The following is a 57,671-nucleotide window of genomic DNA, read 5'->3' as shown; positions in this document are numbered from 1 at the left end:
GACAGTTTTGACGAGTTAGTATCGGTGTATGAAATGGATGTAGAGTCCGTTGTAGGCAAGCTTGATATGCTTGGTTATCAGTACGATCCATTGACCAACCAATTTAAAGCATATCAACGCTAAACCTTCTTAATCCATATCCCTAAGCCATCTTGATTCCGTCAAGGTGGCTTTTACATTGTAGCCTTGCGGTTGCGAAAAAGGCTTGTAAGTAACGTTTATCTTTCTCTGAGTGACGCGTTGCAGCAAATAAGCGACGCCATAAGCCTTGGCCAAAAGGTTTACTGGTAATAAGGCCTTGGCGCGAAAATTCAGAAATCGCCCAATTTGGCAGTGCTGCAACCCCTAATCCTGCAGAGACCATTTGCACTAACATCAGAGTATTGTCGGCTTGCTTCCATTTGGCGGGCTCGACACCCGCTGGCTGCAAGAAGTGTTTTACGACGTCTAGCCTTTGTTTTTGAACCGGATAAGAGAGCATGGTTTGATCTGCGAGATCTTGCGGATCAATAACTTCTTTTTCCGCCAATGGGTGGTTAGTCGCGGTAATTAAGCGCATTTCAAAGTCGAATAAAGGTTCATAATGCACTTCAGAACGAGGTTGAATATCTGACGTGATAACGAGATCCAACTCCCCAGCTAACAGTGCAGGAAGTGGTTCAAAGCCAAAACCTGATGAAAAATCCAGTGTTACGCTAGGCCAGGCAAGTTGATATTCCCTAAGAGCAGGCATGAGCCATTGGAAACATGAGTGACATTCAATCGCCATATGCAACCGACCATTGACGTCTTCTTTCAAGCTTGCCAAATCATTTTCTGCTCTTGCGAGTTTGGGAAGAATATCTTCTGCAAGACGCAATAGGATTTCTCCCTCTGAAGTGAACTTCACCGGACGAGTTTTTCTAAGGAATAATTGTCCCCCAATCCGCGACTCTAAATCTTTGATCTGGTGAGACAAGGCCGATTGAGTGAGATGCAACGCGGTCGCGGTCGCGGTTAGAGAGCCGGTGTCTCGAAGCGAAGTGAGTGTCCGCAAATGTTTTAGCTCTATCATGAATTCCTTTCATCCTTTGTTGCTCGCTATGAACAGAATAGCAATCGTATAAATAACTTAACGACAAAAAATGGATATGTAAACGTCTAGACGTCTGTTTGTTGTGTTTATTTGCGAATCATGCCGCCTCATGATGAATTTTTTTAATAAACAAGTTGAATAAATGGACGTTGTTCAAACCGCAGATGAGAGCGATAGTTTAGCCATCCAGACATCTTTTATGACGAAAGATACTCTGACCCAAACAAATTAAACAAGATTGAAAGAGGAATAGGGACATGGCTACAACAACGCACGTACTAGGTTATCCACGCATCGGTGAAAAACGAGAATTAAAATTCGCTCAGGAAAAATACTGGCGCGGAGAAATTGATCAAGCAGAGCTTAAAAAGGTTGGGGAAGATCTGCGCGCTAAAAACTGGCAAACACAAGCAGATGCTGGCTTGAGTTTTACCACCGCTGGCGATTTCGCTTGGTACGATCATGTACTGACGACCACGTTGTTACTGGGTCACGTGCCAAAACGTCACGCAGACGGTTTCCCTGATTTGGATACGCTATTCAAAGTGGGTCGCGGTCAATCTCAAGCGGGTTGCGGCTGTGCGGGCGCTGCAGCATCGGATATGACTAAATGGTTCAACACAAACTACCACTACATCGTACCTGAATTTAGCAAGGACGATACATTTGAAGTGAGCTGGCCTCAACTGTTTGAAGAAGTCAACGAAGCAACCCAAGCTGGGCATAAAGTGAAGCCAGTTTTGCTTGGCCCAGTCAGTTATCTTTACTTAGGTAAAGAGGTAGAAGATGGGTTCGATCGCCTGACGCTACTGCCACGATTGCTTACGGCTTACCAAGCTATTTTGGCAAAGCTCGCGAGTCAAGGTGTTGAGTGGGTTCAGATTGATGAGCCAATTTTGTCACTCGAGCTTGAAAGTCAGTGGGCTGATGCGTTCAAGCTAGCGTACCAAGTGATTCGAAGCGATGTAAAAGTGCTGCTAACGACGTACTTTGACTCTATAAGCGATACGCTAGACAAAATTGTAAAGCTACCAGTGGATGGTTTACATATCGATTTATCTGCCGCGCCTCAGCAGCTTGACGACGTGATTGCCAAACTACCGGAGGGGTGGGTGCTGTCTGCTGGCGTGGTCAACGGTCGTAACGTGTGGCGCTCGGATTTGAGTGCGCAACTTGAACGTCTACAGCCAGTAAAAGAAAAACTGGGCGACAACCTTTGGGTTGCGAGCTCATGCTCTTTGCTACATAGCCCGGTTGATCTGGAACTGGAAACAGAGCTAAGTGAAGAAGTGAAAAGCTGGTTTGCGTTTGCAAAACAAAAAGTAACAGAAGTCGCCTTGCTTGGCCGAGCACTCGATGGTGATCAAGATGCGATTCTCGCTTGTGATACCTACAGCCAGCCAATCAAAGCACGTAAAACGGCAACGCATGTGAATAAGCCACAAGTTCAAGCACGTTTAAACAGTATTACTGCGTCACTTGCCGAGCGCAGCGCACCTTACGCGGAGCGTGCTGCGCATCAAGCTAAAGTATTGGGCTTGCCTCTGTTGCCAACCACGACAATCGGTTCTTTCCCTCAAACGGGTGAAATTCGTGTTCAGCGCAGCGCTTATCGCACTGGCCAGTTATCTGAGTCCGACTATATCCAAGCACTAAAAGGACATATTGCGGATGCCGTAAAACGCCAAGAAGCCCTTGACCTAGATGTGCTTGTGCATGGTGAAGCTGAGCGTAACGACATGGTAGAATACTTCGCGGAGAACTTGGCGGGCTTCCAAACGACGAAATTTGGTTGGGTACAGAGTTATGGCTCTCGCTGTGTGAAACCAGCCATTGTGGTTGCCGACATTGAGCGTGAAAAGCCGATTACGGTGGAATGGTCGACGTACGCACAATCGCTAACCAGCAAGCAGATGAAAGGTATGCTGACGGGCCCGGTAACGATTTTATGTTGGACATTCCCGCGTGAAGACATCACACGTCAAGAAATCGCCCAGCAACTGGCACTGGCACTGCGTGATGAGGTTTCTGATCTGCAAGATGCAGGCATCAATATCATTCAAATCGATGAGCCTGCGATTCGTGAAGGTCTGCCGTTGAAAAAGCGCGATCACAAAGCGTATTTAGAATGGGCGGTGGATGCATTTAAGATCTCGGCAGCGAGTGCAAAACCAGAGACTCAGATTCACACTCACATGTGTTACAGCGAGTTCAATGAAATCATCGATTCAGTCGCGGCGCTCGATGCGGATGTGATTACCATTGAAACATCACGCTCAAATATGGAGCTGCTTAAAGCGTTTGAAGAGTTCAATTACCCGAATGAAATCGGTCCAGGTGTTTATGACATTCACTCACCAAACATTCCGACGGAAGAGTGGATTGAAGGCTTAATCAAGAAAGCGGCAGAAAAGATTCCGGTACAACGTTTGTGGGTGAACCCAGACTGTGGTCTGAAAACACGTAACTGGGCAGAGACAGAAGCGGCATTGGCGAACCTCGTGTCAGCGACGAAGAAACTTCGTGCTGAGCTGGCGTAAGGCACCTTTTTAGCAAATAAAAACGGAGACCGTTGTCTCCGTTTTTCTATTCTTAGCCGTTCATTTTCGTCGTTATACTATCCCGCAATAGCGGATGAATTGCTCGTATCGAAAACAACGCACTCACTGTGACTATTTCATTTGAGTACAAGTTTGCGCGGAAACCAACTCATCTGCCATCAACTGACCGCGAGAGTTACGCACTTTAATACGGTACATTAAGCCCATATCAATTTGCTTACGAATTTCCGGGTTACTGCAATAGGTGTAGATACTGGTATTCAGTACTTGATTTAACGGCTTTGCACCGAGTGCGTCATCGTTATAAATCATCATCATCTCAACAACATTTTTGTTGGATGAGACACGCATTATCTGCAGTGGACCGTATTCCAAAGGGAGACCAGCGGACAAGACTCCCGCTCGGTTTGATGCCAATAGCTCAAGCTGGCGTTGATTATCATCGGTAGATGAACAGCCCGCTAACGCACCAAATGCCAAGAAAAGACACAGTAATTTTTTCATAAATTAAAACACTTTTTTGAACGGTTTCACGATTACATTATCGTAAACACCAGCCGCTACGTAAGGATCGGCTTCTGCCCACGCTTTAGCGTCTTCTAGAGAGGCGAACTCAGCGATGACAGTCGAGCCCGTAAATCCAGCTTCTCCTGGGTTGTCAGAGTCTATCGCAGGCATAGGGCCAGCAGTAAGAAGGCGACCTTCGTCTTGAAGCTTTTGTAAGCGCTCCAAGTGTTGCGGGCGAACGCTCATGCGTTTTTCCAGCGAGTTCTCGACGTCCTGAGAAAAGATGACATACCACATAGCATAGTTCCTTAATTGGTAGGGTAAAGTGTTAATTTAACGCCTTTTTTGTGTCTCTCACAAGTGAACAACAGAAAATGTGAGATCCTTTCTAACAGTTAGCGCTGTAGGTTGACTAATTCTGAACCGGGCGTGGTTTGCCTTCACTGTCAATGGCTACGTAGTTGAAAGTCGCATCACAAACCATGAAGCGCTCGCCGACACCGTGTGCTTTTACCGGCTTGACCCATACTTCCAGATCGACACTCATTGAGGTGCGACCAATCTTAGTGCATTCGCCATAGCAGCAAACGACATCGCCAACACCTACAGGCTTCTTGAAGGTAATGCTGGAGACTGAAACGGTAACAACGCGACCAGAAGAGATCTCTTTGGCCAGAATCGCACCTGCTAGGTCGAGCTGAGACATAATCCAACCACCAAAAATATCGCCATTGGCATTAGTATCGGCAGGCATTGCAAGGGTACGAAGCAGCAGTTGACCTCTCGGAGAGCTAATTTCTTGACTCATTGTGACATCCTAAATCTTAAAGGCGCTCAAACTAAGCGCCAACATAGTAAATACCTAGAACCAAAGGTCCTTAAAAAACCGCAGACACCGGACCAGAGAAAGTTGGTTTACAGCAGCAAGAATGGTCTGAATCCGGTATGCCGTTTGATCGGTTTAGTGATACATGGAGCAAAACAGCGACCCGAAGGTCGCTGCAAAGTGCGCGGATTATAGCAAAACTGAGTTTTTAATCATCAGTCGACACATCGGATGAGTTATTTTTTTGTTCTTTTGGCATGTGTTTGTAAATGTAGAAGCCAGTCGCAATCATGTAGGCAAATGTCGCAATCAACATTCCGAATACTTTGAAGTTGACCCAAACATCCAGTGGTAGCTCGTAAGCGATATAAATGTTCAGACCAGCAAAGAATGAGAAGAAGCCGACCCAAGCCCAGTTGATCTTCGCCCAAATAGCATCAGGTAGCGAAATTTCTTTGCCCAACATGCCTTTGATGGCTGATTTCCCCATTGCGTGACTCGCTGCTAAACCGATAGCTAGAATCACATAAATGATGGTGACTTTCCATTTTATGAAATTGTCGTCGTGGAAGAAAAGGGTCATGCTGCCGAATATCGTCACGATAACGAACGTAATTAGCTGCATTTTCTCGACTTTTTTATACAGAGCATAGGTGACGACAAGCTGAATTGCCGTTGCAACGATCAGCGCTCCTGTTGCTGCGTAGATGTCGTACATCTTGTACAAAGCGAAGAAGACGATGAGTGGGATAAAATCTAGGATTTGCTTCATGGTGGCAAAATCTACCTAATTAGTGAATTGAAGACAGTCTAACGGAATCTGACAAGATGTGAATACCGTCAAGGTTAGAGGTAAGAGAAGTAATCCCCTGACTGAATGATACAACAAGCAACATGTCGCAAAGATGAAGTAGTAAATCGAAGGCATAAAAATTGCCGCGATAGAGCGGCAATTGAGTTGATAGAATTTAAGATTTAAGCAACACGTTGATATTGAGAAATAAGCGTTTTGACATCTTCTAAATAGCCTTCACGTAACAGGTTATCAACGGTTGCTTCAAGCTCTTCGAGAGACATCGTAAAGCAAGTGGATTTGCCGGTCATTAGGCTCAGATACTGATGGTATTCTTCTTCTGTATAGTGGCCTAAGCGATCGAGTAGTAGTGCTTTGATTCCATGATGAATCAAGCCGTAGTATGTGTGTCGATGAAGTAACATGGCGATCTCCTTATCAAGCTCATCCGCTAACCATTTGCAGCTTGCTTGACCCTCTGGATAATTCGATTTACTTCAGTAATGCACATCTAGTGCCAGTTTTATCTTCGCAAATTAGAAAGTGTTGGAAGCAGCAAAACTCTCTTGTTGCAACCAGCGCTTGATGACGGTTTGGAGCGCATTTAACGTGGTTGGCTTTTCAAGTCTGTCATCCATGAGTTTCGCAATGAGCTCCAGCTCTTTGGCTCCAGACTCTCCAGATAGTGCGATGATCGGAACGGAAGACGCAATTTGCTTAATTCGTTGGCTTGCGTCAAATCCATTCATCACTGGCATCTGTACATCCATAAGCACCAAATCAATCTTGTGCGACTGAAATAGCTCCACCGCAGAAGCGCCATTATTTGCTTGTAAGCTGTTGACTCCCAGCCTTTTTAAGTACATTTGAACCAAAGTACGCTGCACCTCTTTGTCATCAACAATGAGCACTGTTGGTGCATCGTTACTTACTTGTACGTGTTGGTCTGTGCGAGGTTCAGAATGTGGTGCATTTACTTTCCAGCCATTGAAGTCCGGTGTTCTCAACGTCTCTGGTTTGGGTGCGTTTGGGACGACCGGGAAATACAAGTAGAACTCAGTAAATTCGCCCAATTCAGACTGGCACTCAATTCGTCCGCCAAAAGAGCGCATAACGCGTTGACAGTAGCCCAAGCCAAGGCCGCTGCCGCCACTTTTTTGATACGAGAAGAAGTCGTCAAATATCTTGTGTAAGATACTGCTATCTATGCCAGGGCCACTATCTCGGAAGACCAGAATGTTTTCGTAGGCCCCCGTTTGGCTACGAATCTCAATTTGACTATCGGGATAAGAATCAAAATAGTAGATAGCATTGCGAATCAAATTGAAAATGACAAAGTTAAACAGAGTTTCGTTTAATTTCGCGACAAAATCGTGCTCTTGGGGCAGATTGATCCTTTCAATTATTTGATCGTTTTCAAAGCCATAACGGCTGACCGCTTGATCGACAGCTTTATGTATAGACGTAATAGTTAAGGGTTCGTGCTCAGGTGAGCTGTCGCTGACTTCTCGCAAAATAATGTCGATAAGTTGGCGACCACGCTGAATCGCTGCTTCTCCTTTATCAATCTCACTCTTTAACGTCTCAAGTGAAGCGTTTGATTCGATATGCTGTTTTAAAGCTTCAAATCGTAATTGCACTTGAGCGAGAGGGTTACGCATTTCATGCGCAATAGAGTTAGCGAGCGCACGGCTTTGGCGTACTTTTCTATCGGCCTCTATGGTGCTCTGGATGCGAACTAATAAGGTTTGCAATGCTGAAATTTCTTCATTAGAAAACAGCTTATTATCCATTTTGTGTGAAGAAATCAGTAAGTGCGTAACGGACTTTCCACGACCAAAAAGAGGCATTACGAGCGCCGTATTGCTGGATCGCATACGTTCGTAGAGCTTGCGCATTGAGCCTTTAGACGAGGAGGCATAATCAATTTCTTCAGACAGTTCATCAAGCACGAGAACAGACTTGCTTGACGGCAGATAATCTTCATAAAACGTTTCGGTGTAACTGCTGGTGACGAGCTGCAATTTATTATTTGGTATATTCAGTAACGCGGCTAACTGGCGCATTGCATCATCTATTGAGCGTTTAAATTCCTCTTCTAATCCAAGAATTTGTTGAACGGGTGTATGTCGTTTCCCATAAATAAAATAGGACGCGAAACGACTGACGCGTTTGTAAAGCAAGTGCCAAGTGATACCGATGAGTGCGCATAAAGGCACCGCTACAAGCCATTGGTTATCTTCCGAGATAGGAATAAATATTGCGCCCAGCGGGAGGACGAAAATGGCACAGACAAACAGCGCGCTAACGGTTAAGTATGTGAGGTATTTAGCGCTATAAAAGCGAGAGGTAAGCAGGGCATAGCCTACAAACAACATTTCACTAATTGAAAGTGCTGGTGGTAACCAGGTTAAGGAAAAGTCACCAAGGAAGTAAGTCATTCCAAGGTGTATCACTGCAGTTGATAACATGAAGACCAAAATGCCGGCGATCATATAGTTACTTTTTGCCAGCGTGAGTTTGCTGCTGTTCGCTCGCATGGTAATCAAGTTCAGCAGTGTTAATACCACAAATGTCAGCAAACTAATAAAGAAATATGAGGTATGGGGACCAAACTCGATCACGAACTGGCTTGGACCGCTAATGGTGACATTTTCGACAGTAAGGTTTGGTACTAAGTTGATGTAAAGCGAGTACGTTGCTAGTGCCACAAAGACGATTTTTTGCCAGGCTTTGACCGCAGTTTTTTTGATATCAGCCGCTAGCTGGCAAGAAAAATAGAACGCGAATGCAAAGGCAAAGAATGACGCCAAGTTCGCCAACTTAGCCATAAAAATACCGCCAGCGGAGCCCAACTCCGGCAATAAATCGGTATGGAAGTATGCATTGCTGCTGATCCAAACGATGATGCAACTAGAATAAGCAATGTACGGCGCATGATGCGAGCCTAAAATCGTTTCACTCTTCTGTTTTAGGCGATAGCAGTAATATAACAACCAAGCGAACACCACCAGTACAGTAGCGTATAGCGTCATTGCTTTTGGATAAAAAAGGCCGTGAAGATGAATATCAAGCATGTTCATTCACCTTTTCATCAATTCTTTTTGTTCGTACGCGGTGTTTGTAGTCGCGAAACTGTATGTCTTGAAATGCTTCAACCATCATACCTAAATTCCAGAAACCGCGGTATGTCTTGGTACCGTCACCGTTAATGTCGCGGTATCCTGAGTGAAAGTAGGCCTCTAAATCAATAGATTGATAGAAATTTAACATAAATATTTGTTCAATAATGGTAAAGCTGAGCTTATAGCCTGCTTTATATAGCTCACTCATCAATGCTTTTTGTGCCAAATACAAAAAGTACAGTTTTTGTTGGATGTTGCCACCCACTGTCAGACGCAGCACTTCGCAAACCGCTTCAGTGTTTTTCAAGTGAGATTGGAACTGCGCATCAAATTCAATAAGAGTCCGTTGGCGAGTTAGATCGTTACCTCCCCAAAGGCCTAATTGATTAAGAGTCATGTAGCCATAATCAGGAAAGCAAAACTGCCATTGCTCACTACTAAATGGTGATGAATAGCTGAGCCAGGTATTTCTTTGGTGCCAGTTTTGCACCAAAGCGGAGGAGACCATGATTGGTGTAGATGACTGCTTGAACAATAGCACAAAGTGTTGACCTTTCTGCGAGAGTGATAATAGAGGCAATATCTCAAACCATTGTTCAGTTTGGACGAAGAGCTCAAGATTGCTCAGTGTGATTGCTTCGGAAATCGGCATTAATGCAGCGTGATTTGGCAGTGTTACCTTTAGGTCGCATTCGGCAATATCTTCGATCAATATGCTTGAATAGTCGCGGTCGTCAAACGAGAGCTGAGTTGGTCTTGTCGCTTCATTTAAAGGGTGCTTTTGCTTGATCGCAGCAATCTCACATTCACACCAGAAAACCATCCAATGCGGGTAACAATCTGCGGCAACTTGTTCAAGTAAGAGCGCCTCTTCGGAGAAAGGCGTTGGATACTGCTGTACTAAATTTCGATAATCCATTAATTCAAACAGTACGGACAGACTCTTAGATGCGTATTTAGGAAATAGGGACTTGAGAAGCTTTATTCTATACAAAGCAACTTGTTGAAAAAGGGAAGACCTTTCTTGCGGTGTAAGAGTAAGAAGAACCGTGTCAACCAGCGCCTGTTGTTTTGACTCGATCGGCAAATCTGTACTGGCGAGGGGCTCCAAAGACAGCTTAAGACTCATGATATAACCTAGTTCTGACGTTTTTTATATTTTGTAATGGTTTATATCATTTTGATAAATTTATGCTATTGGTTTCTATTTATATAGTTACGTAATGCAAGAAAAGACAAAAAAACCGCTCATAGTGAGCGGTTTTTAGTTCATTCGAGAAAGGACTAAGCTTCTTGCTTTTTAAGCTCAGCTTCTGCCGCTACCTCTTCTATTAGCGCATCAACGATAACTGCACATGCTGCATCACCAGTGATGTTTAGTGCTGTACGAATCATATCGAAAATACGGTCAAGAGCGAATAGCAGTGGTAGACCTTCAATTGGAATGCCAGCGGCAAGAAGTACGGCAACCACTAGGAAAGAAGGACCAGGAACACCCGCTTGACCAACCGCACCCAATGTAGACGTTACGATAATTGCAATGTAAGCGCCCATACCTAGGTCGATATTGAACAGTTGAGCAAAGAAGATAGCAACCAAGCCATAGTAAATCGCATTACCTGACATGTTGATCGTTGCGCCTAGAGGCAGAACAAATGACGCGGTTGAATTTTTTACGCCCAGTTCTTTTTCACAGGTGTCCATTGTGACAGGCAGTGTTGCCATAGAAGAGGCCGTTGAAAGCGCAACAGCTTGTGGCTTTTTCATTGAAGACAGGAACTTCTTCGCTGATGTCTTGGTGAAAATATGCACCATTGCTGGGTAAACAACGAAACCGAAGATTAGGATTGCGGCAACGTAAACAACGAACAGTTTGAATACCACCATTAGTGCGCCAAAACCGAATGTACCGACTGCTTCTGCCATTAGACCGAACACGCCGATAGGGGCAATGATCATCACTTTGTTGATCATCCAAACCATTGCGTCAACGATGCAGTTAACACCATTAATGATTGGCTCACGACGCTCTTTTGCTTGCTTAGAAATTGCAATACCAAAGAACATACAGAAAACGAGGATCTGTAGGATGTTTGCTTCATTTAGTGATTGGAAAACGTTGGTTGGGATCATACCAGTGATGGTTGCCCAGAAAGTAGGTAGTTCACCTTTTGAAGCGTATTCTGCTGAGAACATGCCTTCAACGCCAGAGACGTCGATCCCCATGCCTGGTTGGAATACTTCGCCCATAAATAGTGCAAGCGCAACGGCTAGGGCGGATGTTAAACCGAAATAACCTAGAGTGACGATGCCAACTTTGCCTGCTGACTGGCTGTTCCCAAGACCAGCTGCGCCAGAAATCAAGGCTACAGCGACCAAAGGAATAACCAACATTTTGATTAAGTTGATAAAGATAGCACCTAAAGGAGCGAACACTGTCGCATCATGACCCATCATGGCACCAACGGCTGTGCCCACGATCATGGCGATTACGACTTGTACGCCAATGTTGTTTAGCAAACTCTTTTCTTTTAACACTTCCATAACCTCTGTGCTAATAAAATGTAAAATCCTAAAATTACCCACTAACCATAAATGGTTTTATGGATAATTATCTCGCCTTGCTTTTTACACTTATCGTTTACAATTGGCAATATGCAGCAAGGTATTATTGATGGATTAATCGATATTTTATTGACGAACGATAAAGTTTTGTTCAATAGCAAACGTTTGCTATTGATTTTTGTTATGCCTATTAGCTGTGTAATTGTTTTTGTTTATTTCTTTTTCTTGTTTGTTTTTTGTTAACTGAGATGGATTTTGTGTTTGCGAGCGTAGTCTGCGTCTTGCGTGACTTGGATTGATATTTATAACAATTAATTTCTTTCAAGCTCACACTTTTACCAATTAGCTTTGTGAAATGTTAATTGTTTTACATTCTTAGTTTTGATTGCATTGTAAACATAATGTTAATCAGAAATGGGCGAGACAAATATTAAGTACCAACATTTTAGTGTAGGGGAGTGCTCTCTCTGTTAATGCTCCCGAGCCGATAAAACGAAAATCAACAAGTAAGAGGTGAAGCGATTATGATGAATCTTGCTGCTGCATTACAAAGAAATGCTGCGAGTAAACCAGATAAGACGGCGTTGATATGTGGTGATGTCGAGATAACTTATGCGCAGTTTGATGCGATTACCGGAAAGATCGCGGCATCTTTAATCAACAAAGGGGTCGTTCCGGGCGATCGTATTGCGCTCTCATGCCCAAACATTCCTTTTTTCGCGTTTGTTTATTATGCGATACAAAAAGCTGGCGCGGTTGCTGTCCCATTAAATGTGCTTTTGAAAGCGCGAGAAATTAAGTATCACTTAGAAGATTCAAAAGCGAAGTTTTACTTCTGTTTTGAAGGGACAGCAGAACTGCCAATGGCAAAAGAGGGGGTTAAAGCGTTTGAGCAGGCTGATATATGTGAAAGTATGGTCGTGATGACTCAATCTCAAGTTGAAAACGAATGGAATGGTGTGCCAACTCTCAATGCGTTTATAGCGGATGTAGAACCATTGTCAGATTATGTACCGCGTAATGCGGATGATACTTGTGTTATTTTGTATACATCAGGGACGACAGGCTTACCAAAAGGAGCTGAACTGACGCAGCAGAACATCATAATGAATGCTCTGGTGGCACAAAACATTATGGGTAGCCAGGCCGACGATATTCACTTAGTAACTTTGCCTTTATTTCATACCTTTGGTCAAACCGTCCACTTAAATGCTAGTGTTTTGGGCGGGGCAACCTTGGTGTTAGTGCCTAGGTTTGAGCCTAAACATGTTCTTGAGCTGATGGAAAAACACAAAGTGACGTTGTTTGCTGGAGTGCCAACGATGTATATCGGCTTGCTTCATGTCCAGCACCAATTTGATACATCCTCACTACGTGTTGCTATCAGCGGTGGAGCCCCGTTGCCAACCGAAATCTTTAGATCCTTTGAGGAACAATTTAATGTCCCAATTCTTGAAGGATACGGGTTATCAGAAACAAGTCCTATTGCATGTTTTAATCATTTAGATCAGGAACGTATACCAGGATCGGTAGGTCAACCGATTCAAGGCGTTGAAGTAAAAGTTGTCGACATTGAAGGCAATGCGCTACCGATTGGTGAAGAAGGTGAGATTGTTGTGCGTGGGCATAATGTTATGAAGGGATACCTTGACCGCCCGGAAGTCACTGAATCCGCGCTACAAAATGGCTGGTTCCATACTGGTGATGTTGGCCGTTTTGACAGTTCAGGTAATCTATTTATCGTCGATAGAATGAAAGATCTGATCATTCGAGGTGGATTTAACGTTTACCCTAGAGAAATTGAAGAAGTGTTTATGACTCATCCTGCAATCTCAATGGTAGCGGTGATAGGGATTCCAAATGAAGAGTATGGCGAAGAGATAAAGGCTTACGTTGTGCTTAAACCGGGAGAGTACATTGACGCGGAAACATTACAAAAGTGGGGCAAAGAGCAGTTAGCCTCTTTTAAATATCCTCGTTATGTTGAAATTCGTGAGCATCTCCCGATGAGTGCGACAGGAAAGATTTTAAAGCGTGAATTGAAATCTGAATTGAATGTGGCTTAGTCAATTCAATGAACTTCGGGTCACAGCGCCACTTGTCTGGAGCGAGTGGTGTTGTGCACGTTACTCAAGAATAGAAGATGGCAATCTCTCGCTAGCGTGTACACATGAACTATCTGTTTACTCTATTGTTCGAGTTGTTTTATGTGCGCTTCTAAGCGTTTTGGATTGGTAATGGTCACTGAACCATATTTCAGTTCTAGCATCCCAATACTCTCTAAGTTTTTTAGTACTTTATGAACACTTTGACGCGTTAGCCCCATCATGTTGGCGATATGCTCTCTAGTCACTCTCACGACACACGGCTGAGTATTGATAGCTTGGTTGTGTTGGTATTCAGCAAGCAACAGCAACCTTCTTGCAATCCGCTCTTCGATTCCTCTAATCGCATCATCTTCGATAACAGAAATGGCAGACCATAAGCGGCGGCTAAGTAAGTCGAGAATCGTAGGGTAACTTTGAGGATATTTGGCGAGTAATTGGCGAAACTTATCACCAGGTAGTTCCAGTAAGGTCACTCCCGAATGCGCGGTTGCGCCAAAAATACGGGGCATGCCGGGAGAAAAAACATTGTCTCCAAACCAGCCTCCTGCCTCGAAAATCATTAATGTGACTTCTTTGCCTTTTGAACTCATCGAATTAATTCGTACGGCACCCTGTGCGATGACCATAAGAGAAGATTGAGGTTCCCCTTTATTGCAAATCAGTGCTTTTTCGTCGAAACAGCGAACTTTAGCTATTTGTGCTGCTTCACTAAGTCCTTTCTCGGGCAGCCCTGATAATACAGGACATTTGGCTAATAATGCTTTGACTTCTTCCATGTGCAACCTTACTGCATCCTGCTCTAGTTATTATTTGTGCTGGTTAAGTGGCAAAGTTTATCACTCTTTGATTGCTCTGCTTTAGATTGGTTTGGAAAGTGCGGGCGTTGAATAAAAAATGATCTGGTATAAACGCCATACAAGAAAACGCCCGCTAAACAGAATGTTAAGCGGGCGCTATAGCGTTACATCAAATGGAAATTATTTCTGAGTGGCTGCTTTCATCGCTGACACAAAATCACCAAGTTTATCGAGCATAATTTGTGGCTGCTCGACATTCGCTTCAATGATTTTCACCACAGCTGAGCCGGAGATGGCCCCTGCTGCGCCAGACTCTATTGCTTGTTTCACCTGTGCTGGTTCAGAAATACCGAAGCCAAGCAGCGCTGGTGGTGCATCGAACTGGTTTAATCTATCTAACATGTGACCAACTGGCATATTTGCTTTTGTCTCTGCGCCTGTCACGCCAGCACGAGAAAGCAAGTAAGTGTAGCCACCACCCAGTTCTGATACTTGCTTCAGTGTTTCGTCACTTGCCGTTGGCGGTGCGATGAAGATTGGGTGAATACCAAACTTCTCTGCTGCTGCAACAAACTCTGCACTTTCGTTGGTTGGTACGTCTGCAATCAGAACAGAATCGATGCCTGCTTTTGCACAGCGCTCGTAGAAGTTTTCGACACCGCGTGAGTAAACTAGGTTCGCGTACATCAGAAGGCCAATAGGCAGATCTGGGTATTTAGCACGAATCTTACCAATTTGTTCAAAGCAGATATCTGGTGTAGCGCCTGAATCTAGCGCACGAATGTTAGCGCCTTGGATGGTTGGGCCATCTGCAAGCGGATCTGAAAATGGAATACCAAGTTCAAGGGCGTCTGCGCCAGACTCAACGAGGGTCTCCATGATCTTGTAAGATTGTTCTGCGTTTGGATCGCAAACCGTTACGAACGGTACAAATGCGCCTTGGTTTTTTTCGTTTAGGCGCGCAAACATCTTCTCATAACGGCTCATTAAATCACTCCTTTTTCTTCTAGGATGGCGTGCACGGTGAAGATGTCTTTGTCACCACGACCAGATAGGTTTACGACCAATAGTTGTTCTTTCTCAGGATTCTCACGAGCCATGCGCAATGCATGAGCTAGAGCGTGAGAAGACTCTAGAGCTGGGATGATCCCTTCGCTGCGAGCCAGTTCTTGGAATGCCTCGAGCGCTTCGTCGTCAGTTACGTTGTCGTATTCTGCACGGCCAATTGCGTTTAGGTGTGCGTGCTGTGGACCAACTGAAGGGAAATCAAGACCCGCAGATACAGAGTAAGACTCCTCAACTTGGCCGTTTGGATCTTGCATCAATGGCGCTTTCATACCAAAGAAGATGCCCGTTTTGCCATGTTTAAGTGGTGCACCGTGTTGGTCAGTATCGATACCTTTACCTGCTGGCTCAACACCAATGAGGCGAACGCTTTCTTCTTCGATGAAGTCAGCAAACATACCAATCGCGTTTGAACCGCCGCCCACACATGCGATAACAGCATCAGGAAGACGACCTTCACGTGCCAAAATCTGATTCTTCGTTTCTTCACCGATCATTCGTTGGAAATCACGCACGATGGTTGGGAATGGGTGAGGACCTGCCGCTGTACCTAGTAGGTAGTGCGCGTCTTCATAAGTTGCAGACCAGTCGCGTAGCGCTTCGTTACATGCATCTTTAAGTGTTGCTGAACCCGAGTGAACAGGAATGACTTCTGCACCCATGAGTTTCATACGGAATACGTTCGGGCTTTGACGCTCAACGTCTTTTGCACCCATGTAAACGCGACACTTAAGGCCAAGTAGTGCACACGCTAGTGCGGTTGCAACACCGTGTTGACCTGCGCCAGTTTCAGCGATGATTTCGTTTTTGCCCATGCGTTTCGCAAGTAGCGCTTGACCCAACACTTGGTTAGTCTTGTGGGCACCACCGTGAAGCAGGTCTTCACGTTTTAGGTACAGTTTGGTTTTCGTACCTTTAGTTAGGTTACGAGTTAGAGTTAAAGCCGTTGGGCGGCCCGCATACTCTTGAAGAAGCGTCATGAACTCACTGCGGAATTCTGGATCTTCTTGCGCGTCGATAAACGCTTGCTCTAGTTGTTCCAATGCTGGAACTAGAATTTGCGGAACGTACTGACCGCCGTATTCGCCAAAGTAGGCATTCAGTTTTGCCATCGTTATATTCCTTCTCGTATTTTTCGCTACGAATAGCTTTAAATTTTTTAGCTGATGTCCAGCTTTAGTAGTTGCGAATGGCGGTGAAGGCCGCGAGCAACTTCTGTGAATCTTTTTTGCCTGGCGCGCTTTCTACACCAGAGTTTAAATCTAATCCCAAGCAACTTAGTGTCGCTGCTTGTTGAGTATTTTCTGGCGACAGTCCGCCCGCTAGCATAATTTGACTTGGGTCGCCGATCAGTGACCAGTCGAACACTTGACCAGTTCCGCCAGTTTGAGTGCCAACTTGCGCATCTAATAGATGGCGGTCAATGTGGTCTGCAAGCAGTTCTGGCTTGGCATCAGTCACGCCATAAGCTTTCCAAATTTCTACTGTTGTTGGCAGTTCGGCTTTGAGTTGGTTTACGTAAGCTTGGTCTTCTTGACCGTGCAGCTGAACTGCTTTTAAACCCAAAGAGGTCACGACAGAAGCAACAAAATCGATATCGTGATTTTGGAAAACACCTACGTAGTTAAGTGGAGCACCGCTCATGGTTAAGCGAGCACTTTCAAGGTCAACTGCACGCTTCGACTTCTCGACAAAAATCAGGCCACCAAATACCGCACCAGCTTGATATGCTTTTGCTGCGTCATCTGGATGCGTTAAGCCACAGACTTTGTTTTCACCCAACGTGACTTTGCGTACTGCAAGCTCTAGGTTGTCTTCTGCCATCAGCGAGCTACCAATCAAGAATCCGTCTGCGTATTTCGCTAAATCACGAACTTGTTGATGCGTATAAATGCCAGATTCTGAAATTACCGTCGCGTTTGGTGCTAATTCGCGAATTGTCGGCGCCAGTTCTTTAGTACGATTCAAATCGGTACTTAGGTCGCGAAGGTTACGGTTATTGATGCCGATAACGCGAGCGCCCAGCTTAACGGCACGGTGAAGCTCTTCTTCGTTGCTGACTTCGGTCAGAATGCCCATGTTCAGGCTGTGTGCTGCTTCTTCTAGGGCTTTGTACTCTTCATCATTGAGGACAGACAGCATTAGCAAGACAGCATCAGCACTGTAATGACGCGCTAGGTAAACTTGGTAGGTATCTACCATGAAGTCTTTGCACAGAACTGGCTGTTTGACTTGACCACGCACTTGAGGAAGAAAGTCAAAATTACCTTGGAAGTATTTCTCGTCTGTTAATACTGAAATTGCATCAGCATGGTTGTTGTAAACCGATGCAATGTAATCCAAGTCGAAGTGATCACGAATCAAACCTTTGGAAGGAGACGCCTTCTTACATTCGGTGATGAATGCTGTCTTTTCGCCACTCAGTGCATCGTAGAAGCTGCGGTCCGATGGCAGCAAATCAGACTGAAATGTGCTTAGCGGTTGAGACACCTTACGGTCTGCTACCCACTGATATTTGTCGCGGACAATTTTTGCCAGTACTTCTGCCATTTCTGCTTCTTTCTTAGAAACGTGTTCAGACAGGTTGTCAGCTTGCTGAGTGTTGAAGTCAGTCATCTTCTTCAATTCCTTAAGCGTGTGCGGCAAGTTGTTGTACCAATTGGTACGCCTTGCCTGAATTCATTGCTTCAATCGCTTGTTGCGTGTTGGCTTTTAAATCTTCGTGGCCGAATAGACGCATTAGCAGCGCAACGTTCACCGCCACTGCGCCCAATTGTGCGTCTGTGCCTTTACCCGTCAGGATATTGGTAATAATCGCTTTGTTTTCTTCAGGATCACCGCCTTTGATCGCTTCTAGCGGGTGCGCATCTAAACCGAAGTCTGCAGGCGTTAGTTTGTATTCTGTGATCTTACCGTCTTTGATCTCTGCAACGGTTGTTTCACCGTGAATCGCCACTTCGTCCAGACCGCTACCGTGTACTACAGCGGCGCGCTTCATACCCATTTGTAGCATGGTTTCTGCGATAGGACGAACCAGTTCTTCACTATAAACGCCCATCAATTCGATGTTAGGACGAGCAGGGTTAATCAGTGGGCCAAGAATGTTAAAGATGGTGCGTGTTTTCATGGTTTGACGCACTGGCATCGCATGACGCACACCACCGTGGTATTGAGGTGCAAATAGGAAAGCAACACCGATATCGTCGACCGCTTTACGCGTATCTTCTGCGCTCATGGCTAGGTTGATACCAAATGAATCAAGAAGGTCAGAAGAACCCGATTTGCTTGAAACGCTGCGGTTGCCGTGTTTTGCTACTTTTAGACCACATGCTGCAGCAACAAACGCCGCAGTGGTTGAGATATTGATGGTGTTGTGGCCGTCACCGCCGGTACCTACGATATCTGCGAAATCGTAATCTGGGCGAGGAAATGGGTTTGCGTTTGCCAGCAGTGCTTTTGCCGCACCCGCAATTTCATCCGGTGTCTCGCCTTTGATTTTTAGTGCAGTCAGTGCTGACGCCATTAAAATTGGGTCTAGTTCTCCACGGATAATGATGTCGAATAGCTGTTGGCTCTCTTCCTGAGTAAGCGATTCTTGCTCGTACAGTTTGGTAATAATAGGGTTGATGATTGCTTCCATATTTCCTCTCCTAAATTTCTTATGTGCCAAGTGCTTTTTAAGCAGTGAGTGGATTCGCTGAAGTTTGTTCTTCAAGTGCCCATTCAATGGCATTGGCCAACAGTGTCGCTCCGTAGGTCGTCATAATAGATTCCGGGTGGAACTGGAACCCGCAAACTTTATCTTCTTCATGTACAACAGACATCACCAAGTCATCCACTTCTGCCGTGATGGTTAGACTCTCAGGAATCTTGGTCGCAACCAGCGAGTGGTAGCGTGCAATCGCAAGTGGTGATGGTAGGTTTTGGTAAATCGCATGGTTTTGGTGCTCCATCATAGAGACCTTACCGTGAATGATTTCACCCGCGCCAGCGACGGTGCCGCCGTACGCTTCAACAATCGCTTGGTGACCAAGACAAATACCGATCATCGGAACTTTGCCTTTCATGCGTAGGATAAGTTCTGGCATTGAGCCTGCCTCTGACGGTGCACCAGGGCCTGGCGATAGCAGAACCACTGGGTTTTCAAGCTCGTTTACCGCTTGTTCGATGGTTTCTGCTGGGATGTTGTTTCGGTAAATCTTGACTGAGTGACCTAGCGAGCGGAATTGATCCACAAGGTTGTAGGTGAACGAGTCAAAGTTATCGATGAATACGATGTTCGCCATGTCTGCTACTCCTTGTTCGTAGGTTGAGAATGCGCTGCTTGGATAGCAGAGATTACCGCTTGCGCTTTACCGCGCGTTTCGTCTGCTTCCGCTTGCGGATCAGAGTCGAACACCACGCCAGCACCAGCTTGAACTTGAGCAATGCCGTTCTCAACGTAAGCTGAGCGAATTACGATACATGTGTCGAGTGTACCTTCGCCGGTAAGGTAACCCACAGCACCGCCGTAGCTACCGCGTCGTGCGCCTTCTACGTCGCGAATCAACTGCATTGCACGAATCTTTGGTGCACCAGTGAGCGTGCCCATGTTCATACATGCTTGGTATGCGTGCAGCGCGTCTAGGTCTTCACGCAGTTGACCAACCACACGAGATACTAAGTGCATTACGTGGCTGTAGCGGTCGACTTTTAGTAGGTCTGCTACGTGGCGTGTGCCAGCTTGAGCAATACGAGCAACGTCGTTACGTGCTAAGTCAACCAGCATCATGTGCTCTGCGTTTTCTTTCATGTCGGTACGCAGTTCAAGTTCGATGCGGCTATCTAGGTCGAAATCGATCTCTCCATTCGGGCGTTTACCACGGCGACGTGTACCTGCAATTGGGTAGATTTCAATTTGGTTGGTGTCGGTTTCGTACTTAAGCGCGCTTTCTGGTGATGCGCCAAACAAAGTGAACAGCTCATCTTGCATGTAGAACATGTAAGGGCTTGGGTTACTTTGTTTCAGTTCTTTATAAGCAGCGAGTGGAGAAGGGCAAGGTAGAGTGAATCGGCGAGATGGTACGACTTGGAACACATCGCCCTTAACTACGAACTCTTTTAAGTCGCGAACGATTTGGCAGAAGTCATCGTCAGATACGCTAGGTTCTACCGTTACGTCGGCGATTTTCTCTGCACTTGGAAGTAACTTTGGCGCCGCACATTGAGCGCTGATTTCTGCGATGCGAGTCTCTAGCGCTAGTTTTTCTGAATCATCCACAAACAATGTAGCTTGAAGCTGGCAAGATTCCGTTTGATGGTCGACAACAAGCAATGTTTCCGCTACGTAGAAAACGTAATCTGGACATTGATTGGTTGCTTCTGCATTACCAAGCGGCTCGAAGTTTGCGACGAAGTCGTAGGCAAACAGACCGCCAAGGAAAATCGCGTGTTTGTCTTGCTGTGAAATATCGAAGCTGTGTTGCACTAAACGTAGAGCGTCAAAAGAAGAAGCTTCACGTAGTCGAGAGTCTTCATCTAACGTGTCGCATGGCTGGCTAAACTCCAAAGTCAGCGTTTCGCCATCGAACTTACTCTCAACGTCACCACGGATGTTCTGGTTTAGGTGAGACAGTAGGTTTTTACCGTTGTTGGTTAACGCCTGCATGTTTACAGTGTGGCCGTAACAAACGATGCGCACCGCTGAATCGACGATTAAAAGTGATTTTAGATTCTGTTTCGAATCAATTTCAGCGGATTCGAGAAGCAAGCTATCTCTTTTGTTCTCACAAATGGTATGGAACAAACGTGTTGGGTCTTGAGTGTAAGGAACCGAAGTCTTTAATACTTCTAGGCATCCAAGTTTCTTGATTTCTATGGCCTTATTCACAAGACCTCCTTGTAGCTGTCTAAATCTTCCTGCCGTACATAGTCGCATAAAGCAAACGTTCTCCCAATCTAGAGTTAGCCATATTCGATTAATGTTTAGGCAGTTGAATGTGAAATGAGCAACAAAACAAAAAAGCCCGCTTAAGTAGCGGGCTTTACAACGTTTGGTTCTATAAACTAGAAGTATACGTTTGCCCACCAAGAACTAGTCCAAGTGCGCCACCAAGCAAGATCTGATGAGTTTGCCTTATTAAGACAAACCGCAACTTTCGCTTTTTGGTTTTGGTTAAATTCTTGTAACATGGTGAACCTTAAATTACGTACTTTGTATTTGTGTACTAGTTAACTAGTGCGAGAGTAAAAAGTCAACCCCAAAACAGCATTAAAACGATAAAAATATGAGAATTGATTTACATAGTCACACCACTGCATCGGACGGTCGGTTAGAGCCTAAAGATTTAGTGGAAAGGGCGCTGAGTTTTGATATCGAGGTTTTGGCGATCACTGATCACGATACGGTTGACGGCTTGGCGTTAGCCAAGCAACACGTTCAAGACAATAACTTGCCGATCAAAATCATCAACGGCATTGAGATATCGACTGTCTGGCAAAACAAAGACATTCATATTGTCGGCTTGAATATCGATCCGGAAAATGAACAATTATCCGCCCTCATCGAGCAGCAGAAGCAGCACCGCATAACAAGGTCAGAGTTGATTGCAGAGCGACTACAAAAAGCAACTCGGGAAGGTGTGCTCGAAGAGGTAAGGCAGATCGCCGGTGATGCGACTGTCACGAGAGCGCACTTCGCGAAATGGTTGGTGGATAATGGTTACGCAAAAACCATGCAAATGGTGTTTAAAAAATACCTAACGCGTAATAACCCAGGTTATGTACCACCGAATTGGTGCTCGATGAAAGATGCGGTTGATGCTATCCATGCTGCTGGTGGTTTGGCGGTATTAGCGCATCCTGGAAGATATAAGTTGACAGCGAAGTGGATTAAGCGTCTTCTAGCAGCGTTTGTAGAAGCAAACGGCGATGCGATGGAAGTTGCACAGCCACAGCAAGCGCAACAAGAAAGGCGCAACTTGGCTGATTATGCTATACAATACAAACTATTAGCGTCTCAAGGCAGTGATTTTCACTACCCATCCCCTTGGATGGAGCTAGGAAGGAACCTTTGGTTGCCTGCTGGCGTCGAACCAGTTTGGAAAGATTGGGGTATTGATCCTTCGTTGGATATATCAAAGTAACCTCAAGGTGTGGGTTTCAGCGTCAAACAACTGGAAAGTGTATATATTGCGTCTCAATGTGGCTTTCCTTGTCGTTGGAACTGAACAAAACTTTGAATCTTGAAGTCACTTGATAAAGCACAACAAGGCGGCATTCAAGCTCCAAATAAGAATATAGAGCCGAGAGGCTCGATAATGAGGAATTACAATGAGCCAGTTTTTTTACGTTCACCCAGAAAACCCACAGGCTCGCTTGATTAATCAAGCAGTAGCAATCATTCGTAACGGCGGCGTTGTGGTGTACCCTACCGATTCAGGGTACGCACTTGGCTGTCAGTTGGAGAACAAACAGGCACTGGAACGAATCTGTCAGATCCGTCGTCTGGATGATAAGCATAACTTTACTTTATTGTGTCGTGATTTGTCGGAGCTTTCTCTATATGCGCGAGTAGATAACTCTGCATTCCGACTACTGAAAAACAACACACCAGGTCCTTACACCTTCATCTTCAAAGGTACGAAAGAAGTGCCGCGTCGTTTGATGAACGCGAAACGTAAGACCATTGGTATCCGTGTTCCAGACAATCAAATTGCCTTGGATTTGTTGGAAGCATTAGGTGAACCGATGATGTCTACGTCGTTGATCCTACCTGGCAGTGACGTAACAGAGTCTGATCCGGAAGATATTCGCGATAAACTAGAACATGCGGTTGATGTGATTCTTAATGGCGGTTACTTAGGTGAACAACCTACGACCGTCATTGACTTTAGCGAAGGTGAACCTGTTGTGGTGCGTTTGGGATCAGGTGACCCGGCACCATTCGAATAATTCGACGAATAGACGTACACCACCGTCAAACAAAATAGGAGGCATCGCGCCTCCTATTTTAGTTGTCTTATCGAATATCTCATTGAACTTAACTGTTTGAGATTAAGCGAAATCGAAAATGTCGATACCATTTTGTTCAGCATAGTTGATGTATGCAGAGCTCACGCCGTTTAATGTTACTTCGACATTGTATTCATCACTAGAGAATACTGCCCAGCCACACTCATTATAAGATAAAGTCAGATCATCCGCTGAATCCAAGAACGTATCTCGAATACCATCATTGTCGGTGTCTCTGCCCATATCGAAGACAAGTTTGTCATGAAAAATATTAAAATCGACAATATCGGCTTTAATATCAATATCGTTGGAGGATACAGGTTGATCCGGTACACCAATAGCCAGGCGGTTTGTAAGCACGAAAGTGTCGTCTCCACAGCCGCCGCTCAGTACTGATTCACCATCGCCAACGACGAGCGTGTCGTTACCCCAACCCCCACTCAAGTAGTTGTTGCCTGAGTAATCAAAAATTGTATCATCGCCACAACCACCAAAGAGCTTGTCATTTCCTAATCCGCCCGATAGGAAGTCGTTGCCAAAGCCGCCAGAAACAAAGTCGTTCCCTCGGCCACCGAGCAAGGTATCGTCTCCCCAGCCCCCGAAGATAACATCATTGCCTCCGTATCCTACGAACTTATCATCACCACAGAAGCCGAAGAAAATATCGGTTGTTTCAGACCCTTTTGTACCGGTCATATCGTCATCTTGAGATGTCCCAAAAATCCAATTTAGGTCTAGGTTTAGCATAGACATTGTTCTATTCCTTTTTGTCTGATTTATGCCAATCGCCGAAAATGCAGAGCTAATCTAGCTAGTTAAAATACACGATAACGTTAGTGTCATTTTTAATAGTAAATAGTGACTTACCGATGCTTCTTGTCTTGCTATGAGTGCTCATTTATCCACGATGATTGGTATTACTTAGCAGCAAACTGGGACGGCTTATTCTTCGCTGCTTTCTAGCAATACGAACAGTAAACACACCCCAAGTGGTTATTGTTGTAACCCTGACAATTTTATCAGGTACTGCACGGTTAAAGTGGCTCGGGAAGACCGATATTAGTGGGATTCTCGCTGGGCAATATCAGCATTAAGTAGGAAAAAAGTTGCAGAATAGAGTAAATATTTTCGACGTTTTAAAGTGAATTTTGGGTGTGGAGAATGGCGCCGATTTAGCTTACATTAACTGAGAAAGTTACGTATAATGTCGGACCGAAAAATCCCACTGAAATGGGTAATTAGCAAAATACAGACCAATCCTGGTCTAGACGTCTGTGAAGACGACACATAGGTAGATAAATGAGCGAAAAGTTACAAAAAGTATTAGCACGTGCTGGTCACGGTTCTCGTCGTGAGATTGAATCGTTAATTAAATCTGGTCGCGTTAGCGTGAACGGTGTAGTCGCTAAGCTTGGTGAAAGACTTGAAGACGAGAGCAGCGTAGTTCGTATCGATGGTCACATTGTCTCTGCAAAGATTCAAGAAGAAGTGATTTGTCGTGTACTTGCGTACTACAAACCTGAAGGTGAACTGTGTACTCGTCACGATCCAGAAGGTCGTCGTACTGTTTTTGATCGTCTGCCAAAAATTCGTGGCTCTCGTTGGATTTCAGTTGGTCGTCTGGATGCGAACACTTCTGGTCTTCTGCTTTTCACAACGGATGGTGAACTGGCGAACCGCTTAATGCACCCAAGCCGCCAAGTTGAACGTGAATACCTAGTACGTGTGTTCGGTGAAGTAACTGAACAGAAAGTTCGTAATCTAGTAAAAGGTGTTGAACTGGAAGACGGTTTAGCTCGCTTCGAAGATGTTGTTTACGCGGGTGGTGAAGGCATGAACCACACGTTTTACGTTGTTATCAACGAAGGTCGTAACCGCGAAGTTCGTCGACTATGGGAATCGCAAGAGTGTACCGTTAGTCGTCTGAAACGTGTTCGTTACGGCGACATCTTCTTAGACAAGAAACTGCCTCGTGGTGGTTGGATGGAGCTTGACCTGAAAGAAGTAAACTACTTGCGTGAGCTTGTAGAGCTTCGTCCAGAAAAAGAAACCATGCTTGATCTGAACAAAGACAACACGTCACGCAAACGTGAGCGTGCACGCAGCCAAAAAATTCGTCGCGCAGTTAAGCGCCATGAAGAGCGTGTTAACACGCCAAAAGGTCGCAGTAACAACCCTTCTCGTCGTAAGCCGAAGAAGACTGCTGGTGACCAAGGCGCACGTAACAAGCATCGTTAATCGATAGCAAAACATCAGAAAGGCTTGCCAATTCGGCAAGCCTTTTTCTTATCTGTTACATAACAAAAGGATCTAAAGCCGATATAGAGCAGGGTACTTTGGATAAACAAATATCGCAGCTAAACAAAACAGCAGATAAAAAATACCAGCACTAGGCTGGTATTTTTGTTCATGATGAAGAAACGTTAATCGCGTTTCCAAAGCATATGGCAGAACTTATGTTCAGGGTCTCGGCTGATTAGCATACGAGCAAATACGTCATCAAGAACGTCATTTTCCTCATTTACTAGGCCGATACGAACCTCTGCATATACTTCTTTGTCGATCTCAAAGCCAACATGTTCAACCCAGTCATCACCAGTTTCAACAAGTTCTGCGGCACCACGATCTTCAAATTGCGCAGTAAACAGAATCACGTCAGCAGGCTCTAGATTATCTGGAGCCATTTCAAGGAAAATGTCGTACGCTGCGTCGATGACGTCGTCGTAAGAAATCAAATCAGACATGCTTATGCTCGGCTCATGTATTTACGTTCAGCTGTGTTAATGATAACACGGTCACCAGTTGCAATGTACTCAGGAACCTGGATGACAAGACCTGAAGCGAAGCGTGCTGGTTTAGTACGAGCAGATGCAGAAGCACCTTTGATTGAAGGGTCAGTTTCTTCAATCACTAGCTCAACAGAAGATGGTAGTTCAATACCCACAGCAGCACCGTTAACAAGGATAATGTGGATACCTTGTGTATCTTCGTTGATGAACAGCATGTCGTCTTCAACTTCATTGTGCTTGAATGTGTATTGTGAGTAGTCTTCGTTATCCATGAAGATGTGCTCATCGCCGTCAGCGTATGAGTACACAACTGCACGTTTGTTCATTTCTACCGTTTCAACAACGTCATCAGACTTGTAACGCTCATCTACACGTGCGCCCGTGTTTAGATCTGTACAACGCATTTTGTAGATTTTAGCGCCGCCACGACCGCCAGGAGTCGTTACTTCGATGTCTTTAACTAGAAGAGTTTTACCATTAGACTCGATTGCGAAGCCTTTTTTGATTTCACTTGCCTTTGGCATTGTATATTCCTATTCATACTTATTAAGCAAAACTCGGTGATTATAGCGCTAAGTTAGCCGCCTAGCATTAAAATTCATTGCAGAAATTTGTTGTTACTCCCATGACTAAACACCTGAATGGACTTGATTCAGTAAGTCGGCTAAGAGAACATATAGTCCAACTTCTTGAACCATCTGAGAACACGTTTTAAGTCATGTCTCTGCCTGTTATCGATCCTAAACAACCATTTCAACCAGAGTTTGCGCCTTTAATTAGGGAAGTCACCGCTTGTCTCAAAGGTGGATTGGGGCAAAACTTACACAGCGTTTATGTATACGGTAGTGTTGCTCGTAAAACAGCGATCGCAGGAAGGTCGAACTTAGACCTGGTTGTCGTTACTCAATCATCCTTTGAGCACAATCGCGCGACTTTGCTCAACACAATTAAGTGGCGTGCGCAGCAGAGTTACCCTCACGTTAATGGTGTATCGGTCCGTACAGCCTTAGTGAGCGAAGTAGCTAATTTAGACAGTATTTTCACTTGGGGCTTTATGCTTAAGCATTGCTGTGTCTGTGTTTATGGTGATGATCTAGCAGACTGTTTTGGTGATTACGTCCCAAGTTGGGAAATTGCTAAGCACTGGAATATGGATGTGGAAGATTGGATTACGGTGTATCGCAAAAAAATCGTACAAGCGAAGACGATAGAAGAGCAGGTGGCCGCCCAGCGCGTGATTGCTAAAAAGTTACTAAGAGCGTCATACTCTTTGGTGATGTATCGAGATAAACGTTGGTTTGATGACCCTATACAATGTGGCAAGGTATTCTTAACTTATCATCCTGAAAAGCAGCTTGAGATCGAGCGGCTAGAAATTTTACTTTCTGGCCGGGGTATTCCCAAGCGTTCTGTTATCGGGCTAATTGATGCGTTTGGTGATTGGTTAGTCAAACAGTACCAGAAAACAGAGTTTCGTATCGGTTAAAACAACCCCATTTGTGGTGCTGAAAGCCTGTCAAAATCCGTCCCAATGAAAGGGAGAATCGCATCTGCAACGGGTTTGAGTTGTTTATCAATGTAATGTTGATAATCAATCGGGCTATTGAGGTACTCATAAGGTTCAGGACCGTTCACGGTTATAATGTATTCAATTCGTCCTTTGTTTTGATACTGTAATGGGCGTCCAAGCTTGGCATTTATCTCATCCGCTAAACGAGCTGCACGCACTTGTGGCGGGACGTTCTTCTGATACTCATGCAGCTTTCTGCGCAGTCGCTTTTGATACACTAATTGTTCATCAAATTCACCGTTATTGGTTTTCTCAACCATCTCTCGGACATAGTCGCTTGGGTCTTCACCATGGAAAATCATTCTATAGAGCGTATTTTGAAATTTCTGTGCTAACGAGGTCCAGTCAGTACGGGCACTTTCTAACCCTTTAAATACAATCCGTTCTTGCTCTCCTTCACCGATTAAACCCGCATAGCGCTTTTTCGAGCCAGTTTCTGCGCCACGAATTGTTGGCATAAGGAATCTGCGATAGTGGGTTTCATATTCAATTTCCAACATAGATGTTAGGTTGTACTCAGAGCGCAGATGTTCTTGCCACCAAGAGTTGATGTAATCAACTAATTGATTTCCAACAGCGTCGGCTTCTACTTGACTGTATGGTCGATTCAACGACACAAATGTGGAATCCGTATCGCCGTAAATCACTTGATAGCCTTGTTCCTCAATCAGCACTTTAGTTTGCTTCATGATCTCATGTCCGCGCATGGTAATACTAGAAGCTAACCGAGTATCAAAGAAACGACATCCCGATGACCCCAGTACGCCATAAAACGAGTTCATGATGATTTTGATTGCCTGAGAAAAAGCTTTTTCATTGTTCTTCTTTGCAACATCACGTGCTGCCCAAAGCTTTTCAATCATTTCTGGTAAAAAGTGTTTCGTACGATGGAACTGTCCACCGCGAAAGCCAGGAACAGCCTGATTATCTTCTTTTCCAATATCGAGTAATAACCCCTCAACCAAACCCATAGGATCAATCAAGAAAGAGCGAATAATCGATGGATATAGACTCTTAAAATCCAATACTAAAACGGAATCATATAGGTTAGGGATGGAGTCCATCACGTAACCGCCGGGGCTCGCAATCCAATTTTCTGGGTGTAGGTTCGGGGCAACATAGCCTGCGCGGTGTATTTGCGGCATGTATAAATTAGTGAATGCCGCTACCGAGCCACCGACACGATCCAGTTCTACACCAGTGAGGCGAGAGCGTTCAATTGCAAAGTCGAGCAGGTGAGTGTGATTGAAAATCTTGTTCACCAACACGCAGTCTTGTAAGTTATATTTAGCCAGCGATGGTTTGTCGGAGCGGTACATACGATTGATCTCATCCATACGGTCATGAACGTTGTGGATTTCTTTACCTTCCCCCAAGAGTTCTTGAGATACAGACTCTAATGACCAAGACCGAAAGTGATAAGTCGCCGTTTTTAACGTATCGATACCGTCCATTACAACTCGCCCGGGAATGGAAATAAACCCTTGTTGGCTTTGAGATGAGCTTCTGAAAAAACTGGCTTGGTCTGCTCTGCCAAGCATGAGTTTCATGTTGTGCCATTCTGCTCGTTTGTGTAACAGACAAAAGTCAAAATCAATGACATTCCAACCGACAATGACATCGGGGTCGAATTTTTTAAACCAATCGATGAGTGCTTCTAGAAGCGCCTTTTCATCCTGGACCCATTGTATCGGTGTATCCGAAGGTTCTGGTTCTCCGATCATGATAACGCGGGAATCCATGACGCTGTCTAATCCGATGGAGTAAAGAATGCCTTTCTCAGAGCATTCTAGATCTAACGAGACAACGTTTAACTTCGGCTCATATTGCCCCGTACGGCATTTTGCGTTCTGGACGCGTTGGTAGCCATTGGTACGAGTCACATTGCCTGTAAACTCAATACTGCCTTTAATAAAACGCTCCATGAGGTAGCGATCGGCGAGGCGAATATCACTTTCGTAAGTGGTGATATCATTTTGAGCGAACGTGTCTTTAAGTGTGAGAGCGTCTCTGGTTACGTTGGTATAGCATGCAGAAAGAGGCGTATGTTCAAACGTTTTGAGATCCAAAAGGCGGATGTCGACGGGTATGTTTTTTTCTCGCGCGAGTGTTTTTGCTTGCTCTGAGTGTTTCTGAGCGATGAAAAATACTGGCTTCTCACCATTAATAATTAACTGAGTAGGACCTGCTTCTGTCGAAAGCCACAGCTCGATTTGAGTTTGACCTTTGATGTCTCGTGCCTGTCGAGTAAGCAGAAAGCCTTGTTGGATATTCAAATGTGAGAAACCTTAGAAAACTTGAAGAACGCTAGTTTAACATTAAGAACTGTAAAAATAACCAGTAAAGAAAGCGGTTCAAATTTTTGCTGGAATTAGTGATTACAAGTTAGCCTCTGGTGCAAGAGGGACAGTGTCATTTTAAGTTATAGCGTGTTTCTCTGGGCAATATGAAACCTAGTTACTTGATTTATTGTACTTAATGTTGTTAATTGTCTTTTCTTAGATTTCGGTTCTGCTCATCACGCTCTAAAATAATAGAGTGGTTTATGAATAAGTTCTTGCTAAAGTTTGCGTTTCAGCACATATTCATAGAAAGCAATTTTTTGTCGATTACGTTAGTATATAGGCAGTCATACTGATATCCACATTTAACAAATAATGGTTATGTGGGTGCAGAACCAATACAAAGTGTGGAGATACAAGTTTGATAAATGTTTTCCTTGTAGATGATCACGAGCTGGTTCGCACAGGGATACGACGTATTATTGAAGACGTCCGTGGAATGAACGTAGCAGGAGAAGCTGACAGCGGTGAAGATGCAGTAAAATGGTGTCGCAGTAATCATGCTGACGTCGTTTTAATGGACATGAACATGCCAGGAATTGGTGGCTTGGAAGCCACTAAAAAAATTCTTCGCGTGAATCCTGATGTGAAAATCATCGTACTTACCGTTCATACAGAAAACCCGTTTCCAACCAAGGTGATGCAGGCAGGTGCGTCTGGTTATTTAACTAAAGGTGCTGGCCCTGATGAAATGGTGAATGCGATTCGTGTAGTTAATAGTGGGCAGCGTTACATCTCACCAGAGATTGCGCAGCAGATGGCATTGAGTCAATTTTCTCCAGCCTCTGAGAACCCTTTTAAAGACTTATCCGAACGTGAATTGCAGATAATGCTTATGATCACCAAAGGCCAAAAGGTAACGGATATTTCTGAGCAACTTAATTTAAGTCCAAAGACAGTCAACAGCTATCGCTACCGACTCTTTAGTAAATTGGACATTAATGGTGACGTTGAGTTAACTCACTTAGCGATTCGCCACGGAATGCTGGACACCGAGACCCTTTAGTGTGAATCCTCCCTTCGATTCGGCTTCCTTTCTCAAGACAGTAACTCATCAGCCCGGCGTTTACAGAATGTACAACGCCGAAGCTGTTGTAATCTACGTAGGTAAAGCCAAAGACCTAAAAAAGCGCCTTTCAAGCTACTTTCGAAAAAAAGTAGACAGTGAGAAAACTCGCGCGCTTGTCAGTAATATCGCCAAAATAGATGTCACAGTGACTCACACTGAGACAGAAGCGCTCATCTTAGAGCATAACTACATCAAGCAGTATTTACCGAAATACAATGTTTTGCTGCGAGATGATAAGTCTTACCCTTATATCTTTATTAGCGGTCATAAGCACCCACGGCTTTCTATCCACCGTGGCGCCAAGAAGCGCAAAGGTGAATATTTTGGCCCCTACCCAGATTCTGGTGCAGTAAGAGAAACATTGCATTTGCTGCAAAAGATATTTCCTGTGCGCCAGTGTGAAGACACTGTCTATTCCAACCGAACGCGCCCATGTTTGATGTACCAAATTGGCCGTTGTGCAGGGCCATGCGTTGATACCATCATTTCTGATGAAGAATACGCAGAGTTGGTTGGCTTTGTGCGCATGTTTTTGCAAGGCAAAGACCAGCAAGTACTCAAACAACTGATCGAGAAAATGGAAGTTGCCAGTCAGCAATTGCGCTTTGAAGATGCCGCTAAATTTCGCGATCAAATCCAAGCGATTAGACGTGTTCAAGAGCAGCAGTACGTCTCAGAAGACAGCATGGATGATATGGATGTACTAGGGTTTGCTCAGGAGAATGGTATTGCGTGTATTCATATCCTGATGATACGCCAAGGTAAAGTGCTTGGTAGCCGTAGCCATTTTCCGAAAATCCCACAAAATACAAGCCAGCAGGAAGTGTTCGATAGTTTTCTGACTCAATACTATTTGAGCCATAACGAAGCGCGCACGATTCCTTCTCGTATTATTTTGAATCAAGAGTTGGCAGAAGATATTGCGCCAATACAGAAAGCGTTAAGTGAAGTGGCAGGTCGTAAGGTTCATTTCCATACCTCGCCAACTGGCTCTCGAGCAAGGTATCTCAAGCTTTCGAACACGAATGCACTAACGGCGATTACCACCAAAATCAATCACAAGATGACGATTAATCAGCGTTTTCATGCGCTTCGCGAAACATTGAAGTTGGAGTCTATAGCTCGAATGGAATGTTTTGATATCTCCCATACTATGGGGGAAAGTACGATTGCATCGTGTGTGGTGTTCAACAATGAAGGCCCCGTTAAGCAGGAGTATCGTCGCTATAACATCACTGGCATTACCGGTGGTGACGATTACGCTGCAATGGGACAAGCGTTGGAGCGCCGTTATTCGAAGCAATTGGACGTAGAGAAAATTCCCGACATCATCTTTATCGATGGTGGTAAAGGTCAGTTAAATCGTGCGCATGACATCATTTCGCAGTACTGGGGGGATTGGCCAAAGCGTCCTATCATGATTGGTATTGCAAAAGGCGTTACTCGCAAACCAGGTTTAGAAACGCTGATTACAGTCGATGGGGACGAGTTTCATTTACCAAGCGATGCTCCTGCGTTGCACCTTATTCAACATATTCGTGATGAAAGCCATAACCATGCTATAGCGGGGCATCGTGCTAAGCGAGGTAAAACCAGACGTACTAGTGCACTTGAAGGGATTGAGGGAATTGGCCCTAAACGACGTCAGGCGTTACTCAAGTACATGGGTGGGTTACAAGAACTTAAACGTGCAAGTGTCGAAGAAATCGCCAAAGTACCAGGAATAAGTCACTCTTTAGCAGAAATTATTTTCCAAGCATTGAAACAATAAGGAAAATCGCGCAACATTAAGCCGCAATGTGTAAGAGAATAATAAAATGCGTTTGAATATCCCGAACATTCTGTCTCTTCTTAGACTGTTCCTAATCCCTGTTTTTGTGGTTGTCTTTTATCTACCTTATTCATGGGCACCGTTTGCAGCAGCAATGGTGTTTTGGGTAGCGGGTTTTACTGACTGGCTTGACGGCATGTTGGCCCGTAAACTTGGCCAAACTTCTCGTTTTGGCGCGTTTATTGATCCTGTCGCTGATAAAGTGCTAGTGGCAACGGCATTGATTTTAATCACGGAACATTATCATTCAATTTGGGTGACCATTCCTGCGGTAACGATGATCGCGCGAGAAATCATTATCTCAGCATTGCGAGAGTGGATGGCTGAAATCGGTAAGCGAGCGAGTGTTGCGGTATCTTGGGTTGGCAAAGTAAAAACTGTTTCGCAAATGTTCGCCTTATGGGTGTTGATATGGCGTTACGATGAATGGATGGTTTGGCTAGGCTTTGCGGCCTTGTACGTGGCAACTTTCTTGACATATTGGTCAATGATTCAATATTTAGCTGCTGCGAAAGACGATCTGTTGAATGAAGAGCATCATTAAATTCTGATATTAGAAAGCAGGCTTAATAGCCTGCTTTTTTGTATCTAAGATAATCTACGGCATTTCTTTGCTTCTCACGTTTTTCAATGCTTGCTAACGGCCATACTTGAAATTTCTATCTGAGAGTTCCTGTTTCGATAGAATTTCATATGTGATCTAAGTCTTGTTTTTGCCCTTGGAGAGCCTCAGAGAAGCGAGTCTCCTGATTGTTGACGCTTCAATACACGTAACGCACGGCCAGCAGTGTAAGGCATAGCTAAAGTTTTATGATAAACAAGTGTATTTAAGCGATTTTTAGTATTAAAACTAAGCAATCCACCGTCTTTCGCACAAATTCTAGTCAAACGATTTAAAAAAATAAAAATAGTGTTGACTCGATCGCTCGAATCCGTAGAATGCATCCCGTACCCAAGAGAGCGCAGCTCAAAAGGGTGGTGAAAAAGCTTAGCTTTATTCACAAATGAGGCGCCTTGGCAGAGTGGCTATGCAGCGGATTGCAAATCCGTGGACCTCGGTTCGACTCCGGGAGGCGCCTCCATTATTCTTTTGAGAGTGAATGGCTTTCGAGAATAAATGCGACACTAGCTCAGTTGGTAGAGCGCAACCTTGCCAAGGTTGAGGTCACGAGTTCGAACCTCGTGTGTCGCTCCAAATTTTATTGATATGGCGTTAGCGGTATCAGATGGTGTTTTACTTTTCTGTAAAGGCATCACAAAGAATATTTGTGTGCCCTGGTGGTGAAATTGGTAGACACAAGGGATTTAAAATCCCTCGACGTTCGCGTTGTGCCGGTTCAAGTCCGGCCCGGGGCACCATCTCATATTAAATGCGACACTAGCTCAGTTGGTAGAGCGCAACCTTGCCAAGGTTGAGGTCACGAGTTCGAACCTCGTGTGTCGCTCCAGGTTTAAGGCCCAGCATAAAAATGCTGGGCCTTTTTTGTATTTCTTAAAATCTTAAATTTCTTCTTCGCGATGTATTTCTTTAAGCACTGAGCTCCTTCAGCTTACTAACTTAACTCCTTGTTAATTTTAGCCATAGCAACGTCACTTCATGGCCATACCTATCCGACTAGTTTAAGTTTAGTCAATCAAAGTTCTGTGAATAAAGACTCATCGATTTAGGCTGAGCAGTAACGTAAATACTAGCTCTGTTAAATGCCTTGGATACTGAAAATAATGTTCTACGATTAAAGAGTGGTATGTTCATAAACCGTTTTGGTTCATGGCGCTGATATTGTAAGGATATTTGTTTAAATAACAGGTATTTGAGAAAAGAAGAAAAGCGTTGTAGATGAGTATGAATGTACAAATATCACTAGGGGGAACTTTGTTGTGATTTGCGTCACTGTTACTAATATGAAAAATCGTTGCCAGAAGATTTTATTTTGTGATAAATTCGCGCGCAATCTCGGAGCGTAATTAACAACGTTTGATCTCTGGGGGATACGCGTAGTGACCATTCAAGCTGATTGTGACACTGCGTAGGGTAGGTATCGGCAAAGCCTTTTGTCGATAGACGGGATACTAATGCTGTAAAAGCGGCATATTAATGGGAAACCCAACATTGAAACCTTTGAATAAACACACACTAATCAGCTTCATACTGCCGAAATGTCCTGTTTTACAAAACGGGTGCATTACGGAACCTTGATTAATCTCTTTTACATATAAAGTCACGAATATCGTGGCAGATGATCTGTATTTGTCATTTTGCACTGACAAATGCGGAGGGGTATACACACCTCCTGTAACTTCATTCCAATGATTATTAATACAGGATATAGAATTATTATAATTCAAGGGATTATGTAGTATGAGCACTGCCTTTGAAGTCGATAGCAATATCGCAAACATTTTTTCGTCTCAGGTTCCTATCGTTGAGGGAACGTATGACTTAACGCCAGATCAAGTATTGATTGATCAGGCTGAGCATGAATCTGAAGTGCGTTCTTATCCACGTCGCTTGCCAATCGCAATCAAACAAGCTTTTGGTTGCTTGGTTGAAGATACACGTGGACAGATCTTTTTAGACTGCCTTGCGGGGGCGGGCACTCTAGCTTTGGGGTATAACCATCCTGAAATCAACCAAGCTCTGAAAGAGCAATTAGATTCGGGTCTGCCATATCAGACGCTAGATATTGCAACATCAGCAAAAACGACGTTTATTCAATCTGTTAAATCCTTTCTTCCTCAAGAGTTAAGTGAGAACAGCGTTATCCAATTTTGTGGTCCGTCTGGAGCCGATGCAGTTGAAGCCGCGATCAAACTCGCAAAGCAGACTACTGGTCGTAACACCATGTTTGCTTTTCGTGGCGCATATCATGGTATGACTAACGGCACAATGGGCATGATGGGCAACCTAGGTACGAAAGCGCGTCGAACTGGTTTAATGTCAGGCGTGCACTTTATGCCTTTCCCATACAATTTGCGTTGTCCATTTGGACTTGGCGGTGATGAAGGTGCGAAAGCAAGCATTCGCTATATCGATCGTCTTTTAAACGATGATGAATCGGGCATTATGAAGCCTGCTGCGATCATCGTTGAGCCAGTGCAAGGTGAGGGTGGTGTTGTTCCTGCGCCAGCATTCTGGCTGCGAGAGTTACGTCGTATTTGTGATGAACACGGTATCTTACTGATCTTCGATGAAATCCAGTGTGGTGTTGGTAAAACTGGCTACAATTTCGCATTTGAAGAGTCGGGCATTGTTCCAGATATCCTGTGTTTATCAAAAGCTATTGGCGGTGGCTTACCAATGTCGCTATTGGTTATCAACAAGCAGCATGATACTTGGAAGCCGGGCGAACACACAGGTACGTTTCGTGGCAATCAATTAGCCATGGTCTCTGGTGCGAAAGCATTAGAAATCATCCAGCGTGACAATCTGGTTGAGCATGCCAATATTGCGGGCCAGTATTTGCGCTATGGTCTTGAAAGCATTCAAAAGCGCGTGAACTGTATCGCAGAAGTACGTGGCAAAGGTTTGATGCTTGGTGTGGAGATTAAAAATCCAAACGGCGAGCTCAATAAATTTGGCGAACCTCAAGCGGATAGTGAACTCACTCTTTCCATTCAACGCGCAGCACTTGAGCGTGGCTTGATCGTTGAGAAAGGCGGACGTGAAGGTGCAGTAATTCGCTTCCTTCCTCCTCTTATCATCTCGTTTGAGCAAATCGACTTTGCTTTACGTGTATTTGAAGACGCGATTTTAGCAGCAGGCGGTAGTCACATCGAAACTCAGCCACAAGATGAATGGAAGAAGCATTTCATCCACACTGGAGAGTTGGGCAGCAATGAGTTTGCTTCGGTGATGAATCACACTACGACAGCAATGAAATCAGTGTTTGAACAGGTTGCTGCACCATACTCAGGTATGGATCCAAAAGCATTGGAAGCAGCGATCCATGCTGTTGATCTTGACAATAAAAATGCGCCTCTCAAAACGGTTATTGATGATGCAGCCGAGTTGGTCGCGAAAAACGCGATTTTTACTCAACATCCAGATTGTATCGCTCACCTTCATACTCCACCGTTGATGCCTGCTATTGCCGCAGAGGCAATGATTGCGGCTTTGAACCAATCAATGGACTCATGGGATCAAGCTTCATCAGCGACTTATGTTGAACAGAAAGTTGTGAACTGGCTATGCGATAAATACGAGTTAGGTGAAAAAGCGGACGGTATCTTCACGAGCGGCGGCACGCAAAGTAATCAAATGGGTTTGATGCTTGCGCGTGATTGGATTGCTGACAAACTCAGTGCGCACTCAATTCAAAAGCTTGGCCTTCCTGAATACGCAGACAAGCTGCGTATAGTGTGTTCGAAAAAATCCCACTTCACGGTTCAAAAATCAGCGTCTTGGATGGGATTGGGTGAAAAAGCGGTCATGGCCGTCGATGCGAATGCCGATGGAACGATGAATGTCACTAAGTTAGACGAAGTTCTAAATCAGGCAAAAGCAGAAGGTTTGATCCCATTTGCAATTGTCGGCACTGCGGGCACAACGGATCACGGTGCTATTGATGACCTAGACTTTATCGCCGATATGGCAGCGAAACATGACATGTGGGTGCACGTCGACGGTGCATACGGTGGAGCTCTGATTCTAAGTAGCCAAAAAGCCCGTCTGAAAGGTTGTGAGCGTGCACACTCCATCAGCGTAGACTTCCACAAGTTATTTTACCAAACCATCAGTTGTGGTGCGCTGTTGGTGAATGACAAGTCTAACTTTAAGTTCCTGCTTCATCATGCAGACTATTTGAACCGCGAACACGACGAACTACCGAACTTGGTGGATAAGTCCATCGCTACGACTAAGCGTTTTGATGCGCTAAAAGTGTTTATGACGATGCAAAGCGTGGGGCCAAAAGCCCTAGGCGATATGTACGATCATTTACTTGATCAGACGCTTGAAGTTGCGGATATGATTCGAGATAACAAACACTTTGAGTTGTTGGCTGAACCATCGCTATCTACGGTTCTGTTCCGCGCGACACATGAATCAGCGGATCTTGATGAACTGAATAAAACGTTGCGCTTAGAAGCGTTAACACGTGGTATCGCGGTATTGGGTGAAACCATTGTCGACGATAAAACTGCATTGAAATTTACGATTTTGAACCCGTGTCTGACGACGGCGGACTTTGAATCTTTGCTCTCAAAAATCAATACGCTAGCGGCAGAGCTAGTTTAACAAAGGTAACGGAAAACTATGGCAATTCTACAGATTGGTGCAGGCGGCGTTGGCTGGGTAGTTGCACATAAAGCAGCACAAAACAACGACGTTCTGGGTGATATCACAATCGCATCACGTACCGTAGGTAAGTGTGAGAAAATCATCGAATCGATTCAGAAGAAAAACAATCTGAAAGATTCAACTAAGAAACTAGAAGCTCGTACGGTAAACGCGGACGACGTAGATTCTTTAGTTGCTTTAATTAAAGAAGTGCAGCCTGACTTAGTGATCAATGCGGGTCCTCCTTGGGTGAACATGTCTATTATGGAAGCATGTTACCAAGCTAAAGTGTCATACCTTGATACATCTGTTGCGGTTGACTTGTGCTCTGAAGGCCAACAAGTACCTCAAGCTTACGATTGGCAGTGGGGCTACCGTGAGAAGTTTGAAGAGGCGGGTATCACAGGTATTCTTGGTGCCGGTTTCGATCCGGGCGTAGTATCGGTGTTTGCTGCATACGCGGTGAAACATCTGTTCGATGAAATCGATACTATCGACGTAATGGATGTCAACGCAGGTGACCACGGTAAGAAGTTCGCAACTAACTTTGACCCAGAAACGAACATGCTTGAGATTCAAGGTGATTCCTTCTACTGGGAAAACGGCGAGTGGAAACAAGTACCTTGTCACTCACGTATGCTTGAGTTTGAATTCCCGAACTGTGGTTCACATAAAGTGTACTCAATGGCGCACGACGAAGTTCGATCTATGCAAGAGTTCATCCCGGCGAAACGTATCGAATTCTGGATGGGCTTTGGTGACCGTTACCTAAATTACTTCAATGTAATGCGTGACATCGGTCTACTCAGCCCAGATCCACTAACGCTTCACGACGGCACGGTTGTTCAACCTTTGCACGTGCTTAAAGCGTTGCTGCCAGATCCAACATCACTAGCTCCTGGTTACACTGGCCTAACGTGTATCGGTACTTGGGTTCAAGGTAAAAAAGACGGTAAAGAGCGTAGTGTGTTCATCTACAACAACGCAGATCACGAAGTTGCATACGAAGATGTTGAACACCAAGCGATCTCATACACCACTGGCGTACCTGCGATCACCGCGGCTTTGCAGTTTTTCCGTGGTAAGTGGGCAGACAAAGGCGTGTTCAACATGGAGCAGCTAGATCCAGACCCATTCCTAGAAACCATGCCATCGATTGGTCTAGATTGGCATGTTCAAGAACTGGATCCAGGACAACCTGTTATCCATAAATTGAAGTAAGAATTTAGCGACTCCTATTTGTACGTTTAAGCCGATGCACTTGCGTCGGCTTTGTTCGATTTTATAGTGCCTTTGCTAAGGCGAAGGGACGTAAGGTATCAAAATGCAACAAAACGAACTAAAAACGCCATACTTCATGATCAATGAAGACAAGCTGATTGAGAACCTAGAGAAAGCAAAACAGCTAAAAGACATCTCTGGTGTGAAGCTTGTATTAGCACTGAAGTGCTTCTCAACATGGGGTGTATTCGACATCATCAAGCCTTACCTAGACGGAACAACAAGTTCTGGCCCGTTTGAAGTGAAGCTTGGCTACGAAACGTTCGGTGGTGAGACACACGCATACAGTGTGGGTTACAGCGAAGATGACGTTCGCGACGTGGCGGACATCTGTGACAAGATGATCTTTAACTCTCAGTCACAGCTAGCGGCTTATCGTCATATTGTCGAAGGTAAAGCATCGATTGGCTTGCGACTAAACCCAGGTGTGAGCTACGCAGGGCAAGACTTAGCAAACCCAGCTCGTCAATTCTCTCGTCTTGGTGTTCAGGCTGATCACATCAAACCGGAAATTTTTGATGGTATTGATGGCGTAATGTTCCACATGAACTGTGAGAACAAAGACGTGGATGCGTTTATCGGCTTACTCGATGCTATTTCAGAGCAGTTTGGCGAGTACCTAGATAAGCTGGACTGGGTAAGCATGGGTGGCGGCGTTTTCTTCACATGGCCGGGGTACGACATCGAGAAGTTGGGTTTAGCGCTTAAAGCATTCTCAGAGAAACACGGCGTACAAATGTATCTAGAGCCGGGTGAAGCGATCATCACTAAGACAACCGATCTTGTTGTAACAGTGGTTGATATTGTGGAGAACGTGAAGAAGACGGCGATTGTCGATTCAGCAACAGAAGCTCACCGTTTGGATACGCTTATCTACAACGAGCCAGCGTCCATTCTTGAAGCATCTGAAAACGGTGAACATGAATACGTGATTGGGTCGTGCTCTTGTTTAGCTGGTGACCAGTTTTGCGTGGCGAACTTCGAGCAGCCTCTCGAGATCGGACAGCGTCTGCACATTCTAGATAGTGCAGGTTACACCATGGTGAAACTGAACTGGTTTAACGGTCTACGTATGCCTTCGGTTTACTGTGAACGCTCGAATGGTGACATTCAAAAACTGAATGAATTTGACTACTCTGATTTCAAACGTTCACTGTCTCAGTGGTCGGTGAAATAAAACGTATTGAGTATTAGAACGACAAAGAGCAGCTGAATTGCTGCTCTTTTTTATTGGGGAAGCGTTAAAGGTATGCAGTTAGCTTTCTACAATTACACGAGTGTCTTCACTCAGAGATTCTAACTCATTAGCTACGTCCTCTATCTCTAGCTCGCTAGGCAATTTAATCGCCATTTTTGCGCTGAATAAGCTGGAGCTTACCCCACCGCCGCCTGCAATGAATACGCGTTGGCAATCCATATCTAGAATTGAAATGCCTTGATTATCGAGAACGTGAGTAATTTCATTCACAATACCTGCTCTATCGTTGGCATCTAAGCGAAGCTGAAAGATAGTGTCTTCACGATGCGAGTGAGGATCCGAGTCAACGAACCTAACCACAAGAGTTTGACATGAAGAGAACGCCTCTTTAACGATGTCGGCATTTTCTCTTGGAAGCTCTACTTTGATGACACCTGCAACTTGATCTTCGATAAAGTTTACTTTGCTTATCAGCCATTTACCGCCATTTTCATGAGTGATTGCTGCGAGTTCTTTGATAGTTGCGGGTGACGCTTGTCCGACAAAATTAACAATAAATACGGTGTTCATAATGTCCCCTCCTGGAATAAGGTTTGGACGCAGTACGAATAAACGTGCTACTTAAGTTATTGGAATAAATCCTTTTATTTAGTGTAGGTGCTAGGAGAGGGTTATGTTTGATGAAAGTCAATTTTTGACACTAATTCGTGAAGCAAATAATTAAAACGATGTTTAGGGCACAAAAAAGCAGCCATCATAAGGCTGCTTTCTACTGAGTATCAACTCAAGTCAAGGCTAAAATGTTACTTTTAGTTCGACACCGTAAAATTGGCTATCGTAGTTGGCGCCTGCGTCCATTGCGAATTTTGCGACGTCTTGATTACCAAACCAAGGTGATGAATTAAATTGTAATTCTGCACTACCGCCCCATGCATCGGTTACCCAATAATGGATATGCCCAACAGGGTTTAGGAAGAAGAGTGATACATCACCGACGGTTTCAGAGCCCATGACTTCGCCGCCGTTTGCTACAATATCTTGCTCAGCAGTGAGCATCATTTCGCCAACCACAGCACCAAAGAATGGTGTGATAAAAATATCCTGCCAAGATGGCACTTCTGCAAATGCCTCTACTCCGTACTCCCAAAAGAACGTTGACATGGTTGCGGAGTACAAGAATGACTGAAACTCGTTATAGCCAGCGTGGCGTGCGGCTGTGTAGTAAACGCCGCCAAAATAAGGGTGCATGATGTAGTTGAGGACATGTTCATCACGATCCCAAACAGGCCCGTCAGAGACATTATCTTTCCATTTTTGACCCAGCTTACTCATGTCTCGGTCTTCTTCGTCCCACTTAGTGATACTTTCTGGAAGGAAAGTCATCATACCAACGGTTGCGATACTCAGGCCAAGAATGGTGTAGGTTTGACCCATGAGGTAATCCCAGTCTTTATCTTGAGGGATAATGAGATGTTTAGGCTGAAGCCCTGCATCAAGATTTAATGAATCATCATTATTCTGTTCAAACATAAGACCGCGATTTTGAGACTCGAAGGTGTACAGAGTCGTCGTTTCGCAGTAACCTGACAAGCAATCAGGTGTGTAAGAAAACTCCGTATGACTGGTCATATCGTACTGACTTGCGTGCGCAAGCGCTGACGAAGTCAAGCAAAGGCCAGTTAGAGTTTTCTTGAACATGGATGATTTTGACACAAAGGTCTCCGAGTTGATGGTGTGATGATCGGGCTCGCAATTATCCCTCAAAACATCAACCATTTAAATACTTGATCCTTATTTAGTCCCAATATATCTCGTCGAGATTCGTCCAAATAAAAAGAAAAATAAGCACTATAACGAATAATAGGATTGTGCTTATGTTCAGGAGTCAGTTGTGAAAATAGCAATGCTTAGTACCGGTGAGGAAGTGCTCCACGGTGATATTGTTGATACTAATGCGGCATGGTTATCTAGCCTGTTTTATCAACATGGATTTGGCTTAACAAAGCGTTCAACGGTTGGTGATAGCCTGTCGAGCTTGGTTGAAGAGTTTTTAATGTTGAGCTTCAACAATGACGTGGTGATCGTGAATGGTGGTTTAGGGCCAACGACCGATGATATGAGTGCGGCCGCCGCCGCGAGAGCTGCTGAGTGTAAACTCGTGCTTTTCAAAGAGTGGTTGCAGCATCTAGAAAGTTTGTATGCTCGACGTGGCATCCCAATGCCAGACAGTAACTTAAAACAAGCCATGCTACCAGAAACGGCTGAGATTCTGGATAACCCGATAGGCACGGCCTGTGGTTTCAAGATGCTGATTAATGATGCCATTTTTTATTTTACGCCGGGTGTGCCAAGTGAATTTAAGCTTATGGCAGAGACGCAAATTTTGCCTGATCTGAGAAGAGCTTTTCCAGAGGTGCAAGGTTCATGTTGTAGTCGAATCTATACGTTCGGCCTTTCCGAATCCGGCATCTCGGACAAGCTTGATCAGCTAAAACTTCCTCAAGGGTATGAGCTTGGTTATCGCTCTTACTTACCTTTTATTGAAGTGAAACTCTTTGGCCCTTCTGACCAGTTTGAACAGCGTTTGAAGTTGGTACAGATGATCAATAAGCATCTTGAAAGCAATACCGTTAGTATTGATTTACCTATGGTTGAAAATGTCGGCCAGCTGTTGGTGGATAAAGAGTTAACCGTGTCGGTTTCCGAAAAAAGCAGTGGTGGATACTTAACTTATTGGTTAAATAGTGATGAAAACGCTGAAAGGCAACTTGGACATGGTTGGGTACTACCAAGCCAGACTCAAGCGATGAGCAACAGCGGAGACCCATTAGCAGAAACGTTTGCTCTGGCAGGAGCGACGCGAGAGAAGTGTGGGACGGATTTATCACTCGTCACTGGCGATATTGAAGAGGGTGTTTTTTCCGTCGCTTTATCGACACCGTCAGGCGAGTGGGGAGCGTTATATAAACTCTCGAAAAAGTATCCGCGCAATGATCAAGTTAAAGTGATCAGTACGACAGCACTAGACTTGTTGCGTCGCTATCTAGAACGTAAACCGATGTTTGCACATTATGCATTTTTAGAGAAAGTTAAAGAGATGCATCTCCCAGGTAGTGCTTTATAACCAGAGACCTATAACAGCCTGAGAGATAAAACACGTAGATACAAAAAAGCCAAGGTAATCACCTTGGCTTTTGCGTTTTATACCGTCGAGTCACGTTATGCGCGCTGCTTTTCTTTCATCGCGTAGTTAACGCCACTGAGTGACAAATCCGATTTTGCTTTACAAATACAAGGTAATATCTCATCACTTTGCGTGTAAGCCATGGCAAAACCAACATACTCCACTTCACCAGATTCCAACTTGCAGCGACAAGCGCCACAGTGCCCATCACGACAGTTGTATTCTGGTAATAAGCCAGCTTGCTCCATTGTTTCCAAAATTGTATTGGAAGGGTTGGATTCAATACTGATGAGTTTGTTGATTTTGAGTGTTGCCATTACAGCTCGAATCCTTCGAAGTCGTCTGCGCGAACTTCATTGTCAATTTGACCCACAAGGTAAGAAGAAATTTCCGCTTCTTGAGGCGCAACTTGAACATTATCAGAAGACAACCAAGCGTTAATCCATGGGATTGGGTTGGTTGTTGCCTCTGGATAAGCTGCAGGTAGACCTACTGCTTGCATACGGATGTTGGTGATGTATTCAACATATTGGCTTAGGATGTCTTTGTTTAGACCGATCATCGAGCCATCTTTGAATAGATACTCTGCCCACTCTTTTTCTTGCTCAGCCGCTTCTTTGAATAGGTCAAAACAGTCTTGTTTTGCTTCTTCTGCGATTTGCATGAAAGTGAAATCATCCTGACCGTTACGTAGCAGGTTGATCATGTGTTGCGTACCGTTCAGGTGAAGCGCTTCATCACGTGCAATCAGTTTGATGATTTTCGCGTTACCTTCCATTAGTTCGCGTTCTGCGAAAGCGAAAGAACATGCGAAACTTACGTAAAAACGAATCGCTTCTAGAGCGTTCACAGACATCAGACAGATGTACAGTTTCTTCTTAAGGTCGTACAGACTAACCTTAACCGTTTCACCGTTAAGGACATGCTCACCTTCACCGTAGCGATGGTAATCATTCGTCGCTTGAATCAAATCGTCGTAGTAGTGCGCGATGTCTTTTGCACGCTTCAGGATGTGCTCGTTCTCAACGATATCATCAAATACCACAGCAGGGTCGTTCACGATGTTACGAATAATGTGCGTGTAAGAACGAGAGTGAATCGTTTCAGAGAAAGACCAAGTCTCAATCCAAGTCTCTAGTTCCGGCAGAGATACAAGCGGCAGCAGTGCCACGTTAGGGCTACGACCTTGGATAGAGTCTAGAAGCGTTTGGTACTTCAAGTTAGAGATGAAGATGTGCTTCTCGTGATCTGGCAGTTTGTTGTAATCGATACGGTCGCTAGATACGTCTACTTCTTCTGGACGCCAGAAGAAAGAAAGTTGTTTCTCGATAAGCTTTTCGAAAATCTCAAACTTTTGTTGGTCGTAGCGTGCAACGTTTACTGATTGACCTAGGAACATTGGTTCCTTCAATTGGTCATTCTTTTTTTGGTTAAAAGTACTGTAAGCCATAATGCCTCAATTCCTTTTAAACCTCCCCATAAGGGGAGGTTATCGATAGTCTGTCTTTACGGAGTGTTAGGTGCGGGTAGATTAAATCTTACAACCGCCGCCAGCACAATCGTCATCTTGTGGTTGAACAGCGTCTTTCTGTTCATCTTTTGCGCCATCACGAGTGTTATGGTAGTAAAGCGTTTTCACACCAAACTTGTACGCTGTTAGCAGGTCTTGAAGTAGTTTCTTCATTGGTACCTTGCCAGTCTCGTAACGTGACGGGTCGTAGTTAGTATTAGCAGAGATAGCTTGGTCAACAAACTTCTGCATAATACCCACAAGATGTAGGTAACCGTCGTTCGAACCGATGTTCCAAAGCAGTTCATAGTTGTCTTTAAGTTCAGTGAACTCAGGTACAACTTGCTTCAGAATACCGTCTTTCGAAGCTTTTACTGAAACATAACCACGTGGTGGCTCAATACCGTTAGTGGCGTTTGAAATCTGAGAAGAGGTCTCAGACGGCATTAGCGCAGTCAGTGTTGAGTTACGTAGGCCGTGCTCCATAATTTCTTTACGTAGGCTGTCCCAGTCGTAGTGCAGCGCTTCGTCACAAATTAGGTCGATATCTTTCTTGTACGTATCAATCGGCAGTAAGCCTTTCGCGTAGTTCGTTTCGTCGAATGAAGGGCACTTGCCTTGCTCTTTCGCCAGTTCTACCGATGCTTTTAGTAGGTAGTACTGCATTGCTTCGAACGTACGGTGAGTCAGGCCATTTGCGCTACCGTCAGAGTATTTCACGCCATGCTTCGCTAAGTAGTAAGCGAAGTTGATCACACCAACACCTAGCGTACGACGGTTCATCGTCGATTTGTATGCCGCTGGTAGAGGGTAATCTTGATAATCAAGCAGTGCATCTAGCGCACGAACAACAAGATCAGATAGCTCTTCGAAGTCATCTAGAGATTTGATAGCACCAAGGTTGAAGGCAGAAAGCGTACATAGTGCGATCTCGCCCGAGTCATCTTCAACGTTAGTTAATGGCTTCGTTGGCAGTGCGATTTCTAGACATAGGTTCGATTGACGAACTGGCGCTACTTCAGAATCGAATGGGCTGTGAGTATTACAGTGGTCCACGTTCTGAATGTAGATACGACCTGTTGATGCACGCTCTTGCATTAGCAGAGTGAACATTTCAATCGCTTTAACCGTTTCTTTCTTGATTGAAGGATCGTTCTCGTACTTCACGTATAGACGCTCAAACTCTTCTTGGTTTTCGAAGAATGCGTCGTATAGACCTGGTACGTCTGAAGGTGAGAATAGTGTGATGTTGCCACCCTCAACCAAACGTTGGTACATCAGTTTGTTCAGCTGTACACCGTAGTCCATGTGACGAACACGGTTCTCTTCAACACCACGGTTGTTTTTAAGCACCATTAGGGAGCGAGCTTCGCCGTGCCACATTGGGTAGAATACAGTCGCTGCGCCACCACGAACACCACCTTGCGAACAACATTTTACTGCGGTTTGGAAGTATTTGTAGAACGGGATACAGCCAGTGTGGAACGCTTCACCACCGCGAATCTCTGAGCCTAATGCACGGATACGACCAGCGTTGATACCAATACCAGCGCGCTGAGATACGTAACGAACAATCGAGCTTGCTGTTGCGTTGATAGAATCAAGACTGTCGCCACACTCGATCAGAACACATGAGCTGAACTGGCGAGTAGGGGTGCGCACGCCAGACATAATTGGCGTAGGTAGAGAAATCTTAAATGTCGATGTCGCATCGTAGAAACGCTTGATGTAATCAAGACGCGTTGCTTTTGGATATTTCGCAAATAGGCACGCTGCTACAAGGATATATAAGAACTGAGCACTTTCGTAAATTTGGCCCGTTACACGGTTTTGTACGAAGTACTTGCCCTCTAGCTGCTTAACTGCCGCGTATGAGAAGTTTAGGTCGCGTTTATGGTCGATGTACGCATCAAGTTCGTCGAGTTCTGCTTTTGTGTAGTCTTCTAGAATATGTTGATCGTACTTACCCATATCGACGAGGCGAGACACGTGATCATAAAGCGTTGGTGGCTCGTATTGGCCATACGCTTTTTTACGCAGATGGAATACCGCTAGGCGAGCAGCTAGGTATTGGTAATCCGGAGTCTCTTCAGAGATCAGGTCTGCCGCAGACTTGATGATTGTCTCGTGAATATCTGTCGTTGTGATGCCGTCGTAAAACTGGATGTGAGCGCGAAGTTCTACTTGAGAAACCGAAACATTATCTAGACCTTCTGCAGCCCAAGTGATAACGCGGTGGATTTTATCCAGATCGATACTTTCTTTACGGCCATCACGCTTGGTGACGGTAAGTTGTTGGTTCATTCTGCTTTATTTCCCTAAGAAAACTGATAAAAGCCGTATTTTTGTTTGTTTATGTGCAATATGAGTAAAGCTTGCGGCGGCTTTGTGATCAAAGTCTATCTATATATTGTCGCTTAAACACAACATATAGGGGTTCATTTGTTTGCGGGTTACAAGATAGTGCTATTACACTGATTTATCAAGGTACAGATCGGGGATGACTTGTGGATAACTGACAAAATGAAAAAAATCAGTAAGTGAACACTAACCGATGAGAAAAGGGCAGACTTGAATGGTTAAAAGCACGGTTTTGAGATCGGTTTAGAAATAACCGCATGCAAAAATATTTTCCTTGATCTTTGGTCGTTTTTATCTACGAAAAATAGGTTGGTTAAAATGGAATCTAGAGCACGAATTTTAGGCATAAAAAGACAAAAAAAGCGGCAACTTTGTGCTACCGCTTTCGATTCATTTTCTACAAAAAATGTCAATCACAAAACGCATTTTTTAACATAACGGCGTTCAGTATTTTTTAGTATGAACGATGTAGTTTACATCTACATTACGGCCGAGTTTGTAACTGTCATTAAGAGGGTTGTAATGCAGGCCTGTAATGCCCATTTCTGTTAGGTCTGTTTGGTCTATCATCTTCATCATTTCGGCAGGCTTGATAAACTTCTCGTGCTCGTGAGTCCCCTCAGGAACAATCTTAAGAAGCTTCTCTGCACCGACAATAGCAAACAAGTATGACTTGATGTTTCTGTTCAAGGTTGAGAAAAACACGTGACCACCAGGTTTTACTAGCGCAGCACAAGAGCGGATAACGGAGAGAGGATCTGGAACGTGTTCAAGCATCTCCATACAAGTCACGACATCATAAGTCCCTGCGTTTTCTATAGCGTGGTCTTCTATTGTGCTCTGAATGTAGGTCAGTTGAGTACCTGTTTCTAATGCATGTAGTCGCGCGACTTCTAAAGGTTCTTTGCCCATATCAAGTCCAGTCACAATAGCGCCTTCTTTCGCCATGCTCTCAGCAAGAATGCCACCACCACAGCCGACATCAAGTGCGCGCTTGCCAAACAAGCCATTTGCTTTTTCAAGTACATAGTTCAAACGAAGGGGGTTAATTTGATGAAGTGGCTTAAACTCGCCTTCTAAATCCCACCATCGAGAAGCCATGTCCTCGAATTTCTTAATTTCACTTGGGTCGACGTTTTGTGCTTTAGTCATAATTGGTTTTATTGCATTCAATCTGAGTCCTTTAGAGGGCGTCAGTATACTCCAACGTTTTATAACCAAACAACCTCGACGTGCTTAGTGAAGGGACAATGACAGAGTTCACTGGTGCGGCAACAACAGGCTCCTGTAACTTTGAAAGGGCTTGCATGTTTTTGGTTCATCCTTGAACTAGTGCCAGTGACAATACTCTAAAACCGGCATTTTTGACGTTGTGTGGATATATTGGGATTAACGATTTCAACTAAGTTCCATACGTACAGAGTCCGATTTTGCTCAATATTGACCGAAATATAACCACTAATCAGAAAGATATGGGATGAGTGTGCAAATTCTCGACATTTGATTCATAACCAAGCTCACAACCTGATAAAAGGAGAGGGAAAGTGATGCCGAAGTGATGAATTGTGTGTTATATTTTTGCACCTTACACGTATCGTAATTACGATCAGATAATAGAGGGATAATGGCTCTATGAGCGATTTAGCTAAAGAGATCACGCCCGTAAACATTGAAGATGAGCTTAGAGGTTCATATCTAGACTATGCGATGTCAGTCATCGTGGGTCGTGCTCTTCCAGATGTGCGTGATGGCCTAAAACCAGTACACCGCCGCGTTTTATTCGCGATGAACGTACTAGGCAACGATTGGAACAAACCATATAAAAAATCAGCCCGTGTTGTCGGCGACGTAATCGGTAAATATCACCCACACGGTGATAGTGCTGTGTACGACACAATCGTACGTATGGCTCAACCGTTCTCGCTTCGTTACATGCTGGTCGATGGTCAAGGTAACTTTGGCTCTATCGATGGCGACTCTGCTGCGGCAATGCGTTACACCGAAGTTCGAATGGCAAAAATTGCCCACGAACTATTGGCTGACCTAGACAAAGAGACCGTAGACTACGTACCAAACTACGACGGTACTGAGCAGATCCCAGCGGTTCTTCCAACTAAAATTCCAAACCTATTGGTTAACGGTGCTTCTGGTATCGCAGTAGGTATGGCAACCAACATCCCGCCTCATAACCTTGGCGAAGTGATCGATGGCTGTCTTGCATACATCAATAATGAAGAAATCACTATTGATGAACTAATGGATTACATTCCTGGTCCTGATTTCCCAACGGCGGCGCTGATCAGCGGTCGTAAAGGCATTGTAGACGCGTACAAAACAGGTCGCGGCAAAATCTACATGCGTTCGAAAGCGGACATCGAAGTGGAGAAGAATGGTAAAGAAACCATCATCGTCACTGAGATCCCATACCAGGTAAACAAAGCTCGCTTGATCGAAAAGATCGCTGAGCTAGTTAAAGATAAGAAAGTTGAAGGCATCAGTGCACTGCGCGACGAGTCAGATAAAGATGGTATGCGTATTGTTATTGAATGTAAGCGCGACGCTGTGGGCGAAGTGGTTCTAAACAACCTATACGCTCAGACTCAGTTGCAAACCACTTTCGGTATCAACATGGTGGCCCTAAACAATGGCCAACCACAGCTATTCAACCTGAAAGATATGTTGAAGTGCTTCGTTGATCACCGTCGTGAAGTTGTGACTCGTCGTACTATTTTCGAACTACGTAAAGCGCGTGAACGTGCCCACATCCTTGAAGGTTTAGCGCTAGCGCTTGCCAACATTGATGAAATCATTGAGCTTATCCGTAAGGCGCCAACACCGGCTGAAGCAAAAGCGGGTCTTATTGCTCGTGGTTGGGATTTAGGCAACGTTTCAGCAATGCTAGAGCGTGCAGGTACTGATGCAGCACGCCCTGAGTGGCTAGAGCCTCAATATGGTATCCGCGATGGTCAGTACTTCCTGACTGAGCAACAAGCACAAGCAATTCTAGATCTACGTTTACATAAACTAACAGGTCTAGAACACGAGAAGATTCTTGGCGAATACAAAACACTTCTAGAAGAAATCGCTGAACTCATGCATATCCTTGCAAGCACTGAGCGTTTGATGGAAGTGATCCGCGAAGAACTTGAAGCCGTTCGCGACGGCTTTGGTGACGCTCGTCGTACAGAAATCACAGCTGCGAGCCATGATATCGACATGGAAGAGCTGATCGCGCGTGAAGACGTTGTGGTTACTCTATCGCATGGTGGTTACGTTAAGTACCAAGTACTGAGCGACTACGAGTCACAGCGCCGTGGTGGTAAAGGTAAGAGTGCGACCAAGATGAAAGATGAAGACCATATCGAGCGTCTTCTAGTGGCGAATACCCACGATAACATCTTGTGTTTCTCTACTCGCGGTAAAACATACCGTCTGAAAGTGTACCAATTGCCTCTAGCGAGCCGCACTGCTCGTGGTAAGCCAATTGTGAACATCCTTCCACTAGAAGAAGGTGAGCGTATTACTGCGATTCTGCGTGTTGATGAATTCTCTGAAGACAAATTCATCTTCATGGCAACAGGTGACGGTACGGTTAAGAAAACGCCGTTGAACCAATTTGCAAATGTTCGTTCAAATGGTCTGATTGCGGTAAACCTACGTGAAGACGATTCGTTAATCGGTGTGGATATCACTAACGGCGAAAACGAAATCATGCTGTTCTCTAAAGCGGGTAAAGTGGTTCGCTTTAAAGAAGCAGAAGAAATTCCAGTACTTGACGAAAATGGTAAGCCAGTTCTTGATGAGAATGGTCAGCCAGAGATCAAGTTTAAAGGTGTTCGTCCTATGGGTCGTACTGCCTCTGGTGTTCGTGGTATGAAACTGGCTGAAAATGACCAAGTTGTATCACTTATCGTTCCTTCGCACGAAGGCGACATCCTAACGGTTACAGAAAACGGTTATGGTAAACGTACAGCGCTGAGCGAGTACCCGACAAAAGGTCGAGGAACTCAAGGTGTCGTTTCTATCAAAGTTTCTGAGCGAAACGGCCCGGTAGTTGGTGCTATCCAGGTTGTTGAAGGTGATGAAATGATGATGATCACCGACGCTGGTACACTAGTACGTACTCGTGTGGGTGAAGTTAGCCAGGTTGGTCGTAACACGCAAGGTGTAACGCTTATCCGTACTGCGGAAGACGAATCTGTTGTTGGTTTGCAACGTATTGAAGAAGTTGATGACGAAGAGCTGCCTGCTGGTGAAGAAGCAGAAGCGTTAGAGTCAACAGACGAAAATACGCAGCAAGATACTCCAGAAGCGCCAGCCGCTGATGATGCAGAGGAAGGTAACGAAGAGTAATCTTTCGTTACTATTCTAATGTAAAAAGCCGAGCCTCAGTTGCTCGGCTTTTTTGTACCTGTATCAACGCAATACAAGCATTAAACCAGTACACTAATACTCAGTTTGTCTAGGGAGCGCGTTATGTCTGTTTGGTTTTTCATTGCCATCACTTTGATGGGATTATTCGTCGTCGTATTATCGCTCAGCGCTTCAAGAGTAAGAGCGGCACAATGGTTCGGTTTTTGTGCTTTGGTACTAGTGTTAACCAGCGCTAGCTTCTTATTGTTGCGTCAATCTCCTCCACAACCTATTCAAGCTGAAGTCTCTCGAATGATGACTGCTCGCGATATCATGCAGGAAATTCAAGACCAATTACGTGAAGACCCAAACAATGCCGAATTGTGGTTTCAGTTAGGGCAGGGCTACCTGCTAGAGGGAGAACTGGATGGCGCACTGATTTGTTTTGATTACGCCATCCAACTAACTGAGCCAGTCGGTGCCACGCAACTTGCTGCGAAAGCAACGACCTTATACTACATTCACCAGCAATCAATGACGCAAGAAGTCAGTTTGCTTCTAGAACAAGCTTTGCAGATAGAACCGCATAATGAAGCGGCTTTGTCGTTGATTGCCAATGATCATTTTCTGTCATTCCGCTTTCAGGAAGCCATTGATACTTGGGTGCTATTACTCGACTCGAACGATCCAAGCTTAGATCGAGTACAAATTATTAACTCGATCAATAAAGCGAAAGAGCTGTTGTAGGCGTAGACTCTAATAAGTAATAGAAGAAAGGTGGGGGACGAATCAAGAATAAAGCGTTCGGAATATTTGTGGTGCTGTGCGGCTCCGTGTTAGTGGGTTGTAGCTCTTCCGAACATTCTGGCACCTCATCTACGGTTTATTACTCTTCCGGTTATTACGACCCTTGGTGGTACGATCATGACGACTACTGGATTTATTACTATCCGGGTTGTTGCGACAACGACGATGAATACAAAGAGAAACTAGAAGAGTGGTGGAATGGCTTGGATGAAGAGCAACAGCAATCCATCAAAGACAAAGTCGAAGATTGGAAAGACGATGATATGTCCGCCAATATCGATAACATGAAGCGACAGCTTGACGATCATTGGCAATCGCTGCCTGACGAGCAAAAGCAGGAGATTCAAACCAAGTGGGAGAACCGCCCCGAGCGCATCGAGCCTACAGCTTTACAAGACAAAGCCGTGGCAGAAAAGCTTCAACAAAGAAAAGCATTGCCGGAAACGAAGATCCAGCGCCCAGTTACACGCCCAAATGTGCAGATGCCTAAAACACGTCCACATATTCAGCCTAGGCCGAGACTTCCTCGTCGCTAATCTGTTTTCCTCTGCCTTCTATCAAACAAAAAGAGCGCAACGTGCGCCCTTCGTTTTATCCATTTAACCTAGTGTAATCGATACTGATCAGTACGTTGCTTCGCGCTCAGCAGCTGCTTTATCCCATTTTGGTGCCACCGTTTCTAGGAAGTGTTTCTTGTCTGCGTTCATCTTTTCCATATCCATACCTAGTGCTTGTTGCGCTTTTGCTTTGGTCGAGATATCTGGAATTTGAACTGGGTCAGTAATACCTTTGGTTGCCAGTAAACGAACTAACTTAGTACGAGCGTCAGCAGCGCGATCAACTGCGGTACCGAGTACTTCAAGTGCTACCTCAGGAGCATGCATGTGAACACCGTGAGAAGCAATCGCGTAGTCCCAACGCCATTGTGCATGGCGAATATCTTGTAGGATAGGTTGCATCTCTGCTTCTGTTGCACCCGCTTTCCACGCTGCTCCTGCTTCAAAGTGCGCCGCTACGATTTGCTTCTCGGCGGTTAGCTTCATGTTTAGTACTTGCGCTTTGCGAGTCGAAACGATGCCTTGTAGTTGCTCTTTGGTTTGAGTATGGCATTGCGCACAGGTGTCTTCAAAACGATCAAACGGGTTACCCACTTTGTGGTCGGTGTATACCGTACCGTCTTCTTTGGTTACTTTAGGCATGTGACAGTCCACACACACCACTTTGTTTTTGCCATGAATACCCGCTCTCCAAGTTTCGAAACCTGGGTGTTGCGCCTTAAGCATTGGTGCTTTAGAAACGGCGTGCGTCCAATCTTTAAAGTTTAACGCGTCGTAGTATTTCTCCATATCCGCGACGTTGGTCCCCATGTCCCATGGGAATTTGACTGCTTTAGTCGGACCTGTGAAGTAGTACTCGACATGACATTGAGCGCAGACTGACGCTTGTTTATCTAAGCGAGATTGTTGGTCAAAATTTTTGCCGATGGTGTCAAAAGCACGCTCGACGTATGGGCGAGTCAGTGCCAGTGCGGGTTCGCCTTTCTTGAAGGCTTCAGAACCCGTATTGTGACAGTCGGAACAACCGATAGGGTTGACGATTTCTGAGCCCAAGCGCGCCCATTTACCTTCAAAATAGCCGTCTTCACCGCGCTCTTCAATTACGCGGGCGACATCTGGGCTTTTACAACTCCAACAAGCCATCGGCATTGGCCCGGAGTTTTCGTCTGCTGGTGCGCCAGTTCTGAGGGTTTGCCTCACATCATCAAGCGCGTAAAAGTGACCGCGCGCTTTGTTGTAGTCTTTAGCAAAACCATAACCGGCCCACAAGATCACCATGTTTGGGTCTTCACTTAAGGCATCTTCAATATGCTCGCTTTCCGATGTGGCTTTCCAAGAGTGATATTGGTCAGGATGGTTTTGTTCAAAGGTATCATTGCGAGGCTCTATGAGACCAGTATCCTCTGCCGCCAAAGGAGCACCAACCAAAAATAATTGGCTGGCGAATAAGGTCGCAACCGCGATAGGTGCGCTCATCCAGTGTTTTATGCTCACGGTGTTATCTCCATATTCGTTTTTATTAGCAGCGTTGTGAGGAGCTATTCCAAATAAGAATCGGAGATCTATCGTTAATATTAATAGTGAATTGAATAGATGAAATAGTGACCGAAATTGGCCTTGTTTTAGATCAATTTATGCTAGTGATCTTAATCATGTTTAAGTTCATATACCCCTAAAGTGGTATATTGTAATCCCCTTTAATCACAGTGTGTTATGGGGATAACCATTTTAAAAATAAGGTGATTAAGTTCGCTTTTTGAACATGTGATTCTACCTCTTAGGAATTATAGAGGTATTATAAATACAGGTTTAGCGTTGTGGCTTTCCAAAATAAGAATTGATGTCATTTGAAGGTGTAAAAATATCTTCAGAGGAAATTAATTGTTGCTCAAATAATAGTTGATAACAGTTATCAATTATTATCGAGCTAAGGAAAGAAAAATATGGGCAATATAAAATTGACCATAGAGACAATGCTGAAATTTCTCTTCATCTTTGCCATCTATGGTTTTTTCACCGCCGCCCATGCGACTTCTTCAGAGCCAGTTGAAGGTGCTCAAGCTGAGCGTCATCAAGTCGAGTTGATTCGTGACCGAGACTATAAATGTCTTCAATGTCATAAGGATGCTAAAGATACTCTGAATCTATCGCATGATTCGCAAGCGTTATTGAGTCAAGGTAAGCAGCTCAATTGCACTAACTGCCACAGCAACATTGGCCCTGATCACCGTGAAGGCGCACCCGATGTGATTAAGTTTTCTGCTGCGCAATCGAAAGCGGTGCACGACAAAGTGTCCCTTGACCCAAGCTTGATTCTCAAAGCTAATAGCCAGTGTGTGGATTGCCATGCACCGACACAGCTTAGAGAAAGCCACTGGACGCACGATGTGCACGCCAAAAACCTCACTTGTTCAAATTGCCACGATGTACACGCAGCGAAAGCCAAAGCGTTGTCGTACGACAGAAAACAACTGATCAAGCAGTGTGTGGATTGTCACTCTGAATTTGCCGTCGAACCTGAACTTGCCAAAGAAGAGGAGAGATAGCATGAAATGTTCGAGAAGAAACTTTTTAGCCGGCAGCGGCGCGTTGATTTTAACTACAGGCGTTGCAGGCACTACCGTTGTTAGCTCCTCTCTTTATGCCAGCAACAGTGAACAAGCGAAACGCATGGGTATGGTTCATGATGAAAATGCCTGTATTGGCTGTACCGCTTGTACCGATGCTTGTCGCGAAGTAAATAAAGTCCCTGAAGGCGTAACGCGACTTAAAATTCATCGCAGTGAACCGACTGGCGAATTCCCAGATGTGGAATACCAGTTTACTCGCGAATCCTGTCAGCACTGTGATAATCCACCATGTGTCTATGTGTGCCCAACAGGCGCAGCATACAAAGATGAAGCGACGGGCATTGTGGATGTACACAAAGAGAAATGTGTCGGATGTGGTTATTGCCTTGCTGCTTGTCCTTACCAAGTGCGCTTCTTTAATCCAGTCGATCACTCTGCGGATAAATGTAACTTCTGCCGTGATACCAACCTAGCACAAGGTAAGCAGCCAGCTTGCGTGGAATCTTGCCCAACAAAAGCTCTCATTTTTGGTGATTTGAATGACCCAACTAGTGAGGTGAGCAAAGCCATTGAAAGCCATGTTGTCTATCGCGATAAATCGCATTTAGGTACGCAGCCTAAACTGTACAAAATTCCGCATAGCAAAGGGGAGGTGTCATCATGAACGGCTTCGAAAGTGCATTCCACTTTGACTCGTTAGTCTGGGATTGGATTATTGCGATTTACTTATTCCTCGCTGGGATGTCAGCAGGTGCGGTGATGATTTCTATCTATTTAAAACGCAAAGTGATTGAAGGCGATCCCGCAAACAATGGCATTATAAAAGCAATGGCTTGGCTAGCGCCATTTGGCATTATTTCTGGCTTAGTGATTTTGATTTTCCACTTAACTAAACCGCTTGAGTTTTGGAAGATCATGATTTACTACAACCCAACGTCGGTAATGTCGATGGGCGTGATCTTGTTCCAAGTGTACATGCTAGTGCTGTTTGTTTGGATCGGCGTTATCTTCCGCCATCAAATCATCAGCTTTTGTGAAGGGAAGTTACCGAGCAAACTGTTGGATTTTACCGATGGCATCTTGATTAAAGCAGGGAAAGCCAACAACGCGATTGAGTTGTTCTTGGGCTTTTTAGCGATCGTGCTTGCGGCATACACCGGCTTCTTATTGTCTGCATTGAAGACTTACCCAATGCTAAACAATCCAGTACTGCCAATCTTATTCCTATTCTCTAGTTTGTCATCTGGCGCAGCAGCATGTTTGATGTTCGGCATCTTGGTGTTTAAAGAGTCGACCAGCAGCCCTAGTGTGTCTTGGGTGCACGGATTTGAACGCCCAGTGGTATTGTTTGAGCTGTTTGTCTTAGTGACATTCTTTACTGGGCTTATCTTTAGTGGCGGGCAAAATGAAGCCGCGGCTTGGAATGCCATTTCGAGTGGATTCTGGGCTCAGTGGTTCTGGGTTGGGGTGGTGCTCATCGGAATGATCACACCGTTGACACTAAACTGGCTAACGCCTTCAGAAGTTCGTCATAGAGGAAGTTACGTTTTTGCGGTC

At 44.7% G+C, this 57,671-nt stretch carries 49 protein-coding genes, 4 tRNA genes and 1 other annotated feature (2 of these 54 cut by a window edge); of the genes, 24 read left to right on the top strand and 29 right to left on the bottom strand.

The genetic code is table 11. From position 1 onward, the window contains the following. Positions 1 to 123 carry the 3' portion of a DUF4250 domain-containing protein gene (locus F7Y48_RS05195; RefSeq protein ID WP_005392843.1) on the top strand. 78 nt of this gene lie to the left of the window's left edge, so 123 of the gene's 201 nt are visible here — the last part of the coding sequence; its start codon lies off the left edge, out of view; it ends in the stop codon at positions 121 to 123. Between the two features lie 19 nt (positions 124 to 142). On the opposite strand, the gene metR is transcribed toward F7Y48_RS05195, so the two are convergent. Further along, positions 143 to 1,054, bottom strand: coding sequence for an HTH-type transcriptional regulator MetR (metR, locus tag F7Y48_RS05190; RefSeq protein ID WP_256965501.1), 912 nt, complete (start codon positions 1,052 to 1,054; stop codon positions 143 to 145). 278 nt (positions 1,055 to 1,332) lie between these two features. Here metR and metE point away from each other — a divergent pair, with 278 nt between their 5' ends. Next, a complete protein-coding gene (metE, locus tag F7Y48_RS05185; protein WP_316682077.1) occupies positions 1,333 to 3,615 on the top strand; it encodes a 5-methyltetrahydropteroyltriglutamate--homocysteine S-methyltransferase in 2,283 nt (760 codons plus the stop codon). Positions 3,616 to 3,747: 132 nt separating this feature from the next. On the opposite strand, the gene gspS2 is transcribed toward metE, so the two are convergent. The 8 genes from gspS2 to F7Y48_RS05145 all read right to left on the bottom strand — a co-directional run bounded on the left by gspS2 (position 3,748) and on the right by F7Y48_RS05145 (position 11,431). Further along, a complete protein-coding gene (gspS2, locus tag F7Y48_RS05180) occupies positions 3,748 to 4,140 on the bottom strand; it encodes a GspS/AspS pilotin family protein (protein WP_005392846.1) in 393 nt (130 codons plus the stop codon). Positions 4,141 to 4,143: 3 nt separating this feature from the next. After that, a complete protein-coding gene (locus F7Y48_RS05175) occupies positions 4,144 to 4,440 on the bottom strand; it encodes a YciI family protein (protein WP_005392847.1) in 297 nt (98 codons plus the stop codon). 115 nt (positions 4,441 to 4,555) lie between these two features. After that, a complete protein-coding gene (gene yciA / locus F7Y48_RS05170; protein WP_005392848.1) occupies positions 4,556 to 4,951 on the bottom strand; it encodes an acyl-CoA thioester hydrolase YciA in 396 nt (131 codons plus the stop codon). Positions 4,952 to 5,177: 226 nt separating this feature from the next. Then, positions 5,178 to 5,741, bottom strand: a complete 564-nt coding sequence (locus F7Y48_RS05165) for a septation protein A (protein WP_005392849.1) — start codon at positions 5,739 to 5,741, stop codon at positions 5,178 to 5,180. A gap of 203 nt (positions 5,742 to 5,944) precedes the next feature. Beyond that, a complete protein-coding gene (locus tag F7Y48_RS05160) occupies positions 5,945 to 6,187 on the bottom strand; it encodes a hypothetical protein (protein ID WP_005392851.1) in 243 nt (80 codons plus the stop codon). A 111-nt stretch (positions 6,188 to 6,298) separates the two neighbouring features. After that, positions 6,299 to 8,839 carry a hybrid sensor histidine kinase/response regulator gene (locus F7Y48_RS05155; protein WP_301576918.1) on the bottom strand — a complete coding sequence of 847 codons (2,541 nt, stop codon included), beginning with the start codon at positions 8,837 to 8,839 and terminating at the stop codon, positions 6,299 to 6,301. Next, positions 8,832 to 10,016, bottom strand: a complete 1,185-nt coding sequence (locus F7Y48_RS05150; RefSeq protein ID WP_258506593.1) for an acyl-homoserine-lactone synthase — start codon at positions 10,014 to 10,016, stop codon at positions 8,832 to 8,834. Before F7Y48_RS05150 ends, F7Y48_RS05155 begins: the two co-directional genes overlap by 8 nt. A gap of 155 nt (positions 10,017 to 10,171) precedes the next feature. Further along, complete coding sequence (locus F7Y48_RS05145; protein ID WP_258506592.1) at positions 10,172 to 11,431, bottom strand: dicarboxylate/amino acid:cation symporter; 1,260 nt, start codon at positions 11,429 to 11,431, stop codon at positions 10,172 to 10,174. 545 nt (positions 11,432 to 11,976) lie between these two features. Here F7Y48_RS05145 and F7Y48_RS05140 point away from each other — a divergent pair. Beyond that, complete coding sequence (locus F7Y48_RS05140) at positions 11,977 to 13,518, top strand: long-chain-fatty-acid--CoA ligase (protein WP_258506591.1); 1,542 nt, start codon at positions 11,977 to 11,979, stop codon at positions 13,516 to 13,518. A gap of 122 nt (positions 13,519 to 13,640) precedes the next feature. Here the strand turns inward: F7Y48_RS05140 and F7Y48_RS05135 are convergent, their stop codons facing one another. From F7Y48_RS05135 to F7Y48_RS05100, 8 genes are all read right to left on the bottom strand, one after another. After that, positions 13,641 to 14,336, bottom strand: a complete 696-nt coding sequence (locus F7Y48_RS05135) for a Crp/Fnr family transcriptional regulator (protein ID WP_006743300.1) — start codon at positions 14,334 to 14,336, stop codon at positions 13,641 to 13,643. A 201-nt stretch (positions 14,337 to 14,537) separates the two neighbouring features. After that, a complete protein-coding gene (gene trpA, locus F7Y48_RS05130; RefSeq protein WP_134647450.1) occupies positions 14,538 to 15,344 on the bottom strand; it encodes a tryptophan synthase subunit alpha in 807 nt (268 codons plus the stop codon). Further along, the gene (gene trpB, locus F7Y48_RS05125; RefSeq protein WP_005394827.1) at positions 15,344 to 16,534 is read right to left on the bottom strand and encodes a tryptophan synthase subunit beta; all 1,191 of its coding nucleotides are present in this window, start codon (positions 16,532 to 16,534) and stop codon (positions 15,344 to 15,346) included. The genes trpA and trpB overlap by 1 nt, the downstream gene beginning before the upstream one ends. 64 nt (positions 16,535 to 16,598) lie before the next feature. Continuing rightward, positions 16,599 to 18,038, bottom strand: a complete 1,440-nt coding sequence (trpCF, locus tag F7Y48_RS05120; protein WP_316682063.1) for a bifunctional indole-3-glycerol-phosphate synthase TrpC/phosphoribosylanthranilate isomerase TrpF — start codon at positions 18,036 to 18,038, stop codon at positions 16,599 to 16,601. Positions 18,039 to 18,051: 13 nt separating this feature from the next. Further along, complete coding sequence (trpD, locus tag F7Y48_RS05115; protein WP_104971911.1) at positions 18,052 to 19,062, bottom strand: anthranilate phosphoribosyltransferase; 1,011 nt, start codon at positions 19,060 to 19,062, stop codon at positions 18,052 to 18,054. 37 nt (positions 19,063 to 19,099) lie between these two features. Then, entirely contained in the window at positions 19,100 to 19,708 is a 609-nt protein-coding gene (locus F7Y48_RS05110) for an aminodeoxychorismate/anthranilate synthase component II (protein WP_046874475.1), read from the bottom strand. 5 nt (positions 19,709 to 19,713) lie between these two features. Then, on the bottom strand, positions 19,714 to 21,291 hold the full coding sequence (locus F7Y48_RS05105; RefSeq protein ID WP_316682059.1) for an anthranilate synthase component 1: 1,578 nt from the start codon (positions 21,289 to 21,291) through the stop codon (positions 19,714 to 19,716). A 126-nt stretch (positions 21,292 to 21,417) separates the two neighbouring features. Beyond that, positions 21,418 to 21,521, bottom strand: a sequence feature (Trp leader region). Next, positions 21,468 to 21,593 carry a trp operon leader peptide gene (locus F7Y48_RS05100; RefSeq protein WP_005376787.1) on the bottom strand — a complete coding sequence of 42 codons (126 nt, stop codon included), beginning with the start codon at positions 21,591 to 21,593 and terminating at the stop codon, positions 21,468 to 21,470. It overlaps the preceding feature by 54 nt. A 95-nt stretch (positions 21,594 to 21,688) precedes the next feature. Here F7Y48_RS05100 and rnm point away from each other — a divergent pair, with 95 nt between their 5' ends. Together rnm and F7Y48_RS05090 are read left to right on the top strand one after the other, a co-directional pair. Continuing rightward, entirely contained in the window at positions 21,689 to 22,546 is an 858-nt protein-coding gene (gene rnm, locus F7Y48_RS05095; RefSeq protein WP_316682057.1) for an RNase RNM, read from the top strand. Between the two features lie 187 nt (positions 22,547 to 22,733). Continuing rightward, the gene (locus F7Y48_RS05090; protein WP_005376791.1) at positions 22,734 to 23,354 is read left to right on the top strand and encodes an L-threonylcarbamoyladenylate synthase; all 621 of its coding nucleotides are present in this window, start codon (positions 22,734 to 22,736) and stop codon (positions 23,352 to 23,354) included. A 102-nt stretch (positions 23,355 to 23,456) separates the two neighbouring features. On the opposite strand, the gene F7Y48_RS05085 is transcribed toward F7Y48_RS05090, so the two are convergent. Continuing rightward, positions 23,457 to 24,167 carry a calcium-binding protein gene (locus F7Y48_RS05085; RefSeq protein ID WP_316682055.1) on the bottom strand — a complete coding sequence of 237 codons (711 nt, stop codon included), beginning with the start codon at positions 24,165 to 24,167 and terminating at the stop codon, positions 23,457 to 23,459. 546 nt (positions 24,168 to 24,713) lie between these two features. On the opposite strand from F7Y48_RS05085, the gene rluB reads away from it, so the two are divergent. Beyond that, on the top strand, positions 24,714 to 25,652 hold the full coding sequence (rluB, locus tag F7Y48_RS05080) for a 23S rRNA pseudouridine(2605) synthase RluB (RefSeq protein WP_005376798.1): 939 nt from the start codon (positions 24,714 to 24,716) through the stop codon (positions 25,650 to 25,652). 185 nt (positions 25,653 to 25,837) lie between these two features. Here rluB and F7Y48_RS05075 read toward each other — a convergent pair whose 3' ends face one another. Then, a complete protein-coding gene (locus tag F7Y48_RS05075) occupies positions 25,838 to 26,158 on the bottom strand; it encodes an HI1450 family dsDNA-mimic protein (RefSeq protein WP_005376800.1) in 321 nt (106 codons plus the stop codon). Between the two features lie 2 nt (positions 26,159 to 26,160). After that, complete coding sequence (gene yeiP, locus F7Y48_RS05070) at positions 26,161 to 26,727, bottom strand: elongation factor P-like protein YeiP (protein ID WP_005376801.1); 567 nt, start codon at positions 26,725 to 26,727, stop codon at positions 26,161 to 26,163. 194 nt (positions 26,728 to 26,921) lie between these two features. Here yeiP and F7Y48_RS05065 point away from each other — a divergent pair, with 194 nt between their 5' ends. Beyond that, positions 26,922 to 27,689 (top strand): nucleotidyltransferase domain-containing protein, encoded by a 768-nt coding sequence (locus F7Y48_RS05065; protein ID WP_182019859.1) that lies wholly within the window; start codon positions 26,922 to 26,924, stop codon positions 27,687 to 27,689. Here the strand turns inward: F7Y48_RS05065 and F7Y48_RS05060 are convergent. Next, entirely contained in the window at positions 27,686 to 30,049 is a 2,364-nt protein-coding gene (locus F7Y48_RS05060) for a DNA polymerase II (protein WP_258506577.1), read from the bottom strand. The two genes, F7Y48_RS05065 and F7Y48_RS05060, sit on opposite strands and share 4 nt — an antisense overlap. Positions 30,050 to 30,476: 427 nt before the next feature. Between F7Y48_RS05060 and uvrY the strand changes: the two genes are divergently transcribed. From uvrY to pgsA, 3 genes are read left to right on the top strand one after another with little or no spacing between them, the layout of a single operon-like run. After that, the gene (gene uvrY, locus F7Y48_RS05055) at positions 30,477 to 31,121 is read left to right on the top strand and encodes a UvrY/SirA/GacA family response regulator transcription factor (RefSeq protein ID WP_005386783.1); all 645 of its coding nucleotides are present in this window, start codon (positions 30,477 to 30,479) and stop codon (positions 31,119 to 31,121) included. Between the two features lies 1 nt (position 31,122). Continuing rightward, positions 31,123 to 32,955 (top strand): excinuclease ABC subunit UvrC, encoded by a 1,833-nt coding sequence (gene uvrC, locus F7Y48_RS05050; RefSeq protein WP_025767270.1) that lies wholly within the window; start codon positions 31,123 to 31,125, stop codon positions 32,953 to 32,955. Between the two features lie 46 nt (positions 32,956 to 33,001). Beyond that, complete coding sequence (gene pgsA, locus F7Y48_RS05045) at positions 33,002 to 33,559, top strand: CDP-diacylglycerol--glycerol-3-phosphate 3-phosphatidyltransferase (RefSeq protein WP_005394805.1); 558 nt, start codon at positions 33,002 to 33,004, stop codon at positions 33,557 to 33,559. 185 nt (positions 33,560 to 33,744) lie between these two features. Here pgsA and F7Y48_RS05040 read toward each other — a convergent pair whose 3' ends face one another. Then, positions 33,745 to 34,017 carry a hypothetical protein gene (locus tag F7Y48_RS05040; RefSeq protein WP_237312276.1) on the bottom strand — a complete coding sequence of 91 codons (273 nt, stop codon included), beginning with the start codon at positions 34,015 to 34,017 and terminating at the stop codon, positions 33,745 to 33,747. A gap of 6 nt (positions 34,018 to 34,023) precedes the next feature. Between F7Y48_RS05040 and F7Y48_RS05035 the strand changes: the two genes are divergently transcribed. The 7 genes from F7Y48_RS05035 (at position 34,024) to nspC (ending at position 40,751) form a co-directional block, all read left to right on the top strand. Continuing rightward, a tRNA-Cys gene (locus tag F7Y48_RS05035) sits at positions 34,024 to 34,097 on the top strand. A gap of 37 nt (positions 34,098 to 34,134) precedes the next feature. Beyond that, positions 34,135 to 34,210 (top strand) — tRNA-Gly (locus F7Y48_RS05030). Positions 34,211 to 34,287: 77 nt separating this feature from the next. After that, positions 34,288 to 34,374 (top strand) — tRNA-Leu (locus F7Y48_RS05025). Between the two features lie 13 nt (positions 34,375 to 34,387). Continuing rightward, positions 34,388 to 34,463 (top strand) — tRNA-Gly (locus F7Y48_RS05020). 911 nt (positions 34,464 to 35,374) lie between these two features. Continuing rightward, positions 35,375 to 38,251, top strand: coding sequence for a pyridoxal phosphate-dependent class III aminotransferase (locus tag F7Y48_RS05015; RefSeq protein ID WP_316681917.1), 2,877 nt, complete (start codon positions 35,375 to 35,377; stop codon positions 38,249 to 38,251). A gap of 18 nt (positions 38,252 to 38,269) precedes the next feature. Then, positions 38,270 to 39,514: a carboxynorspermidine synthase gene (locus F7Y48_RS05010; protein ID WP_316681916.1), complete on the top strand. Its 1,245-nt coding sequence runs from the start codon at positions 38,270 to 38,272 to the stop codon at positions 39,512 to 39,514. Between the two features lie 103 nt (positions 39,515 to 39,617). Then, complete coding sequence (gene nspC / locus F7Y48_RS05005) at positions 39,618 to 40,751, top strand: carboxynorspermidine decarboxylase (RefSeq protein WP_005394797.1); 1,134 nt, start codon at positions 39,618 to 39,620, stop codon at positions 40,749 to 40,751. Between the two features lie 78 nt (positions 40,752 to 40,829). On the opposite strand, the gene F7Y48_RS05000 is transcribed toward nspC, so the two are convergent. Further along, positions 40,830 to 41,342: a glycine cleavage system protein R gene (locus F7Y48_RS05000; RefSeq protein ID WP_005394795.1), complete on the bottom strand. Its 513-nt coding sequence runs from the start codon at positions 41,340 to 41,342 to the stop codon at positions 40,830 to 40,832. Positions 41,343 to 41,567: 225 nt separating this feature from the next. Then, the gene (locus F7Y48_RS04995; protein ID WP_031780425.1) at positions 41,568 to 42,470 is read right to left on the bottom strand and encodes a DUF3943 domain-containing protein; all 903 of its coding nucleotides are present in this window, start codon (positions 42,468 to 42,470) and stop codon (positions 41,568 to 41,570) included. Positions 42,471 to 42,663: 193 nt separating this feature from the next. On the opposite strand from F7Y48_RS04995, the gene F7Y48_RS04990 reads away from it, so the two are divergent. After that, on the top strand, positions 42,664 to 43,896 hold the full coding sequence (locus tag F7Y48_RS04990) for a CinA family nicotinamide mononucleotide deamidase-related protein (protein WP_065646599.1): 1,233 nt from the start codon (positions 42,664 to 42,666) through the stop codon (positions 43,894 to 43,896). A 95-nt stretch (positions 43,897 to 43,991) separates the two neighbouring features. On the opposite strand, the gene yfaE is transcribed toward F7Y48_RS04990, so the two are convergent. The 4 genes from yfaE to ubiG form a co-directional block, all read right to left on the bottom strand. After that, positions 43,992 to 44,273: a class I ribonucleotide reductase maintenance protein YfaE gene (gene yfaE, locus F7Y48_RS04985; protein ID WP_005376817.1), complete on the bottom strand. Its 282-nt coding sequence runs from the start codon at positions 44,271 to 44,273 to the stop codon at positions 43,992 to 43,994. Next, positions 44,273 to 45,406, bottom strand: a complete 1,134-nt coding sequence (gene nrdB, locus F7Y48_RS04980) for a class Ia ribonucleoside-diphosphate reductase subunit beta (protein ID WP_005376818.1) — start codon at positions 45,404 to 45,406, stop codon at positions 44,273 to 44,275. The genes yfaE and nrdB overlap by 1 nt, the downstream gene beginning before the upstream one ends. A gap of 81 nt (positions 45,407 to 45,487) precedes the next feature. Further along, entirely contained in the window at positions 45,488 to 47,770 is a 2,283-nt protein-coding gene (gene nrdA / locus F7Y48_RS04975; RefSeq protein WP_005394788.1) for a class 1a ribonucleoside-diphosphate reductase subunit alpha, read from the bottom strand. Positions 47,771 to 48,271: 501 nt separating this feature from the next. Then, positions 48,272 to 48,979: a bifunctional 2-polyprenyl-6-hydroxyphenol methylase/3-demethylubiquinol 3-O-methyltransferase UbiG gene (gene ubiG / locus F7Y48_RS04970; protein WP_031780424.1), complete on the bottom strand. Its 708-nt coding sequence runs from the start codon at positions 48,977 to 48,979 to the stop codon at positions 48,272 to 48,274. A gap of 480 nt (positions 48,980 to 49,459) precedes the next feature. Here ubiG and gyrA point away from each other — a divergent pair, with 480 nt between their 5' ends. The 3 genes from gyrA (at position 49,460) to F7Y48_RS04955 (ending at position 53,523) form a co-directional block, all read left to right on the top strand. Beyond that, on the top strand, positions 49,460 to 52,180 hold the full coding sequence (gene gyrA / locus F7Y48_RS04965) for a DNA topoisomerase (ATP-hydrolyzing) subunit A (RefSeq protein ID WP_005394780.1): 2,721 nt from the start codon (positions 49,460 to 49,462) through the stop codon (positions 52,178 to 52,180). Between the two features lie 123 nt (positions 52,181 to 52,303). Further along, on the top strand, positions 52,304 to 52,927 hold the full coding sequence (locus tag F7Y48_RS04960) for a cytochrome c (protein ID WP_006743142.1): 624 nt from the start codon (positions 52,304 to 52,306) through the stop codon (positions 52,925 to 52,927). Between the two features lie 41 nt (positions 52,928 to 52,968). Then, positions 52,969 to 53,523, top strand: coding sequence for a hypothetical protein (locus tag F7Y48_RS04955; protein WP_104971905.1), 555 nt, complete (start codon positions 52,969 to 52,971; stop codon positions 53,521 to 53,523). 87 nt (positions 53,524 to 53,610) lie between these two features. On the opposite strand, the gene nrfA is transcribed toward F7Y48_RS04955, so the two are convergent. Beyond that, positions 53,611 to 55,020, bottom strand: a complete 1,410-nt coding sequence (nrfA, locus tag F7Y48_RS04950; RefSeq protein ID WP_373925374.1) for an ammonia-forming nitrite reductase cytochrome c552 subunit — start codon at positions 55,018 to 55,020, stop codon at positions 53,611 to 53,613. Between the two features lie 467 nt (positions 55,021 to 55,487). Between nrfA and nrfB the strand changes: the two genes are divergently transcribed. The 3 genes in view from nrfB to nrfD are tightly spaced (at most 1 nt apart) and all read left to right on the top strand, a layout consistent with a single transcriptional unit that may run on beyond the window. Then, a complete protein-coding gene (gene nrfB, locus F7Y48_RS04945) occupies positions 55,488 to 56,090 on the top strand; it encodes a cytochrome c nitrite reductase pentaheme subunit (RefSeq protein ID WP_104971904.1) in 603 nt (200 codons plus the stop codon). A 1-nt stretch (position 56,091) separates the two neighbouring features. Then, a complete protein-coding gene (nrfC, locus tag F7Y48_RS04940; RefSeq protein WP_258506565.1) occupies positions 56,092 to 56,778 on the top strand; it encodes a cytochrome c nitrite reductase Fe-S protein in 687 nt (228 codons plus the stop codon). Next, positions 56,775 to 57,671, top strand: the 5' portion of a protein-coding gene (nrfD, locus tag F7Y48_RS04935) for a cytochrome c nitrite reductase subunit NrfD (RefSeq protein WP_258506563.1). Its footprint extends 75 nt past the window's final position; only the first 897 of its 972 coding nucleotides appear in the window; its start codon is at positions 56,775 to 56,777; the stop codon falls past the right edge of the window. The genes nrfC and nrfD overlap by 4 nt, the downstream gene beginning before the upstream one ends.

This window comes from Vibrio sp. 2-1-2a (assembly GCF_032648565.1).
GTDB lineage: Bacteria > Pseudomonadota > Gammaproteobacteria > Enterobacterales > Vibrionaceae > Vibrio > Vibrio diabolicus.
Note: the sequence above shows the minus strand (reverse complement) of the source record. Positions and strands in the feature narration are given on the sequence as shown.

Bases quoted from the DNA above. Each gene is read 5' to 3' on its own strand.
- metR (WP_256965501.1), bottom strand. From the start codon at position 1,054: ATGATAGAGCTAAAACATTTGCGGACACTCACTTCGCTTCGAGACACC.
- metE (WP_316682077.1), top strand. From the start codon at position 1,333: ATGGCTACAACAACGCACGTACTAGGTTATCCACGCATCGGTGAAAAA.
- gspS2 (WP_005392846.1), bottom strand. From the start codon at position 4,140: ATGAAAAAATTACTGTGTCTTTTCTTGGCATTTGGTGCGTTAGCGGGC.
- F7Y48_RS05175 (WP_005392847.1), bottom strand. From the start codon at position 4,440: ATGTGGTATGTCATCTTTTCTCAGGACGTCGAGAACTCGCTGGAAAAA.
- yciA (WP_005392848.1), bottom strand. From the start codon at position 4,951: ATGAGTCAAGAAATTAGCTCTCCGAGAGGTCAACTGCTGCTTCGTACC.
- F7Y48_RS05165 (WP_005392849.1), bottom strand. From the start codon at position 5,741: ATGAAGCAAATCCTAGATTTTATCCCACTCATCGTCTTCTTCGCTTTG.
- F7Y48_RS05160 (WP_005392851.1), bottom strand. From the start codon at position 6,187: ATGTTACTTCATCGACACACATACTACGGCTTGATTCATCATGGAATC.
- F7Y48_RS05155 (WP_301576918.1), bottom strand. From the start codon at position 8,839: ATGCTTGATATTCATCTTCACGGCCTTTTTTATCCAAAAGCAATGACG.
- F7Y48_RS05150 (WP_258506593.1), bottom strand. From the start codon at position 10,016: ATGAGTCTTAAGCTGTCTTTGGAGCCCCTCGCCAGTACAGATTTGCCG.
- F7Y48_RS05145 (WP_258506592.1), bottom strand. From the start codon at position 11,431: ATGGAAGTGTTAAAAGAAAAGAGTTTGCTAAACAACATTGGCGTACAA.
- F7Y48_RS05140 (WP_258506591.1), top strand. From the start codon at position 11,977: ATGATGAATCTTGCTGCTGCATTACAAAGAAATGCTGCGAGTAAACCA.
- F7Y48_RS05135 (WP_006743300.1), bottom strand. From the start codon at position 14,336: ATGGAAGAAGTCAAAGCATTATTAGCCAAATGTCCTGTATTATCAGGG.
- trpA (WP_134647450.1), bottom strand. From the start codon at position 15,344: ATGAGCCGTTATGAGAAGATGTTTGCGCGCCTAAACGAAAAAAACCAA.
- trpB (WP_005394827.1), bottom strand. From the start codon at position 16,534: ATGGCAAAACTGAATGCCTACTTTGGCGAATACGGCGGTCAGTACGTT.
- trpCF (WP_316682063.1), bottom strand. From the start codon at position 18,038: ATGACTGACTTCAACACTCAGCAAGCTGACAACCTGTCTGAACACGTT.
- trpD (WP_104971911.1), bottom strand. From the start codon at position 19,062: ATGGAAGCAATCATCAACCCTATTATTACCAAACTGTACGAGCAAGAA.
- F7Y48_RS05110 (WP_046874475.1), bottom strand. From the start codon at position 19,708: ATGGCGAACATCGTATTCATCGATAACTTTGACTCGTTCACCTACAAC.
- F7Y48_RS05100 (WP_005376787.1), bottom strand. From the start codon at position 21,593: ATGTTACAAGAATTTAACCAAAACCAAAAAGCGAAAGTTGCGGTTTGT.
- rnm (WP_316682057.1), top strand. From the start codon at position 21,689: ATGAGAATTGATTTACATAGTCACACCACTGCATCGGACGGTCGGTTA.
- F7Y48_RS05090 (WP_005376791.1), top strand. From the start codon at position 22,734: ATGAGCCAGTTTTTTTACGTTCACCCAGAAAACCCACAGGCTCGCTTG.
- F7Y48_RS05085 (WP_316682055.1), bottom strand. From the start codon at position 24,167: ATGTCTATGCTAAACCTAGACCTAAATTGGATTTTTGGGACATCTCAA.
- rluB (WP_005376798.1), top strand. From the start codon at position 24,714: ATGAGCGAAAAGTTACAAAAAGTATTAGCACGTGCTGGTCACGGTTCT.
- F7Y48_RS05075 (WP_005376800.1), bottom strand. From the start codon at position 26,158: ATGTCTGATTTGATTTCTTACGACGACGTCATCGACGCAGCGTACGAC.
- yeiP (WP_005376801.1), bottom strand. From the start codon at position 26,727: ATGCCAAAGGCAAGTGAAATCAAAAAAGGCTTCGCAATCGAGTCTAAT.
- F7Y48_RS05065 (WP_182019859.1), top strand. From the start codon at position 26,922: ATGTCTCTGCCTGTTATCGATCCTAAACAACCATTTCAACCAGAGTTT.
- pgsA (WP_005394805.1), top strand. From the start codon at position 33,002: ATGCGTTTGAATATCCCGAACATTCTGTCTCTTCTTAGACTGTTCCTA.
- F7Y48_RS05015 (WP_316681917.1), top strand. From the start codon at position 35,375: ATGAGCACTGCCTTTGAAGTCGATAGCAATATCGCAAACATTTTTTCG.
- F7Y48_RS05010 (WP_316681916.1), top strand. From the start codon at position 38,270: ATGGCAATTCTACAGATTGGTGCAGGCGGCGTTGGCTGGGTAGTTGCA.
- nspC (WP_005394797.1), top strand. From the start codon at position 39,618: ATGCAACAAAACGAACTAAAAACGCCATACTTCATGATCAATGAAGAC.
- F7Y48_RS05000 (WP_005394795.1), bottom strand. From the start codon at position 41,342: ATGAACACCGTATTTATTGTTAATTTTGTCGGACAAGCGTCACCCGCA.
- F7Y48_RS04995 (WP_031780425.1), bottom strand. From the start codon at position 42,470: ATGTTCAAGAAAACTCTAACTGGCCTTTGCTTGACTTCGTCAGCGCTT.
- yfaE (WP_005376817.1), bottom strand. From the start codon at position 44,273: ATGGCAACACTCAAAATCAACAAACTCATCAGTATTGAATCCAACCCT.
- nrdB (WP_005376818.1), bottom strand. From the start codon at position 45,406: ATGGCTTACAGTACTTTTAACCAAAAAAAGAATGACCAATTGAAGGAA.
- nrdA (WP_005394788.1), bottom strand. From the start codon at position 47,770: ATGAACCAACAACTTACCGTCACCAAGCGTGATGGCCGTAAAGAAAGT.
- ubiG (WP_031780424.1), bottom strand. From the start codon at position 48,979: ATGACTAAAGCACAAAACGTCGACCCAAGTGAAATTAAGAAATTCGAG.
- gyrA (WP_005394780.1), top strand. From the start codon at position 49,460: ATGAGCGATTTAGCTAAAGAGATCACGCCCGTAAACATTGAAGATGAG.
- F7Y48_RS04960 (WP_006743142.1), top strand. From the start codon at position 52,304: ATGTCTGTTTGGTTTTTCATTGCCATCACTTTGATGGGATTATTCGTC.
- nrfA (WP_373925374.1), bottom strand. From the start codon at position 55,020: ATGAGCGCACCTATCGCGGTTGCGACCTTATTCGCCAGCCAATTATTT.
- nrfB (WP_104971904.1), top strand. From the start codon at position 55,488: ATGGGCAATATAAAATTGACCATAGAGACAATGCTGAAATTTCTCTTC.
- nrfC (WP_258506565.1), top strand. From the start codon at position 56,092: ATGAAATGTTCGAGAAGAAACTTTTTAGCCGGCAGCGGCGCGTTGATT.